55 protein-coding genes (2 of these 55 only partly in view) are annotated in these 55,931 nt (G+C 71.9%); 38 read left to right on the top strand and 17 right to left on the bottom strand.

From position 1 onward, the window contains the following. Positions 1-223, bottom strand: partial view of an acyl-CoA dehydrogenase family protein gene (locus OOZ19_RS09210; protein WP_266089620.1) — the 5' portion only. The gene continues 956 nt to the left of window position 1, outside the view; the window shows 223 of its 1,179 coding nt (coding positions 1-223); the start codon lies at positions 221-223; the stop codon falls past the left edge of the window. Positions 224-551: 328 nt separating this feature from the next. Between OOZ19_RS09210 and OOZ19_RS09205 the strand changes: the two genes are divergently transcribed. From OOZ19_RS09205 to OOZ19_RS09140, 14 genes are all read left to right on the top strand, one after another. Next, positions 552-761 (top strand): ferredoxin, encoded by a 210-nt coding sequence (locus tag OOZ19_RS09205; RefSeq protein ID WP_266089619.1) that lies wholly within the window; start codon positions 552-554, stop codon positions 759-761. Between the two features lie 84 nt (positions 762-845). Beyond that, entirely contained in the window at positions 846-1,934 is a 1,089-nt protein-coding gene (locus OOZ19_RS09200) for a Zn-dependent alcohol dehydrogenase (protein ID WP_266089618.1), read from the top strand. 264 nt (positions 1,935-2,198) lie between these two features. After that, positions 2,199-3,080, top strand: a complete 882-nt coding sequence (locus tag OOZ19_RS09195) for a 3-oxoacyl-ACP reductase (RefSeq protein WP_266089705.1) — start codon at positions 2,199-2,201, stop codon at positions 3,078-3,080. Positions 3,081-3,153: 73 nt separating this feature from the next. Next, entirely contained in the window at positions 3,154-4,662 is a 1,509-nt protein-coding gene (locus tag OOZ19_RS09190) for an aldehyde dehydrogenase family protein (protein ID WP_266089617.1), read from the top strand. Between the two features lie 5 nt (positions 4,663-4,667). Beyond that, positions 4,668-5,417 (top strand): glucose 1-dehydrogenase, encoded by a 750-nt coding sequence (locus OOZ19_RS09185; RefSeq protein WP_266089704.1) that lies wholly within the window; start codon positions 4,668-4,670, stop codon positions 5,415-5,417. Between the two features lie 42 nt (positions 5,418-5,459). Further along, on the top strand, positions 5,460-6,449 hold the full coding sequence (locus OOZ19_RS09180; protein ID WP_323055110.1) for an ABC transporter ATP-binding protein: 990 nt from the start codon (positions 5,460-5,462) through the stop codon (positions 6,447-6,449). Continuing rightward, on the top strand, positions 6,446-7,240 hold the full coding sequence (locus tag OOZ19_RS09175) for an MlaE family ABC transporter permease (protein WP_266089616.1): 795 nt from the start codon (positions 6,446-6,448) through the stop codon (positions 7,238-7,240). Before OOZ19_RS09180 ends, OOZ19_RS09175 begins: the two co-directional genes overlap by 4 nt. Before the next feature lie 4 nt (positions 7,241-7,244). Continuing rightward, on the top strand, positions 7,245-8,114 hold the full coding sequence (locus OOZ19_RS09170; RefSeq protein ID WP_266089615.1) for an MlaE family ABC transporter permease: 870 nt from the start codon (positions 7,245-7,247) through the stop codon (positions 8,112-8,114). Positions 8,115-8,163: 49 nt separating this feature from the next. After that, complete coding sequence (locus tag OOZ19_RS09165) at positions 8,164-9,516, top strand: MCE family protein (protein ID WP_266089614.1); 1,353 nt, start codon at positions 8,164-8,166, stop codon at positions 9,514-9,516. Further along, complete coding sequence (locus OOZ19_RS09160; RefSeq protein WP_266089613.1) at positions 9,513-10,547, top strand: MCE family protein; 1,035 nt, start codon at positions 9,513-9,515, stop codon at positions 10,545-10,547. The genes OOZ19_RS09165 and OOZ19_RS09160 overlap by 4 nt, the downstream gene beginning before the upstream one ends. After that, entirely contained in the window at positions 10,544-11,575 is a 1,032-nt protein-coding gene (locus OOZ19_RS09155) for an MCE family protein (RefSeq protein ID WP_266089612.1), read from the top strand. Before OOZ19_RS09160 ends, OOZ19_RS09155 begins: the two co-directional genes overlap by 4 nt. Then, positions 11,572-12,771 (top strand): MCE family protein, encoded by a 1,200-nt coding sequence (locus tag OOZ19_RS09150; protein ID WP_266089611.1) that lies wholly within the window; start codon positions 11,572-11,574, stop codon positions 12,769-12,771. The genes OOZ19_RS09155 and OOZ19_RS09150 overlap by 4 nt, the downstream gene beginning before the upstream one ends. Beyond that, on the top strand, positions 12,768-13,934 hold the full coding sequence (locus OOZ19_RS09145) for an MCE family protein (protein ID WP_266089610.1): 1,167 nt from the start codon (positions 12,768-12,770) through the stop codon (positions 13,932-13,934). The genes OOZ19_RS09150 and OOZ19_RS09145 overlap by 4 nt, the downstream gene beginning before the upstream one ends. Then, complete coding sequence (locus tag OOZ19_RS09140; protein ID WP_266089609.1) at positions 13,934-15,109, top strand: MCE family protein; 1,176 nt, start codon at positions 13,934-13,936, stop codon at positions 15,107-15,109. The genes OOZ19_RS09145 and OOZ19_RS09140 overlap by 1 nt, the downstream gene beginning before the upstream one ends. Here the strand turns inward: OOZ19_RS09140 and OOZ19_RS09135 are convergent. Then, a complete protein-coding gene (locus tag OOZ19_RS09135; RefSeq protein WP_266089608.1) occupies positions 15,078-16,052 on the bottom strand; it encodes an SDR family NAD(P)-dependent oxidoreductase in 975 nt (324 codons plus the stop codon). The genes OOZ19_RS09140 and OOZ19_RS09135 overlap by 32 nt on opposite strands. Before the next feature lie 166 nt (positions 16,053-16,218). Then, positions 16,219-16,734: a nuclear transport factor 2 family protein gene (locus OOZ19_RS09130; RefSeq protein ID WP_266089607.1), complete on the bottom strand. Its 516-nt coding sequence runs from the start codon at positions 16,732-16,734 to the stop codon at positions 16,219-16,221. A gap of 50 nt (positions 16,735-16,784) precedes the next feature. Here OOZ19_RS09130 and OOZ19_RS09125 point away from each other — a divergent pair, with 50 nt between their 5' ends. Next, positions 16,785-17,354 carry a TetR/AcrR family transcriptional regulator gene (locus tag OOZ19_RS09125; protein ID WP_266089606.1) on the top strand — a complete coding sequence of 190 codons (570 nt, stop codon included), beginning with the start codon at positions 16,785-16,787 and terminating at the stop codon, positions 17,352-17,354. 69 nt (positions 17,355-17,423) lie between these two features. Here OOZ19_RS09125 and OOZ19_RS09120 read toward each other — a convergent pair whose 3' ends face one another. From OOZ19_RS09120 to OOZ19_RS09105, 4 genes are all read right to left on the bottom strand, one after another. Then, positions 17,424-18,527, bottom strand: a complete 1,104-nt coding sequence (locus OOZ19_RS09120) for an acyl-CoA dehydrogenase family protein (protein WP_266089605.1) — start codon at positions 18,525-18,527, stop codon at positions 17,424-17,426. 22 nt (positions 18,528-18,549) lie between these two features. Next, the gene (locus OOZ19_RS09115) at positions 18,550-19,551 is read right to left on the bottom strand and encodes an acyl-CoA dehydrogenase family protein (protein WP_266089604.1); all 1,002 of its coding nucleotides are present in this window, start codon (positions 19,549-19,551) and stop codon (positions 18,550-18,552) included. Next, positions 19,548-20,708 carry an acyl-CoA dehydrogenase family protein gene (locus tag OOZ19_RS09110; RefSeq protein WP_266089603.1) on the bottom strand — a complete coding sequence of 387 codons (1,161 nt, stop codon included), beginning with the start codon at positions 20,706-20,708 and terminating at the stop codon, positions 19,548-19,550. The genes OOZ19_RS09115 and OOZ19_RS09110 overlap by 4 nt, the downstream gene beginning before the upstream one ends. Positions 20,709-20,821: 113 nt before the next feature. Next, a complete protein-coding gene (locus tag OOZ19_RS09105; protein ID WP_266089602.1) occupies positions 20,822-21,673 on the bottom strand; it encodes an enoyl-CoA hydratase in 852 nt (283 codons plus the stop codon). Between the two features lie 135 nt (positions 21,674-21,808). On the opposite strand from OOZ19_RS09105, the gene OOZ19_RS09100 reads away from it, so the two are divergent. The 3 genes from OOZ19_RS09100 to OOZ19_RS09090 all read left to right on the top strand — a co-directional run bounded on the left by OOZ19_RS09100 (position 21,809) and on the right by OOZ19_RS09090 (position 24,538). After that, a complete protein-coding gene (locus OOZ19_RS09100) occupies positions 21,809-22,990 on the top strand; it encodes an acyl-CoA dehydrogenase family protein (RefSeq protein WP_266089601.1) in 1,182 nt (393 codons plus the stop codon). Next, positions 22,987-23,766 carry an SDR family oxidoreductase gene (locus tag OOZ19_RS09095; RefSeq protein WP_266089600.1) on the top strand — a complete coding sequence of 260 codons (780 nt, stop codon included), beginning with the start codon at positions 22,987-22,989 and terminating at the stop codon, positions 23,764-23,766. Before OOZ19_RS09100 ends, OOZ19_RS09095 begins: the two co-directional genes overlap by 4 nt. 124 nt (positions 23,767-23,890) lie before the next feature. After that, positions 23,891-24,538, top strand: a complete 648-nt coding sequence (locus OOZ19_RS09090; protein WP_266089599.1) for a TetR/AcrR family transcriptional regulator — start codon at positions 23,891-23,893, stop codon at positions 24,536-24,538. On the opposite strand, the gene OOZ19_RS09085 is transcribed toward OOZ19_RS09090, so the two are convergent. From OOZ19_RS09085 to OOZ19_RS09070, 4 genes are read right to left on the bottom strand one after another with little or no spacing between them, the layout of a single operon-like run. Continuing rightward, complete coding sequence (locus tag OOZ19_RS09085; protein WP_266089598.1) at positions 24,519-25,598, bottom strand: NAD(P)H-dependent flavin oxidoreductase; 1,080 nt, start codon at positions 25,596-25,598, stop codon at positions 24,519-24,521. The two genes, OOZ19_RS09090 and OOZ19_RS09085, sit on opposite strands and share 20 nt — an antisense overlap. Then, on the bottom strand, positions 25,595-26,341 hold the full coding sequence (locus OOZ19_RS09080) for a CoA-transferase subunit beta (RefSeq protein ID WP_266089597.1): 747 nt from the start codon (positions 26,339-26,341) through the stop codon (positions 25,595-25,597). The genes OOZ19_RS09085 and OOZ19_RS09080 overlap by 4 nt, the downstream gene beginning before the upstream one ends. Next, entirely contained in the window at positions 26,338-27,201 is an 864-nt protein-coding gene (locus tag OOZ19_RS09075) for a CoA transferase subunit A (protein WP_266089596.1), read from the bottom strand. The genes OOZ19_RS09080 and OOZ19_RS09075 overlap by 4 nt, the downstream gene beginning before the upstream one ends. Positions 27,202-27,212: 11 nt before the next feature. Next, entirely contained in the window at positions 27,213-27,974 is a 762-nt protein-coding gene (locus OOZ19_RS09070; RefSeq protein WP_266089595.1) for an enoyl-CoA hydratase family protein, read from the bottom strand. 101 nt (positions 27,975-28,075) lie between these two features. Between OOZ19_RS09070 and OOZ19_RS09065 the strand changes: the two genes are divergently transcribed. The 4 genes from OOZ19_RS09065 (at position 28,076) to OOZ19_RS09050 (ending at position 32,357) form a co-directional block, all read left to right on the top strand. Further along, entirely contained in the window at positions 28,076-28,858 is a 783-nt protein-coding gene (locus tag OOZ19_RS09065) for an SDR family oxidoreductase (protein WP_266089594.1), read from the top strand. A 53-nt stretch (positions 28,859-28,911) separates the two neighbouring features. Further along, complete coding sequence (locus OOZ19_RS09060; protein WP_266089593.1) at positions 28,912-29,853, top strand: SDR family oxidoreductase; 942 nt, start codon at positions 28,912-28,914, stop codon at positions 29,851-29,853. After that, the gene (locus tag OOZ19_RS09055; RefSeq protein ID WP_266089592.1) at positions 29,850-31,016 is read left to right on the top strand and encodes an acetyl-CoA C-acetyltransferase; all 1,167 of its coding nucleotides are present in this window, start codon (positions 29,850-29,852) and stop codon (positions 31,014-31,016) included. The genes OOZ19_RS09060 and OOZ19_RS09055 overlap by 4 nt, the downstream gene beginning before the upstream one ends. A gap of 309 nt (positions 31,017-31,325) precedes the next feature. Then, positions 31,326-32,357 (top strand): MBL fold metallo-hydrolase, encoded by a 1,032-nt coding sequence (locus OOZ19_RS09050; protein ID WP_266089591.1) that lies wholly within the window; start codon positions 31,326-31,328, stop codon positions 32,355-32,357. A 41-nt stretch (positions 32,358-32,398) separates the two neighbouring features. Here the strand turns inward: OOZ19_RS09050 and kstR are convergent, their stop codons facing one another. Next, the gene (gene kstR / locus OOZ19_RS09045) at positions 32,399-33,031 is read right to left on the bottom strand and encodes a cholesterol catabolism transcriptional regulator KstR (RefSeq protein WP_416309412.1); all 633 of its coding nucleotides are present in this window, start codon (positions 33,029-33,031) and stop codon (positions 32,399-32,401) included. 149 nt (positions 33,032-33,180) lie between these two features. On the opposite strand from kstR, the gene OOZ19_RS09040 reads away from it, so the two are divergent. The 3 genes from OOZ19_RS09040 to OOZ19_RS09030 are packed head-to-tail and all read left to right on the top strand — an operon-like array spanning position 33,181 to position 36,216. Next, a complete protein-coding gene (locus tag OOZ19_RS09040; protein ID WP_266089590.1) occupies positions 33,181-34,422 on the top strand; it encodes a glycosyltransferase family 4 protein in 1,242 nt (413 codons plus the stop codon). Further along, the gene (locus OOZ19_RS09035; protein ID WP_266089589.1) at positions 34,416-35,141 is read left to right on the top strand and encodes a class I SAM-dependent methyltransferase; all 726 of its coding nucleotides are present in this window, start codon (positions 34,416-34,418) and stop codon (positions 35,139-35,141) included. The genes OOZ19_RS09040 and OOZ19_RS09035 overlap by 7 nt, the downstream gene beginning before the upstream one ends. Continuing rightward, complete coding sequence (locus OOZ19_RS09030; protein ID WP_266089588.1) at positions 35,134-36,216, top strand: glycoside hydrolase family 15 protein; 1,083 nt, start codon at positions 35,134-35,136, stop codon at positions 36,214-36,216. Before OOZ19_RS09035 ends, OOZ19_RS09030 begins: the two co-directional genes overlap by 8 nt. Positions 36,217-36,297: 81 nt before the next feature. On the opposite strand, the gene OOZ19_RS09025 is transcribed toward OOZ19_RS09030, so the two are convergent. Continuing rightward, on the bottom strand, positions 36,298-36,987 hold the full coding sequence (locus tag OOZ19_RS09025; protein WP_266089587.1) for a class I SAM-dependent methyltransferase: 690 nt from the start codon (positions 36,985-36,987) through the stop codon (positions 36,298-36,300). A 106-nt stretch (positions 36,988-37,093) separates the two neighbouring features. On the opposite strand from OOZ19_RS09025, the gene OOZ19_RS09020 reads away from it, so the two are divergent. From OOZ19_RS09020 to OOZ19_RS08995, 6 genes are all read left to right on the top strand, one after another. After that, entirely contained in the window at positions 37,094-39,283 is a 2,190-nt protein-coding gene (locus OOZ19_RS09020; RefSeq protein ID WP_266089586.1) for an acyl-CoA dehydrogenase family protein, read from the top strand. Between the two features lie 124 nt (positions 39,284-39,407). Next, positions 39,408-40,502, top strand: a complete 1,095-nt coding sequence (locus tag OOZ19_RS09015; protein WP_266089585.1) for an acyl-CoA dehydrogenase family protein — start codon at positions 39,408-39,410, stop codon at positions 40,500-40,502. 9 nt (positions 40,503-40,511) lie between these two features. Continuing rightward, positions 40,512-41,681: an acyl-CoA dehydrogenase family protein gene (locus OOZ19_RS09010; protein WP_266089584.1), complete on the top strand. Its 1,170-nt coding sequence runs from the start codon at positions 40,512-40,514 to the stop codon at positions 41,679-41,681. Between the two features lie 21 nt (positions 41,682-41,702). Further along, positions 41,703-42,686 (top strand): bifunctional MaoC family dehydratase N-terminal/OB-fold nucleic acid binding domain-containing protein, encoded by a 984-nt coding sequence (locus OOZ19_RS09005; protein ID WP_266089583.1) that lies wholly within the window; start codon positions 41,703-41,705, stop codon positions 42,684-42,686. Further along, positions 42,683-43,123, top strand: a complete 441-nt coding sequence (locus tag OOZ19_RS09000; RefSeq protein ID WP_266089582.1) for a MaoC family dehydratase — start codon at positions 42,683-42,685, stop codon at positions 43,121-43,123. Before OOZ19_RS09005 ends, OOZ19_RS09000 begins: the two co-directional genes overlap by 4 nt. Beyond that, positions 43,120-44,289 carry a lipid-transfer protein gene (locus OOZ19_RS08995; protein ID WP_266089581.1) on the top strand — a complete coding sequence of 390 codons (1,170 nt, stop codon included), beginning with the start codon at positions 43,120-43,122 and terminating at the stop codon, positions 44,287-44,289. Before OOZ19_RS09000 ends, OOZ19_RS08995 begins: the two co-directional genes overlap by 4 nt. Before the next feature lie 204 nt (positions 44,290-44,493). Here OOZ19_RS08995 and OOZ19_RS08990 read toward each other — a convergent pair whose 3' ends face one another. After that, complete coding sequence (locus OOZ19_RS08990; protein ID WP_266089580.1) at positions 44,494-46,398, bottom strand: S9 family peptidase; 1,905 nt, start codon at positions 46,396-46,398, stop codon at positions 44,494-44,496. Between the two features lie 600 nt (positions 46,399-46,998). Between OOZ19_RS08990 and OOZ19_RS08985 the strand changes: the two genes are divergently transcribed. Further along, the gene (locus OOZ19_RS08985; protein WP_266089579.1) at positions 46,999-47,193 is read left to right on the top strand and encodes a hypothetical protein; all 195 of its coding nucleotides are present in this window, start codon (positions 46,999-47,001) and stop codon (positions 47,191-47,193) included. Between the two features lie 12 nt (positions 47,194-47,205). Here the strand turns inward: OOZ19_RS08985 and OOZ19_RS08980 are convergent, their stop codons facing one another. Genes OOZ19_RS08980 through OOZ19_RS08970 form a run of 3 tightly spaced genes read right to left on the bottom strand, consistent with a single transcriptional unit; the run spans position 47,206 to position 49,931 of the window. Further along, positions 47,206-47,868: a 4'-phosphopantetheinyl transferase family protein gene (locus OOZ19_RS08980; protein WP_266089578.1), complete on the bottom strand. Its 663-nt coding sequence runs from the start codon at positions 47,866-47,868 to the stop codon at positions 47,206-47,208. Then, on the bottom strand, positions 47,865-48,710 hold the full coding sequence (locus OOZ19_RS08975) for a metallophosphoesterase family protein (protein ID WP_266089577.1): 846 nt from the start codon (positions 48,708-48,710) through the stop codon (positions 47,865-47,867). Before OOZ19_RS08975 ends, OOZ19_RS08980 begins: the two co-directional genes overlap by 4 nt. A 54-nt stretch (positions 48,711-48,764) precedes the next feature. After that, the gene (locus tag OOZ19_RS08970) at positions 48,765-49,931 is read right to left on the bottom strand and encodes a hypothetical protein (protein WP_266089576.1); all 1,167 of its coding nucleotides are present in this window, start codon (positions 49,929-49,931) and stop codon (positions 48,765-48,767) included. Positions 49,932-50,348: 417 nt separating this feature from the next. Between OOZ19_RS08970 and OOZ19_RS08965 the strand changes: the two genes are divergently transcribed. From OOZ19_RS08965 to OOZ19_RS08940, 6 genes are all read left to right on the top strand, one after another. Then, on the top strand, positions 50,349-51,203 hold the full coding sequence (locus tag OOZ19_RS08965) for an ABC transporter permease (protein ID WP_266089575.1): 855 nt from the start codon (positions 50,349-50,351) through the stop codon (positions 51,201-51,203). Then, positions 51,176-51,976 carry an ABC transporter ATP-binding protein gene (locus tag OOZ19_RS08960; protein WP_266089574.1) on the top strand — a complete coding sequence of 267 codons (801 nt, stop codon included), beginning with the start codon at positions 51,176-51,178 and terminating at the stop codon, positions 51,974-51,976. The genes OOZ19_RS08965 and OOZ19_RS08960 overlap by 28 nt, the downstream gene beginning before the upstream one ends. 129 nt (positions 51,977-52,105) lie before the next feature. Beyond that, a complete protein-coding gene (locus OOZ19_RS08955; RefSeq protein ID WP_266089573.1) occupies positions 52,106-53,239 on the top strand; it encodes an LLM class flavin-dependent oxidoreductase in 1,134 nt (377 codons plus the stop codon). Positions 53,240-53,336: 97 nt separating this feature from the next. Next, positions 53,337-54,410: an Rrf2 family transcriptional regulator gene (locus OOZ19_RS08950; protein ID WP_266089572.1), complete on the top strand. Its 1,074-nt coding sequence runs from the start codon at positions 53,337-53,339 to the stop codon at positions 54,408-54,410. Positions 54,411-54,485: 75 nt separating this feature from the next. Further along, positions 54,486-54,947 (top strand): cupin domain-containing protein, encoded by a 462-nt coding sequence (locus OOZ19_RS08945; protein WP_266089571.1) that lies wholly within the window; start codon positions 54,486-54,488, stop codon positions 54,945-54,947. Between the two features lie 235 nt (positions 54,948-55,182). Then, a protein-coding gene (locus tag OOZ19_RS08940) for a glycosyltransferase family 87 protein (protein WP_266089570.1) crosses the window boundary here: on the top strand, positions 55,183-55,931 show its 5' portion. 580 nt of this gene lie beyond the right edge of the window; only the first 749 of its 1,329 coding nucleotides appear in the window; the start codon lies at positions 55,183-55,185; its stop codon lies off the right edge, out of view.

Here is a 55,931-nt window from a genome sequence, read left to right as displayed (position 1 = left end):
GCTCCAGCATCGTGCGGCCGTCGCCGCCGTGCTCCCGGGGCCAGCCGAGCGTCAGCCAGCCGTCGGTCCCCAGCTGCCGCACGATCCGCTTGTACGCGTCGCCGTCGCCGTAGTCACCGCCGGTGGTCAGCTCCGCGCGGAGCTCCTCGGTCATCAGCCCCGCGAAGTAGTCGCGCAGCTCTTGGCGCAGCCGTTGCTGACCGGACGTGAAGCCGATGTGCATGTGGCCTCCTGGCGGGTGTCGTCCTGCCCGGACTTGTGTAACAAGTTCCACCGACCATAAACCGGCCTGTGGCGGTTGGTCGACCTCTGCTCGGGGTCATCTTTTCCGCCGAAGGCGCGGTCTGGTGCGTTAATGTGGAACTTGTTCTACATCATGATTCGCTGATTGCCACGGGTTCGGCGGGTGGTGGCCCTGGGTTGCGGAAGCGGTTCAGCCGGGTGATCCCCGGATGGAGCAGTGCATCCGGCGGGGCTGGCTCGTTGCTCTGCTGAGGACCGCCGCGCGCCGAGCACCCGAGGGCCCGAGTTCCACGAGTGCGGAGGAAGCGATGGAGATCGGCGTGCGACCCGAACTGTGCGAGGCCAACGGCGTGTGCGTCGGGCTGGCCCCGGGGGTCTTCGAGCTGGACGAGGACGAACAGCTGCAGATCCGCCGTCCGATCCCGGACGGGGCGGTAGAACGTGTTACGAAAGCGGTCCAGCTTTGTCCGAAGGGTGCGCTTTTCATCGCAGGAAACGACCCGGACTCTGAGTCTTGAAGAAAACGGGAACGCGTTCTACTGTGTGTCGCACGTAACAGTCGCCCTGTGCGGCGGCCTCGGACTCGGTGAGGAGACAGGCCGGTGAAGGCAGCGGTGCTCAAGCAGATCGGCGATGACGAGCTCGACGTCCGGACGGACGCCGCGGTGGTGGCGCCGGGCCCGGACGAAGTGCACGTCCGGATTCGCGCGGCGGGGATCTGCCACAGCGATGTGTCCGCCATGAACGGAACCCTGCCCGCGCTGGCCCCCGGAGTGATGGGTCACGAAGGCGCAGGCGAAGTCCTGGCGGTGGGGGAGCAGGTCACCGACCTCGCACCCGGTGATCACGTCACCATCACCTTCGTGCCGCCCTGCGGGAAATGCCGGGAATGCCTGCACGGGCAGGCCCACCTGTGCGCGGTGCACACCATCGCCGCGTTCACCTCCCCGCGGTTCGAAGTGGGCGCGGAACCCACCTTCGGCTTCGCGGGCTGCGGCACGTTCGCCGAAGAACTGGTGCTGCCGCGCGACGGAGCGATCAAGATCGACCCGGACGTGCCGTTCGAGGTGGGCGCGCTGCTGGGCTGCGGAGTGCTCACCGGCGTCGGCGCGGTGCTGAACACGGCCCAGGTCGAACCCGGGTCCACCGTGGCCGTCATCGGTTGCGGCGGCGTCGGGATCTCGGTGATCCAGGGCGCCCGGCTGGCCGGCGCGACCGAGATCGTGGCGGTCGACCCCGCGACGCAGAAGCACGACGCGGCGAAGCGCTTCGGCGCGACGCACGCCACGACCCCCGACGGGTTCGAGGAGCTCAAGCAGGAACTCACCGGTGGCGCCGGATTCGACTACGCCATCGAAGTCGTCGGGCTGGCGGGCACCATCCGCTCCGCCTACGACGCCACCCGGCGCGGTGGCACCGTCGTCATCGTCGGCGCGGGCGGCGAAGACCAGAAGGTCGAATTCACGGCGCAGGAGCTGTTCATCAACGAACGCAAGATCCTGCCGTCGTTCTACGGCTCGGCCGACCCGCGCCGGGACATCGACCGGATGCTGCGGTTCTGGCGTGCCGGGCGCCTCGACCTCGAAGGCATGATCAGCAGACGCCTCGCGCTCTCCGACATCAACGACGGCTTGGCGGCGCTGCAAGGCGGGGATGCTGCCCTGGTCCGCCAAATCGTCACTTTCGACTAGATCTCCTTCTCGGCGCGGTCTGCGTAGCGGGGCGAGCAGCGGAACCTCAGCGGCTTCCTCGCTGCGGGATCAATTTCTCAAGTGGCTCCGCCACGAGAGAAATTGCTGTCCTCGCGAGGAAGCCGCTGAGAACCCGCCGGTGGTCGTTCTGCTCAGGTGGTCGCTGCTCGGCGGCTTCGCCACCGACAGGACGAAGACCAGAAAATCGCAGGAGAGGCCCTGTTCCCGGTGATTGAGGAGTCTGGTGTGGACGAGCGGGCGGAGTTGAGCCTGGCGGGCAAGGTGGCCGTGGTGACCGGGGCCGGTGGCGGGCTCGGCAGGGCCGAGGTGCTCGCGTTGGCCGCGGCCGGTGCGGAGGTGGTGGTCAACGACGTCTCGGACGCCGCGGACGCGGTGGTCGGGGAAGTCGAGTCCGCCGGGGGGAAAGCGGTCGCCGTGCGCGGGGACATCAGCGACCGCGAGACCGCCGACGGGCTGGTGTCGACCGCGCTGGAACGCTTCGGCGGCTTGCACGTGGTGGTGAACAACGCGGGAGTGCTGCGCGACCGCACGATCTTCAACATGACCGACCAGGAGTGGGACGACGTCATCCGAGTCCACCTGCGCGGGCACTTCCTGCTCTCGCGGGCGGCGACCGCGCACTGGCGGCAGCGGTCGAAGGACACCGGTGGCGAGGTGTACGGGCGCATCGTGAACACCGCGTCCGAGGCGTTCCTGTTCGGATCCGGTGGGCAGCCGAACTACACGGCGGCCAAGGCGGGGATCGCCATGCTGACGGTCTCCACCGCCCGCGCGACGGCCCGCTACGGCGTGCGCGCCAACGTGATCTGCCCGCGCGCCAGGACCGGGATGACCGAGGACACCTTCGGTCCCGCGCCCGGAGGTGGCGTCGACCCGCTGTCCACCGAGCACGTGGCGCCGTTCGTCGCCTACCTGGCGGCACCGGCCTCGGCAGGCATCAACGGGCAGGTCTTCGTGGTGCACGGCGGCAAGGTCGTGCTGATGTCCCCACCTGCCGTCGAGCGCCGGTTCGACACCGCGGGACCGACCTGGACCACCGCGGAACTCCACGAGTCCGTCGGCGACTACTTCGCCTCTCGCGGCGACGGAATGTTCACCAGCGACGACCTGCTCTCGCTGGGCTGAAGCAGCACGACCCGACGGAGCCCGCGATCGGCTCCGGACGACGAGCACCGGACCACCAGGAGGAGTGACGACGATGTCGCTGACCGTGCAACAGCATCGCGGGAACGTCGGGCTGCGCAACGGCTCGTTGCTCGTCGACGGCGAGTGGCGCCAGGCCCGTTCCGGCGAGACCTGGACCCACCTGCACCCCGCCACCCAGGAAGAGGTCGGGGAGTTCCCCGTCGCGGGTGCCGAAGACGTCGACGAGGCGGTTCGCGCGGCGCGGCGCGCCTTCGACGAGGGCGAGTGGCCGACGATGCCCGCCGGGCGGCGGGCGAAGCTGCTGCACCGCTACGCCGAATCCCTGCGCGAGCACGCCGAGGAGCTGCGCGGCCTGCAGGCGCTCGACAACGGCGTGCCGCTGTCGTTCGGAACCGTCTACGCCGGATCGGTCGACGTCGCCGCCGACGCCTTCGACCACCACGCGGGCTGGATCGACAAGGCCGGTGGCGAGACCCTGCCGCCGTACCAGGGCGGCGACCACCTGGCGATGACGTTGCGGGAGCCGATCGGCGTGGTCGCCGCGATCCTGCCGTGGAACGCGCCGTTCCTGCTGTTCGCCCAGAAGCTCGGCCCCGCGTTGGCCGCCGGGTGCACCGTCGTGCTGAAGCCGTCCGAGCACGCGACGTTCGCGGTGCTGCGGATGGTGGAACTGCTGGCGGAGGCCGGGATTCCCGACGGCGTCGTCAACGTCGTCACCGGCACCGGTGAACCGACCGGCGAAGCGCTGATCACGCACCGGATGGTCGACAAGGTCAGCTTCACCGGCAGCCGCGAAGTGGGGCGCCGGATCGTGGAGGCCTCGGCGCCGACGATGAAGCGGGTGTCGCTGGAGCTCGGCGGCAAGAGCCCCGCCCTGGTGTTCCCGGACGCCGACGCCGGGCTGGCCGGGATGACGGCGATGGGCATGGTCACCCTCGGGCTGTCCGGGCAGGCCTGCGTGGCGCACACCAGGGCGCTGGTGCACCGCGACGTCTACGACGAGTTCATCGGCGCCGCGGAGATGATCGCCGGGTCGGTCACCTACGGCGACCCGTTCGACCCGGGAGTGCTGGCCAGCCCGCTGATCAACGAGCGGCAGCTCAAGCGGGTGCTGGACCTGGTCGAACGCGGCAAGCAGGAGGGCGCCCGGCTGGTCACCGGCGGCGAGCGGGCCGACGGCGACCTGAGCGCCGGGAACTTCGTGACCCCGGCGATCTTCGCCGACGTGGACAACTCGATGGACATCGCCCAGCAGGAGGTCTTCGGCCCGGTGCTGTCGGTGGTGCCCTTCACCGAGGAGGACGAGGCGATCCGGCTCGCCAACGACACCGAGTACGGGCTCGGCGCGGGCGTGTTCACCGCCGACGCGCAGCGCGCGTTCCGGGTGTCGCGCAAGCTGCGCGCCGGAACGGTCGGCATCAACGGCTTCCAGGTCGAGCCGCACCTGCCCTTCGGCGGGTACAAGCAGTCCGGGCTCGGCAGGGAAGGCGGGCGCAGCGCCTACGAGGCCTACACCGAGCTCAAGACGGTGCTGATGCCGTTGACCGAGGAAATGATGTGACGGCCGTGGCACGGCTTTCCGGGAAGGTAGCGGTCATCACCGGTGCGGCCGGTGGCCAGGGCGCCGCCGCCGCGCGCCGGTTCGTGGCCGAGGGCGCCCGCGTGCTGCTCGCCGACGTCGCCGACGAGGCGGGCGAGGCGCTGGCCGGGGAGCTCGGCGAGTCCGCGCGCTACCGGCACCTCGACGTCTCCGCCGAACACGAGTGGGACGAGGCGATCGAGACCGCGGAGTCCGCGTTCGGTCCGGTCGACGTGCTGGTCAACAACGCCGGCGTGCTGCACCTGGCGGCGCTGGCCGACACGGCGCTGGCGGACTACGAGCGGGTCGTGCGGGTGAACCAGATCGGCGCCTTCCTCGGGATGCGCGCCGTGCTGAGTTCGATGCCGAGGGGCGGCTCCATCATCAACGTGTCCTCAGTGGAGGGTCTGGCGGGGATGCCGGGCACGGTTGCCTACGCGGCGAGCAAGTTCGCCATCCGCGGCATGACGAAGGTCGCCGCGCTGGAACTCGGCGAACGCGGAATCCGGGTCAACTCGGTGCATCCCGGAATGATCGACACGAGGATGTTGCGGGACGTGGCGGGCGACGCCATGGACGGCTTCGCGAAGTCCCGGCTCGCCCTCGGCCGGCTCGGGGAGCCGGCGGACATCGCCAACCTCGTGCTGTTCCTGGCCGGCGACGAGAGCTCCTACTGCACGGGCGCCGAATTCGTGGCCGACGGAGGCGCGACAGCGGCCTACGCCTTGTCCCGGTAGCCGAACCGGCGCTGGGACGTCCTCTTCCTAGGTGGTGTTCCGATGGGTGTTGAAGTGGGCGTTCGGGGGCTGACGAAGTCCTTCGGGGAGCGCACGGTGTGGTCGGACGTGTCGCTGACGCTGCCCCCGGGGGAGGTCAGCGCGATCCTCGGGCCGTCGGGGACCGGCAAGTCGGTGTTCCTGAAGTTGCTGATCGGGCTGCTGGAACCGGATCGCGGCAGCGTGATGGTCGAAGGCACCGACATGTGCTCCTGTTCGGAGCGGGAGCTCTACGCGATCCGCAAGCGCTTCGGGGTGCTGTTCCAGGACGGCGCGCTGTTCGGCTCGATGAACCTGTTCGACAACGTGGCGTTCCCGCTGCGCGAGCACACCCGGAAGCCGGAGGCGGAGATCCGCCGGATCGCGCTGGAGAAGATGGAGCTGGTCGGCCTCTCCGGCGCCGAGCACAAGCTCCCGGGGGAACTGTCCGGTGGGATGCGCAAGCGCGCGGGACTGGCCAGGGCGCTGGTGCTCGACCCGGAGGTGATCCTCTGCGACGAGCCCGATTCCGGGCTCGACCCGGTCCGCACCGCGTACCTGTCCCAGCTGCTGATCGACCTCAACGCGCACTTGGACACCACGATCCTGCTGGTCACGCACAACATCGAGGTCGCCCGCACGGTGCCGGACAACCTGGGCTTGTTCTTCCGCGGCAGGCTGGTGCTGTTCGGCCCGCGGGAAGTGCTGCTCACCAGCGACGAGCCGGTCATCGACCAGTTCGTCAACGGTCGCCGCGCCGGACCGATCGGGATGAGCGAGGAGAAGGACGCCGGAACCGTCGCCGCCGAACTGGCCGAGCTGCCGGCCGCGGCTCCGCGCGAGATCACCCCGCAGCTGGCCCCCAGCCCCGGCGTTCCGGAGCGGACCGCGGTGCGCCGCCGCACCGAACGGGTGCGGGCCTCGCTGAACACCTGGCCCGCGCCGGTGCGCGAGCGGGTGCTGGCCGGGTGTCAGGCCGAGCAGCGCGGCCGGCAGCCGGGTGAGCGCACATGAGTTCGCCGGGTGCGAGCCACCGCGTCCCCGCGCGCGCCGCCTTCGCCCAGGTCGGGCGGTTGGCGACGTTGTCGTGGGAGGTCCTGCGGGCCATTCCGCGGCGGCCGTTCCAGGTGCGGGAATGGGTGGAGCAGGCGTGGTTGTTCGCCAGCGTCACGATCCTGCCGACCGCGATGGTGGCGATCCCGTTCGGCGCGGTGATCGCCATGCAGCTCGGGTCGCTGACCCAGCAGATCGGTGCCCAGTCGTTCACCGGTGCCGCCAGCGCGCTGTCCATCCTGCAGCAGGCCAGTCCGCTGATCACCGCGCTGCTGGTCGCCGGGGCGGGCGGATCGGCGGTGTGCGCGGACATCGGCGCTCGCAAGATCCGCGAGGAGATCGACGCGATGGAGGTGCTGGGCGTCTCGGTCATCCACCGCCTGGTCGTGCCCCGGGTGCTGGGCGCGGTCTTCGTCTCGCTGCTGCTCAACGGGTTGGTCAGCGTGGTCGGCGTGGCGGGCGGCTACTTCTTCAACGTGGTGCTGCAGGGCGGGACGCCCGGCGCGTACCTGGCGAGCTTCAACGCGCTCGCCCAGTTGCCGGACCTCTACGTCAGCGAGCTCAAGGCGCTGATCTACGGGTTCGTGGCGGGCGTGGTCGCGGCCTACCGCGGGCTGAACCCGGCCGGTGGCCCGAAGGGCGTGGGCGACGCGGTCAACCAGGCCGTCGTGATCACCTTCCTGCTGCTGTTCGCGATCAACCTCGTGATCACCGGCATCTACTTGCAGCTCATCCCGCCGAAGGAGTTGTGAGCCGATGGCCGTCACCGAGCAGTACCTTCCGCCGCCGACGGCGTGGCGCCGCAGGCTGTCGCTGCTGTTCTCCCGGCCGGGCGACGCGCTGGCCGGACTGGGCTGGCAGCTGTCGTTCTACCTGCGGGCCCTCGCGCTGGCGCCGCTGACGTTGCGCAAGTACGGCCGGGAGACCGGGCGGCTGCTGACCGAGGTGATGTTCGGCAGCGGCGCGCTGGCCGTCATCGGCGGCACGCTCGGGGTGATGATCGGCATGACGGTGTGCACCGGCGCGATCGTCGGGTTGCAGGGCTATTCCTCGCTGGACCAGCTCGGCACCTCCGCGCTCACCGGGTTCATCGCCGCGTACTTCGACACCCGGGAGGTCGCGCCGCTGTCGGCGGGGCTGGCGCTGTCGGCGACGGTCGGCTGCGGTTTCACCGCCCAGCTCGGGGCGATGCGGATCTCCGACGAGATCGACGCGCTCGAAGTGATGGGCGTGCGCACCGTGCCGTACCTGGTGACCAGCCGGGTGCTGGCCGGGCTCGCGGCGGTGATCCCGCTGTACGTGGTGGGGCTGCTCGGGTCGTACTTCGCGTCGCGGCAGATCACCGTGTGGTTCTACGGCCAGTCCGCGGGCACCTACGACCACTACTTCCACCTGTTCCTGCCGCCGCAGGACGTGCTGTGGTCGTTCGGCAAGGTGCTGGTGTTCAGCCTCGTGGTGATCTTGACGCACTGCTACTACGGCTACACCGCGCGCGGCGGGCCCGCCGGTGTCGGGGTCGCGGTCGGACGCGCGGTGCGCACCTCGATCGTGCTGGTCGCGGTGCTGGACTTCTTCCTGAGCCTGGCGATCTGGGGCTCGACGACGACCGTGCGGATCGCGGGATGAGCCCCGGCGGCGCGCGGCGGGCCGGTCCCGGACGGCGAGGAGCGCACCGATGACGAACCTGCTGCGCGATCGGCGCCGCCACCAGCTGCTGGGACTGGTGTTCCTGCTCGTCTCGGCGCTGTTCTTCACCGCCATGATCGGCTTCTACCAGAAGGCGTTCACCCCGGTCGTGCCCGTCACCCTGCACACCGACCGGGCGGGCAACGAGATGCGCGCCGGCGCCGACGTGAAGGTGCGCGGCGTGGTCGTCGGCGAGGTGCGTTCGGTGGGCCCCGGCCAGGGGCGCGCCACCGTGGAACTCGCGCTGTGGCCCGAGATGGCGGCGAAGATCCCCGCCGGCGCCACGGCCCGGCTGCTGCCGAAGACGCTGTTCGGCGAGCGCTACGTGTCGCTCGGGTTCCCGGCGGACGGCGGCGAAGGCGCACGACTCGCCGGCGGCGACGTGATCGGGCAGGACCGCAGCGCGGCGGCGATCGAGATCGAGCGGGTGCTCGACGACCTGCTCCCGCTGCTGCAGGCGGTGCAGCCGCAGCAGCTGTCGGCGACGCTCAACGCGGTCTCGCAGGCCCTGGACGGGCGCGGCGAGCAGCTGGGCACCACGATCCGCGACCTGGACGGCTACCTGGCGAAGTTCAACCCGTCGCTGCCGCGCCTGGAATCGGTCATCGGCCGCATCGACGACGTCTCGCGCACCTACCAGGAGGCGGCCCCGGATCTGCTGAGCGCGCTGCGCGACTTCACCACGACCAGCACGACCATCGCCGAGCGCGGCGACCAGCTGCGGTACGTCTGGAACGCCACCACCGTCACCGCCGTGAACGCGAGCGGCTTCCTGGAAGCCAACCAGGACAACCTGATCCGGCTCAGCGCCGACTCGCGGTCCACGTTGGAACTGTTCGGCCGCTACGCGCCGCAGTACGCCTGCGTGCTCGACCAGATCGCCAGCAGCCTCCCGATCGCCGAGCGCGCGTTCGGCAAGGGCGACGAGAACCCGATGCAGAAGGTCACCATCGAGGTCACCGGCAGCCGCGGCAAGTACCTGCCGGGCACCGACGCACCCCGCTACGAGGACACCCGAGGTCCCCGCTGCTACCCGTGGGTCGAACCGCCGGACCGCTTCCCGCAGTACCCGCCCGGCGGACCGCTGCGCGACGGATCCACCCATCCGCCACCGCCGCACGGTCCCGGTGAGCAACCGCCCGGCGATGCTCCGGCGAGCACCGGCCCGCAGTCCGCGGACGGTGCCTCCGGTGGCCCGCTGGCCGCCAATTCCCCAGCCGAACGGGACCTGGTCGCCGCGCTGCTGGCGCCGTCGCTGCGGCGGATGCCGAGCCGGGTGCCGGACTGGAGCAGCGTGCTCGTGGGGCCCGTCTACCGCGGAGCGGAGGTGACCGTGCGATGAGAGGACTCACCGCGCCACTGATCAAGCTGTCGCTGTTCACCCTCGTCACGGTGTTGCTGACCGCGTTGCTGGCGATGACGGTCGCGGCCTCGAACGTGGGCTCGACGTCCGAGTACGCCGCGAAGTTCGACGACGCCTCGGGGCTCGGGGAGGGCGACGAGGTCCGCATCGCGGGGGTGCGCGTCGGCGAGGTGAGCTCGCTGGAGGTCGTCGACGGCACCCGGGCGCTGGCCCGCTTCGAGATCGACGCCGCTCGCACGCTGCCCGCCGACGCGGTCGCGACCGTCAAGTACCGCAACCTCGCCGGGCAGCGCTACCTCGCGCTGGACGCCGCGCTGTCGCCCGGTGAACCGGAACTGGCCGCGGGCGCCACGTTGCCGGTGGAGCAGACGCGGCCCGCGCTGAACCTGACCGCGCTGTTCAACGGCTTCCAGCCGCTGCTGCAGGCGCTGCAACCGGGCGACGTCAACAAGCTCTCCGGCGAGCTGATCCAGGTGCTGCAAGGGGAAGGCGGCACCGTCGAGAGCATCCTGGCGCACACCGCGTCGCTGACGTCCACGCTCGCCGAGAAGGACCAGGTGATCGGCCAGGTCATCGACAACCTCAACGCGGTGCTCGCCCAGGTCGGCGCCCGCGGCCCGCAACTGGGCGAGCTCATCGACGCGTTGCAGCGGCTGGTCAGCGGGTTCGCCGAGCAGCGCGAGCCGATCGGCGACGCGGTCACCGCGCTCGACGACCTCACCCACACCACCGCCGGGCTCCTGCAGGACGCCCGCCCGCCGCTGCGGGAGGACGTGGCCGCGCTCGGCGACCTGTCGGCGAACCTCAACGCGGGCCTGCCGCAGCTGGAGCACGACGTGCGGACCTTGCCGGGGCGGCTCGACTCGCTGACCCGGACGGTGAGCTACGGGAGCTGGTTCAACTTCTACCTCTGCCGCCTGACCGGGCGGGTCGGCATCTCGGGGCTCGACGTCCAGGCCCAGGTGCTGCCGCTGCCCCCGACCGACATGCCCACGAGGTGCCAGTCATGACCACCGCACTGCGCGACCGGGACCAGGCGACCGTGGGGATCGTCGCCCTCGGGCTGCTGACCGCCGTGACCCTGCTGGCGTTCTTCGCCAACGACCTGCCGCTGATCGGCGGCGGAACCACCTATTCGGCGCGGTTCACCGAGTCCGCCGGTCTCACCGCCGGGGATGAGGTGGAGGTCGCCGGGGTCAAGGTCGGCGAGGTCACCGACGTGCGGCTCGACGGCGACCGGGTGCTCGTGCACTTCCGCGTCGAGGACGCGCGGGTGGGGGACCGCAGCCGGGTCTCGATCCAGATCAAGACGCTGCTGGGCGCGAAGAACCTCGCGCTGCGCCCGGACGGCCGCGGCGAGCAGGACCCGGACGAGACCATCCCGGCGGCGCGGACCGAGGTCCCCTTCGACATCCCCGACGCGCTCGACCGGTTGACCCGCACCACCGAGCAGGTCGACAGCGACCGGCTCGGCCGCAGCTTCGAGGTGCTCGCCGAGAGCCTGCGCGGCAGCCCGCAGCACCTCGGCGGCGCGGTCGACGGACTCTCCGCCCTGTCGCGCACCATCGCCTCCCGCGACCAGGAACTCGCCGAGCTGCTGCACAACGCCGCCGACGTCAGCGCGGTCGCAGCGGACCGCGACGAGCAGGTGGCCCGGCTCATCGGCGACGGCAACCTGCTGCTGTCCGAACTCCAGAACCGGCGGGAGGCGATCAGCTCGCTGCTGCGCGGAACCCAGGCGGTCTCCGGCCAGCTGCGCGGGTTGATCGCCGACAACCAGGAGCGGCTGAACCCGGCGATGCGCGAACTGGAGCAGGTCACCGCGATGCTGCAGCGCAACCAGGACGACATCGCCGCCACCATCGCCGCGCTGGAGCCCTACGTGACCGGGTTCAACAACACGGTGGGCAACGGCCGCTGGTTCGACGGCTACCTGTGCGGGCTGCTGCCGCCCGCGGTCTCCGCGGGGCCGTTGCAGATCAACCCGGACGGCTGCGACCTGAGCCGGCCGGAACGAGGGCCTGGAGGGGGACCATGAGCATTCCGACCGCGAAACATCCCGCGATGACGGCGCTGCTCGCCTTCGGCTGCGTGCTGGTGCTGCTGTTCAGCGCCGGCCTGTGGTGGGTGCTGCGCGATCCCGGCACCCGCATCACCGCCTACTTCGACCGGGCCGTCGGCCTCTACGCGGACTCGTCGGTGCGGGTGCTGGGCGTGGACGTCGGCAGCGTCGAATCGGTGCGACCGGAAGGCGGGCAGGTCCGCGTCGAGATGAGCGTGGACCGGGGCGTGCGGATCCCGGCGGAGGCGAAGGCCGTGATGGTCGCGCCGAGCCTGGTCAGCGACCGGTACGTGCAGCTCACCCCCGCGTACTCCGCCGGGCCGCAGCTGGATTCCGGTGCGGTGCTCGGCAAGGACCGCACGATGACCCCTGCCGACCTCGACGACCTCTACCGCAGCGCCAACGCGCTGTCGCAGGCGCTGGGGCCGCAGGGCGCCAACGAGAACGGAGCGCTCTCCGAACTGCTGGACACCACGGCGGCCGGCCTCGACGGCAACGGCGCGAAGCTGAACGAGACGATCCGGCGGCTCGGCGAGCTCTCCGGCACGCTGTCGCACTCGCAGGGCGACCTGTTCGCCACCGTCGACAACCTCAACGAGTTCACCGCGACCCTCGCCGCCAACGACGCGCAGGTGCGCGACTTCCACGGCCGCATCGCGGACGTGTCCGGGTTCCTCGCCGACGAACGGCAGCAGACCGCCGCGTCGCTGAGCTCGCTGGCGACCGCGCTGACCGAGCTGGAAGCCTTCATCCGGGACAACCGCGAGGCGGTGTCGGCGAACGTGGACAACCTCGCGGGCATCACGCAGGCGCTGGTGGACCAGCGCGAAGCGCTCGGCGAGGTGCTCGACATCGCGCCGACGGGGATGAGCAACTTCGTCAACGCCTACGACTCCGCCTCCGGTTCGGTCGCGGTGCGCGCCAACATCAACGAGCTGACGAATCCGCCGGTGCTGATGGTGTGCAAGCTGCTGGAGCACTCGACGCCGGCGCAGATCCCGCCGGAGCTGCGGAACGCGTGCGGGGAGCTGTCCGGGGTGCTCGACGGCACGCTGCGGCTCCCCTCGGCGGGCGAGGCCGTGCACCACCTCAGCCAGGGTGAGCTGCCGCCGCTGCCGCTGCCGCTGACCGGCGCGATGCCGGACGCGCCGGGAACCGGAGGCCCACGATGAGACCGATCGGGGTGACCTGGTGCGCGCTGGTGTCCGTGCTGCTCACCGGCTGCGGATCGTCGCTCTACGAGGCGCCGCTGCCCGGGGGCGCCGACTTGGGCGACCGGCCCTACGAGGTGAGCGTCCGGTTCGCCGACGTGCTGGACCTGGTGCCGCAGGCCGGGGTGAAGGTCAACGACGTGCCCGTCGGCAAGGTGCTGCGGATCGGCCTCTCCCCGGACAACGCGACCGCCGTGGTCACGCTGGTGGTCAACGGCGACGTGCGGTTGCCCGGCAACGCCGACGCCCGGCTGCGCCAATCGAGCCTGCTGGGCGAGAAGTTCGTGGAGCTCGCGCCACCCGCCGCCGGTCCGGAGCGCGGCCGGTTGCGCGACGGCGACGTGATCCCGGTGGAGCGCACGAACCGGAACCCGCAGGTCGAAGAGGTGCTCGGTGCGCTGTCGCTGCTGCTCAACGGTGGCGGGGTGGCGCAGCTCAACGGCATCGTCGAGGAGCTCGACCGCGCCTTGTCCGGCAACGAGCCCAGGATCCGCTCCCTGCTGTCCAGAGTGGACGAAGCCGTGACCCGGCTGGACGCGCAGAAGCACGACATCACCCGCGCGCTGGACGGGCTCAACCGGCTCTCGGCGGACCTGCGTGCGCAGACCGACGACCTCAACACCGGGCTCGACGGCCTCGCCCCGGGGCTGCGGGTGATCGAGCAGCAGCGGACCCAGCTGGTCGGAATGTTGCAGTCGCTGGACAGGTTCTCCCAGGTCGCGGTGTCCACTGTGGATGCTAGTGGGCGGGACCTGGTGGCCGACCTCGAGGCGCTGGAACCGACGCTGCGCGAACTCGCCAAGGCGGGCACGGACCTGCCGAAGTCCATCGGATACCTGGCCAGCTACCCCTTCCCGGAGAACGCGATGATCCCCCTCAAGGGCGACTTCGTGAACGTGGACGTGGATCTGGACCTCGACCTGACCAGCGTGCTCGGCAACCTGCTCAACAGCTCCGGGCCGCTGCTGCCGCTGCCCGGCGTCTCCGACGGGCCGCCGCCAGCGCTACCCGCGCCGCCCGAGCCACCGAGGCTTCCGGTGCCGGGGCAGGAACCCGCGCTCCCGTTCACCCCGCCCGGGGATCAGCCCGGCGGACTGCTCGACGACCTCCTCGGGGGGCAGTGATGTTCAGCAGACCGACCAAGATCCGGCTGGGCTTGTTCCTGGTCATCGCGGTGGTCGGGATCGGGTTCACCGGTGCCCGCTACGCCGGGCTGGACCGGCTCTTCGGCGGAGGCGGCTACGCCGTGGTCGTGGAGATGCCGGACTCCGGCGGGATCTTCGTGAACTCCGAGGTGACCTACCGGGGCGTGGCGGTCGGCCGGGTCACCGACATGCGGCTCACCGACCGGGGCGCGGCGGTGGACCTGCACATCGACGCGGCGGCCCCGCCCATCCCCGCCGCCGCGCGCGCCGCGGTGGCGAACCGCTCGGCGGTGGGGGAGCAGTACATCGACCTGCGCCCCGACGACGATCGCGGACCGGTGCTGGCCGACGGATCGGTGATCCCGGAGGCGCGCACCGAGATCCCGCCCTCGCCCGAGTCGGTGCTGCTCAACCTCGACCAGCTCGTCTCCAGCGTGCCCCTCGACTCGCTGCGCACCGTCGTCGACGAGTCCGGCACCGCGTTCCAGGGCACCGGCCCGCACCTGCAGCGGATGCTGGACAGCACCGGTTCGCTGATCGCCGCGGCCGACCGGAACCTGCCGCAGACCACCGCGCTGCTGGACAACTCCGACGTGGTGCTGCGGACCCAGCAGCAGCAGGCCGAGCAGATCACCACGTTCAGCCGGGGACTGCGCGACGTCGCCGAGCAGTTCAAGAGCTCGGATCCGGACCTGCGCCGCCTGATCGACGCGGCGCCTCCCGCGGCCGGGCAGATCGACGAGCTGCTGCGCACCAGCCGGACCGGGCTGCAGAAGACCACCGCGAACCTGCTGACCACCATGCAGCTACTCGACGTCCGGGGACCCGCGCTGGAGAACATGCTGGTGGCCCTGCCGATGATGTCGGCGAGCAGCCACAGCGCGCAGGACGGCGACGGGCGCGGGCACCTGGGCGTGGTGCTGAATTTCTTCAACCCGCTGGCCTGCGAGAAGGGCTACGAGGGCACTGAACGTCGCCCTGGTAGCGACACCACGCCCGCTCCGCCCAACCGCGACATCCACTGCGCGGAACCTCCCGGCAGCCCCACCAACGTCCGAGGCTCCGCCAACGTCCCCCGAGCCCCCGTCCCCGATGCCGCAGCGATCCCGGCGGCCCGGGAACTCATCCCGTTCCCCCTGGCCCCGGCCGGCTGACCGGCTGGGGATCTGGTGTCACCCCGGTGGTAGCGGCGGTGAACTCCCACAACTTGCGGGCGAGCTCCGGATTTCGCGCGGTTGCTGACCGGCTGGCGGGTCCGGCGGGGCCGCGCGTCTGGAAGGATCCGGTAGGGCCCACGTAGTCGCCGCCGCGCACCGCTCCGGTGGCGGCGAGGAGCTGGGGTGCGATTCCATCGGTGACCGGTTGGGACAGGAGCCGGTCCGGGAGGACGAGCAGGCGGGCTCTCCAGGTGCCGCCGCGGGTGAGGCTGTTGTTCAGCAGTTCCGAGGCCGTCAGCCCTGGGTGGGCGGCGATGGACAGGACCGGATCTCCGGTCCGTCGCACTAGTCGATCGAGCTCCGCGGCGAACAGCAGGTTCGCGAGCTTCGAGGCCCCGTAGGCGAGCGTGGGTGAGTAGCGTCGGCGGTCCCAGTGCGGGTCGGTGAGGTCGAGTCCGCCGGTGCGGTGCCCGAGGCTCGACGTCATCACGACGCGAGAGGGCTGGCCGGGGTTGCCTGCCGCCCGCAGTGCCGGCATCAGCAGCCAGGTGAGCGCGGCCGGGCCGAGGTGGTTGGTGCCGAGCTGGAGCTCGAACCCGTCGCGGGTCCGTTCGTGCGGGCCCAGCGACACGGCGGCGTTGTTGATCAGCACGTCGACCTGGTCGCCGGTGCGTTCCCGGACGTCGGCGGCGGCGGTGCGGACGGAGGCGAGATCGGCCAGGTCGAGCAGGACGGTCTCGGCCGAGCCGCGTCCTTCGAGTCCGGCTCGCACCTGCTCGACGGCAGCCTTGCCGCGTTCGGCGTCTCGTACGGTCATCAGCACGCGGGCGCCGGCCCCGGCGAGCGCGCCGGACAGTGCCAGGCCCAGACCGGACGTCGTACCGGTGACGACGACGGTGCGGCCCGTGAGATCGGGGAGCGGTTCGTGCTGCTGTGCCACGGGAATCTGCATCTCCTGTGAGGTCAGCGCGTTGAGCGAGTCTGGCCGAGGTGGTGCCCGGAAGCGAGGCCGCACCGGCGCCTCCGCCTGGATCCCTGGATCTGGCGGTGGCGACGAGGGAGGCTCGCTCGTGTCCGGGCGGGTCGCCGGTGCTCGCGGGGTGCGATCAGGCCGGGGCGACGGAACCGTCGGGAGCCAGTGCCGCCTGGAAGATGCCGAAGTTCCCGGTCATCCACAGCGCGGTCAGCTTGACCTTGGCGATTCGCCATCCGTTCGAGGTTCGCTCGAAGCGGTTCGTGTAGTACCCGTGCACGGTCTGCTCGCTGTCGCCGGTGCTGTTGGGAAGGTGGTGACCGGCCCGGACGTACGCGACGCAGGTGGCCTCGTCGTCGCCGTCGAAGGTGATCACCAGGTTCGTGATCATGTGTTGCGTCGCTGTGAAGGACTCCATCCTCGGAGCAGTGCCCTTCACCCAGTCGTCGGCCTTCATGCGAGCGACGGGCTGACCGAAGCCTTCGCTGAAGTCGACTTCGACCTCCTCGGTGAAGCAGCTGCGGAAGAGCTCCCAGTCGCGGGAGTCGGTGCCCGTCGCGTAGCGGAGCTGAACGTCGTTGATCTCGGCGCGGTCCGCCAGGCGTTGCACGCAGGCGTCATCGGCGGACAATTTGTATGACAGTGTCATGTGAACAACCGTCCTCCATTCAGATGACAGTGTCAAGTAGGATCGACCGCGTGACACGAGCCGAGACCGCCGCCGCAACCCGGCGCACCCTCGTGCGCGCCGCGTCCGAGCTGCTCGACGCGGGCGGGCCCGACGCCGTGACCCTCCGCGCGGTGGGAGCCAGGGCCGGCGTCTCACGCGGTGCGCCCTACGGGCACTTCAAGAACAAGGAGCACCTGCTGGCCGAACTCGCCGTCGGGGCCTGGAGTTCCCTGGCCGACGAGGTGGAAGAACTCCGGACGGATCCGGGCTCCGCGCCGGACGCACGACTCGAGCGAGCCGTGCTGGCGCTCATCGACGTCGCCCGCCGGACACCGCACCTGTACGCGCTGATGTTCAGCACGCCGGCGAGCACCCCGGTGGCTGCCGAGGCCGCGAGCCGCTTGGAGAACGAGTTCCTCACCCTCGTCGCCGACATCGTCGGCGAACCGGACGCACGTCGCTACGGTGCGCTGCTGATGTCGAGCGCGCACGGCATCGCGGGCATGGAACTCAGCGGGCACCTGGCGAAGGACGGCTGGCGCGTCAGCGTGGAGCAACTCGTGGGCATGCTGATCGACGGGATGCGGTCCAGCGCCTAGCCCCCGCCCTCCGGCACCGAGATCCGAGGCGATCCTCGCGGCGGCGCGGGCACTCCTGGTCGTGGGGGCTCAGCGCAGTGAGAGCAGGGATTCCAGGTGTTGGCGGTGGCGGCGGGGCGTGCCGAACAGGTGGGTGGCGCTGTGGGCTCGTTTGAGGTGCAGGTGGGCTTCGTGCTCCCAGGTGATGCCGATGCCGCCGTGCAGCTGGACGCCTTCGGCGGCGGCGTCCTGGTAGGTCTCGCAGCAGAAGGACTTCGCCATCGCCGCCCACTCCGGGCCCCGGTCGTCGCGGGTCGCGACCGCCCAGCTCGCCGCCTGCGACAGCGACCGGGCGGACTCGACGGCCACGAACAGGTCGGCCAACCGGTGCTTGACGGCCTGGAAGGACCCGATCCGGCGGCCGAACTGCTCGCGGACCTGGACGTAGCCGACGATCTCGGCGAGCCACCGGTCGGCGGCCCCGACGCATTCCGCGGCGAGCGCGACGGCGGCGGCTTCCAGGCACCGGGTGAGCACCTGCCCGGCCGACCCCTCGTCACCCAGCAGCCGGGCAGGTGTCCCGGCGAACTCGAAGCGCGCCATCGGGCGCGTCGGATCCATCGGAGTGGTCGTGATCGCTGCGGGCGCCTCCGCCTCGAACAGCGACAACCCGCCACCGGTCGCGGCGACCACGAGCACCGCGTCGGCTTGGGCGCCGTCCAGCACGAACGCCTTCCGGCCGGTCAGGCGCCACGCCGTCCCGTCGCGGACCGCGGTGGTCGAGCAGGTCGCGGTGCTCCACCAGTGCCGAGGTTCGGCCCACGCCAAGGAGACCACCCGCTCACCGGAGGAGATGCCGGGCAGCAGCCGGGCGCACGCGTCCGGATCGCCCGCGGCCAGCACCGCTTCGGCGCTCACCACGGCGCTGCCGAGGAACGGGCCGACGACCAGCCTGCGCCCCAGTTCCTCCGCGACGAGGCAGCTCTCCACCAGGCTCGCGCCGCTGCCGCCGTGCTCCTCGGGCACGGCCAGCCCGGCGGCCCCGATCTCCGCGGACAACCGCCGCCACAGCGCGGTGTCGTGCCCGGTGTCCGGAGCCTCCGGCGGCGGAACGTGCGGCCCGCCGTCGCGGTCGACCAGGGCGCGGACCGCCGCCCGCAGGTCTTCCTGCTCCTCGGTGAACGCGAAGTGCACGATGCCTCCCGGAAGTCCGGAGTCAGGAACCGATCGGGGCGGTGCACCCGGCGGCGAGGGCGTCGGCGACCCGCCGCCGGTGCCAGGTCGCGGTGCCCCACGCGGAGCGCAACGCGGTCGCCTTGGTGAGCCACAGCTGCAGGTCGTTCTCCGCCGCGTAGCCGATGGCGCCGTGCACCTGCAGCGCGGTGCGGGCCGCGAAGTGCGCCGCTTCGGAGGCCGCCAGCTTCGCCGCCGACACGTCGCGAGCGGCGTGCTCGGCGCCGGAGTCCAGCGACAGGCACGCTCCGTGCACCAGCGGGCGGGCGAATTCGAGTTGCAGCGCCACGTTCGCCAAGTGGTGCTTGACCGCCTGGAACCCGCCGACCGGTCTGCCGAACTGGTGGCGTTCGCCCGCGTAGCGGATCGAGGTGTCCAGCAGCCGCCGCGCGACCCCGAGCGACTGCGCCGCGCACCCGAGGACTCCGGCATCGAACGCGGCGGCCACGCGCGCACCGGGAACCGGAGTTCCACCGGCGAGGGCCCACAACCGCCGCGCCGGATCGAGGGACCGCTCCGGTTCCGCTCCGGTTCTCCCGGCCAGTTCCGCGTTCTCCCCATCGCACCGGAAGACCACGTCCGCCGCGTCGGCATCGAGGGCGCGCGGCCCGTGCTCGGTGAACGCCGCGGTGGCCACGGCGCGCCCGGCGGCCAACTCGGGCAGCCACCGCTGCCCGGAGTCGGTGCCCGCCAGCAGCGCGGGCACGACCGCGATCGACTCCAGGCAGGGACCCGGCAACCCGGCGTGGCCGAGTTCTTCCAGGCACACCACCAGTTCGACCGCGCCCAGCTCCAGACCGCCGTGCCGCTCGGGGATCGCGACCCCGCACAACCCCATCTCGCCCAGCCGTTCCCAGATCCGCCGCCACGGCGCCGGATCGCCGTTCGCCCAGCTGCGCGCGACCGTCGGGCCGCCGCCGGAGTCCAGCAGCGCCCGCAACGCCTCTGCCATGTCCTGCTGTCCGGTGGTGCGCGCGAACCTCATCGGGGCTCCCTCGGCAGGCCGAGCACGCGCTCGGCGATGACGTTGCGCTGGATCTCGTTGGTGCCCGCGTAGATCGGCCCGGCCAGCGAGAACAGGTAGCCGTCCGCCCAGGCCCCGCCGTCGGGCGCCGCGGGGGAGTCGGCGGCGAGCTCGGCGTCCGGGCCGAGCAGGTCCAGCGCGGTCTCGTGCAGTCGGATGTCGAGTTCGGACCAGAACACCTTGTTCAGGCTCGCCTCCGGCCCGATCGAGGCGCCGTCGAGCACCTTCGTGACCGTCTCGAAGGTGGCCAGCCGGTAGGCCTGCGCCCCGATCCACGCGTCGACCACCCGGTCCCGCACCTCGGGGTCGCCGCCGCGCGACGTCCAGGACTCGACGAGCCGCCGCGCCGCCGCGAGGAACCGGCCCGGACTGCGCAGCGACAGCCCGCGTTCGCTGCCCGCGGTGCTCATCGCGACCCGCCAGCCCGCGCCGACCTCGCCGAGCACGTCCTCATCCGGCACGAACACGTCGTCCAGGAAGATCTCGGCGAACGCGGGCTTGCCGTCGAGCCGCCCGATCGGCCGCACCGTGACGCCGTCGGCGTCCAGCGGGAACAGGTAGTACGTCAACCCGCGATGCCGTTGCGCGTCGGGATCGCTGCGGAACAGCCCGAACGCCCGGTCGGCGAACGCGGCCCGCGAGCTCCACGTCTTCTGCCCGGAGAGCCGCCAGCCACCGGGCACCCGCCGCGCCCCGCTGCGGATCCCGGCGAGGTCGCTGCCCGCCTCCGGTTCGGACCACGCCTGCGCCCAGATGTCCTCGCCGGAGGCCATCCGAGGCAGCAGCCGCCGCTGCTGCTCGGGCGTGCCGTGCTCGAACATGGTCGGCGCCAGCAGGAAGATGCCGTTCTGCCCGACCCGGCCGGGCGCTCCGGCCGCGTAGTACTCCTCCTCGAACAGCAGCCACCGCACCAGCGAGGCGCCCCGCCCGCCGAACTCGACCGGCCAGGACACCACCGACAACCCGGCGGCGTGCAGCGTCCGCTCCCACTGCCGGTGCGCCGCGAACCCGCGTTCCGTCTCCAGCGACGGCAGCGGCTCGACGGGCGCGTTGTCCCGCAGCCACTCCCGGACCTCGTCCCGGAACGCGAGCTCCTCTGCAGAGAAGGTCAGATCCACGGCGTCCTCCCGGCACGCTGAACGGTCCTTGCGCATGATCTTCTTTTCGGGGCCTGGTCAGCGGCGCCACCCGAGCAGCCGGCACCGCCGCGCGCACCATCCGGGGGCGCTCTCTAACCGTCGTCGGCGGCACGCTTCATGCTCTTGGCGTCCATGCCGCTGAGCGAGTCCTTCCCGACCTCGGCGTTGTGCGCGTGCGCCAGGTGGTGCAACCCGAACGCGGAGTCCAGGCCGCTGTGCCTGCCCATGAGGTCCTCGGCCTGGTTGACCGCCTTCTTCGCCAGCGCCAGGCCGAAGCGGGGCATCGCCGCGACCTCCGCGGCCAGCTCCATCGACGCGTCGCCGAGCCGGTCGCGCGCGACGACCTGGTTGACCATGCCGACCTCGTAGGCCCGCTGCGCGCTCATCTTCCTGCCGGTGAACAGGAACTCCTTGGCCACCCGCGGCCCGAGGACCCACGGGTGCACGAAGTACTCCACGCCGGGAATGCCCATCCGCACCACCGGATCGGCGAAGAACGCGTCCTCGGCGGCCACGATCAGGTCGCAGACCCACGCGAGCATCAGCCCGCCCGCGACGCACGCGCCCTGCACGCTCGCGACGACCGGCTTCGGCATGTCCCGCCAGCGCCGGCACATCCCGAGGTAGACCTCCTGCTCGCGGGCGAACCGCGATTCGCCGCCGGCCTTGCCGGCGTGGCCCCACCACAGCCCGGCGCGGCGTTCGAAGTCCACGTCGGCGTCGCGGCCCGGCGACCCGATGTCGTGCCCGGCGGAGAAGTGCTCACCCGCCCCGGCCAGCACGATCACCGCGACCTCGTCGTCGGCGCAGGCCCGGTAGAAGACGTCGTCGAGCGCGTAGGTCATCGCGGAGTTCTGCGCGTTGCGGTACCGGGGCCGGTTCATCGTCACGACGGCGGTCCGCTCGATCCGCTCGTAGGTCACGACCGGTTCCTGTTCGGCCATCGTTGCCTCCTCGTCGAGGTGTCGGCGCCTTCCGAGGTTAGCGAAACTAGCAAGTGCTTGGTAGGCTTGTTTTTTCCTGCGATGGCTGGGAAACACGATCGCCCGGTGTTGATCGGGCGGATCGGGGGTAGTCGGATGGAGCTGGCCGACAGCGCTCAGGAGGCGGCGTTCCGCCGGGAGGTCCGGGAATGGCTGGGCGATCACCTCACCGGTGAGTTCGCCGCGGCGCGGGGCCTCGGCGGCCCTGGTCGTGAGCACGAGGAGTTCGAGCTGCGGCTCGCGTGGGACCGCCACCTCGCAGCAGGGGGCTGGACCTGCCTAGGCTGGCCAGAGGAGTTCGGCGGGCGCGGTGCGTCGATCGCGCAGCAGGTGATCTTCCACGAGGAGTACGCGAGCATCGGGGCGCCGGTGCGCGTCGGCCACGTCGGCGAGGAGCTGCTCGGGCCCACGATCATCGCCTTCGGCACTGAGCGGCAGCGGCGGCGGTTCCTGCCCGCGATCGTCGAGGTGCGCGAGCTGTGGTGCCAGGGCTATTCGGAACCCTCGGCCGGATCCGACCTGGCGAACCTGTCCACCAAGGCGCGCCGCGACGGGCCGGACTGGGTGATCGACGGGCAGAAGACGTGGACGTCGCTGGCGCACGTGGCCGATTGGTGCTTCGTGCTCGCCCGCACCGATCCGCGGGGCGGCAGGCACCACGGGCTGTCGTACCTGCTGGTGCCGATGGACCAGCCGGGCGTCGAGGTCCGGCCGATCATCCAGCTCACCGGCACCTCCGAGTTCAACGAGGTGTTCTTCGACGGCGCCCGCACCGACGCGTCGCACGTCGTCGGCGAGGTCGGCGGCGGCTGGAAGGTCGCGATGGGCACGCTCGGGTTCGAGCGCGGCGTCGGCACCATCGACCAGCAGGTGGTGTTCCGCCGCGAGCTGGAGCGCATCACCGACCTCGCCCGCAGCGGCGGCGCCCTCGACGACCCGGTGCTGCGGGACAGGATCAGCCGGGCGTGGATCGGGCTGGAGGTGATGCGGTTCAACGCGCTGCGCACGCTGACCGGGGTCGCCAACGGCACCGCGGGCCCGGAGGCGTCGATCGCGAAGCTGTACTGGGCCACCTTCCACCGCGGGCTCGGCGAGCTGGCGATGGAGGTGGCCGGAGCGTGCGGCCTGGTCGCCGAGGACGCGCCCTACCGGCTCGACGAGTGGCAGCGGCTGTTCCTGTTCACCCGCGCCGACACCATCTACGGCGGTTCCAACGAGATCCAGCGCAACATCATCGCCGAGCGCGTGCTCGGCCTGCCGAAGGAGGCCCGGCCGTGACCGCTCCCGCCGAACCCGCACCGCACGCGCTGCTGGAAGGCAAGACCGCACTGGTGACCGCGGCGGCCGGCTCCGGGATCGGGTCGGCGACCGCGCGCCGGATGATCCGCGAAGGCGCCCGCGTGGTGATCAGCGACGCGCACGAGCGGCGGCTGGAGTCCACCCGCGCCGAGCTCGCCGAGCTGCCCGGCGCGCAGGTGCTCGCGGTGCCCTGCGACGTCACCGACGAGCAGCAGGTGCAGCACCTCGTCGACGCGGCGGCGGCCGAGCTGGGGCGGCTCGACGTCGTGGTCAACAACGCCGGACTCGGTGGCACTGCGCCGATCCAGGACATGACCGATCAGCAGTGGGACCGCGTCCTGGGCGTCACGCTCAACGGCACGTTCCGGTGCACGCGCGCGGCGATCCGGCGGTTCCGGGACCAGGGCTGTGGGGGCGTGGTCGTGAACAACTCCTCGGTGGTGGGCTGGCGGGCGCAGGCCGGGCAGGCGCACTACGCGGCGGCGAAGGCGGGCGTGATGGCGCTGACCCGCTGCGCGGCGATCGACGCGGCCGAGCTGGGGGTGCGGGTGAACGCGGTCGCTCCGAGCCTGGTGATGCATCCGAACCTGGCGAAGGTGACCTCGGAGGAACTGCTGGCCGAATTGGAGTCCGGGGAGGCGTTCGGGCGCTCCGCCGAGCCGTGGGAGGTCGCGAACGTGATCGTCTTCCTGGCCTCGGACTACTCGACCTACCTGACCGGCGAGGTCGTCTCCGTCAGCAGCCAGCACCCGTGAGACGTCCCCGGCTCCGCTCGCGCTGCGGACTCCCGCCGCGCACGAGTCCGCGCAGTACCGTCTGACCCGCGCCGCACGAGGGCGCCGTCCGGTCGGGAACGACTCCTGATGAGAGGATGGGGACATGGCCGAAACCAAGCGCTCGTCCGGGCGCCCGCAGCGCGGGGCAGGTGCCGACGCGGGAAGCGGCGGCTCGCGGCGGCGCGCGGAGCTGCTGGCGATCGCGGCGGACCTGTTCGCCGAGCGGGGGTTCGTGGTCACGACGGTCCGGGAGATCGCCGACGCCGCGGGCATCCTGTCCGGCAGCCTCTACCACCACTTCGATTCCAAGGAATCGATGGTCGACGAGATCCTCCGCGAGTTCCTGGAGTTCCAGCAGCGGCTCTACGCCGACGTGCTGCGCGAGGCGACCGACCCGCGCACCACCGTCACCGAGCTGATCCGGCAATCCTTCCGCGCCATGAACGGATACCGCTCCGCGGTCACGATCTACCAGAACGAGGCGAAGCACCTCGCCCAGTTCGAGCGCTTCGACTACCTGCGCCGGGCGAGCAACGACTTCGAGCGCACCTGGACGAAGGTGCTGCAGCAGGGCCAGCAGGCCGGCGTGTTCCGCGAAGACCTCAACGTGAAGATCGCCTACCGGCTGATCCGGGACGCCGTGTGGACCACGGTGCACTGGTACAACCCGCGCGGGCGGCTGAACGCCGAGGTCATCGCGGAACAGCACGTGACCATCCTGTGCGAGGGGATCACGACTCCGCGCGGCTGACGAGCCCGGCGGAGCCCGCCAGGACGCGAGCGGCGTCCTCGACGATGCCCGACACCAGCTCCGCGCAGCCGGGCAGCTCGTCGAGCAGTCCCACGACCTGCCCGGCGGGCAGCACGCCCGCGTCGGCGTCGCCGCGCACCAACGCCTCCCTGATCAGCATCGGGGTGTTCGCAGCGAGCAGCACCGCGCTCCACGGCATCTCCTTCGCGCGGCGCATCGCGAGCCCGTCGGCGATCAGGTGCCGCCAGGACGTCCCGCTCATCGCCTTGAACGCGGCGGCCTGCCGCAGCGCGCCCGGCAGCCGCCGCAGCCTGCCGGTGGACTCGGCGCGCTCGGTCAGGGCGCTGCGCAGCATCCGGTGCGGCATTCCGTCCACCTGCGAGGTGACGCGGGCGTCGCCCGCGGCGGCGGCCAGGTAGCGCTGCTTGACCTCGTCGGGCACGGCGCTGTCGGAGGTCAGCAGGAACCGGGTGCCCATCCCGATCCCGGCCGCGCCGTAGCACAGCGCCGCGGCCAGCCCGCGGCCGTCGAAGAAGCCGCCCGCGGCGATCACCGGGATGTCCACGGCGTCCACCACCTGCGGCAGCAGCACGGTGGTGGCGACCGGCCCGGTGTGCCCGCCGCCCTCGCCGCCCTGCACGAGCACGGCGTCGGCGCCCCAGGCCCGCACCTTCTCGGCGTGCCGCCGCGCACCCACGGACGGGATCACGACCACCCCGGCGTCCTTGAGCCTGCCGATCAGGCGCTGGTCGGGCATCAGCGCGAACGAGGCCACCCGGACCCCTTCCCGGATGAGCAGGTCGACCCGCTGCTCGGCGTCGGCGGCGTCGGCGCGCAGGTTCACGCCGAACGGATTCCCGGTGCGCTCCCGCACTTCCCGGATCGCCGACTCCAGCTGCTCCAGGCTCATCGTGGCGGAGGCGAGCACGCCGAGCGCGCCGGCCTCCGCGGTCGCCGAGACCAGCCGCGGACCGGCGACCCAGCCCATCCCGGTCTGCACCACCGGATGCCGCACCCCGGTCAACCGGCACAGCGCGGTGTCGAGCACGGGCGCGGTCATGCCGGGACCTCCTGGTCGCGGAGCCCGTCGGGGTCCAGCGCGGTGCGGATGAGGTCGAGCTCCTCGGCGGTGGGCTGCCGGGTCTCGGTCACCGAGGTGGTGTCGAGCTCGAAGCCGGTGTTCTCCCGCACCTGCTCGACCGTCACACCCGGGTGGACCGACCGCAGCCGCATGGTGGCGCCCGGCCCGGCGAAGTCGAGGACGCCGAGGTTCGTCACGACCACCTGCACGTCGTGGAACCGCCCGGCGGAACCAACGGCCCGATCGTGCCCGACGCCGCAGACCAGGTCGACCGCCTCGACGAAGATCCGCTTGCCGTGGTTCGGGACCCAGTAGTTCGTCACGTGGTTGACGGAGTTGCCCGGTGCGCCGCGCGCTCCGATCAGCTGCACCTTCGGCCGGTCCCACGGGCCGATCCGGGAGATGTTCTGGTTGCCGTGCCGGTCGATCTGGGTCGCGCCCATCATCACCCGCCGCCGCCCACCGGCCAGCAGGTCGAGCACCTGCCGGTACGGCATCCAGCCCTCGGTGGTCGTGCCGTCCCCGCCCAGCGCTGGCGTGTCGGCCAGCAGCACCGCTTCGCCATCGGTCAGCAGCAGGTCCGGTGCGGTGGTCAGCCGGGCCAGCCGCGCGCCGAGCGCGGGGACGTGCCCGAACGGGGAGGCCAGCACCTCACCGGCGTCGCGCCAGCTGTCGGCGCAGGCGACGGCGCAGATCTCGGCACGGCTCACGTCGTCGGTCATTCGGCCACCTCCCGTGCCGCGTCGACCGCGGCTTGGTACGCCTGTTCGTCGCCGCTGAGGAACTCCGCGCGGAACGCCTCCCAGCTCGCCGCGTCGGCGGCGCTGGCGGCGTAGCGCCGCTGGAACGCCTCGTCCCGGTCGTAATCCGGGGCGCAGCCGGTGAAGTGCGCGCCGCGCGGCGTTTCGGTGACCGCGTCGGTGTGCGTCCGGTTCAGCAGCACCGACTGCACCGGCCCCGCCCGCAGCAGTTCCTCGGTGGGCACCACCCGCTCGCAGCTGACGTAGCCGTGATCGGCCGCCGCGCACATCAGATCGTCGAAGTAGGGGTCCGGTCCGAGGTACTGGGCGTTGCCGTGCCGGTCCGCCCGGTTGAGGTGCACCAGCGCGGCGTCCAGGCGCAGCGCGGGCATCGCCAGCAGTTCCTCGCCGTCGTCGTAGGGGGAGCGCACGGTGCGCAACCCCGGGTTGAGCGCCGGAACGTCGGAGCCGAGTCCGGCCCTGGTCGGGTGGAACGGCAGCCGGGCCGCCGCCGCGCGCAGCCCGGCGAGCACCATCCCTTCGTCGTACTCGGCGACGTCGAGCTCCCCGCGCTGGCGCGCCGCGCGGAAGTGCGGGTCCAGCGGGATCGAGTCCAGCGAGACGAACCCGAACACGACCTTGCGCAGCTTGCCCGCCGCGGCCAGCAGCCCCACGTCGGGGCCGCCGTAGGACACCAGGGTCAGATCCCGCAGGTCGGAGCGCAGGATCGCGCGCACCAGCGCCATCGGTTTGCGCCGCGAACCCCAGCCGCCGATCCCGATGGTCATGCCGCTGCGCAGTCGCCCCGCGATCTCGTCGGGGGTCGTGAGCTTGTCCCGCATCGCGCGCCCTTTCACGTGTGCCGCCCGGAACCGTCCGGCGTGCCGAACGATTCCCGGACCTGGTCGGAGACTCCGCTGAGGTTGAGTTCGAAGGTGAACCCCTGCTCGAACCGGTAGCTGCGGTGGACGTCCACCGGGTCGATGCCGTTGAGGGATTCCTTGGCCCGGCGGATCACGAGCGGGTTCTTGTCCGCGATCGACTCCGCGAGCTCCCGGGCGGCGGTGTGCAGCCGCGCGGGTTCCACGACCTCCCACACGGAGCCGAAGTCGGCCAGCTCGCGGGCGGTCGCGTTGCGCCCGGTGTAGAACATCGCCCGCGCGTGGTGCTGCGGCACCAGCCGCGACAGGTGGGTGGCCGCGCCGAGCGCGCCCCGATCCACCTCCGGCAGGCCGAAGTAGGCGTCCTCGGCGGCGATGATGATGTCTGAGTTGCCGACCAGCCCGATGCCGCCGCCGAGGCAGAAGCCGTGCACCGCGCTGATCACCGGGACCGGGCACTCGTAGACGTTCTTGAACGCCTCGAAGCACCCGTGGTTGACGGCGATGAGCTTGGTGTGGCCGGGGTCGGCGGTGAGCTCCTTGATGTCGACTCCCGCGTTGAACCCGCGGCCTTCGGCTTGCAGGACCACGACGCGGGTCCGCTCGTCCGCGCCGGCGGCGCGCACCGCGTCGGCGAGGTCGTGCCAGCCCTGGGCCGGCAGCGCGTTCACCGGTGGGTGGTCCATGGTCAGAACCACGATTCCGTTGTCGTGGCGCCGAATCCGGATCGTCATGGCATCACCGAACCTAGCACTTGTTAGGTTGAGTTGATACGGTAGCAATCGCGGTGAAGTTCCCGCCAGAGGCGGAAAATCCCGAGTTCCCGGAGGTTGCCGTGGGCGTCGAGATCGACCTGTCCGGCCGGGTCGCGCTGGTGACCGGAGGGACTCGGGGAATCGGTGCCGGCATCGCCGCGGTGCTGCTTCGGGCGGGCGCGCAGGTGCACGTGTGCTCGCGCAACCCGCCCGAGAGCCTCCCGGAGGGCGCGGGGCGGCGGGCCGAGTTCATCGCGGCGGACGTGCGCGACCAGTCGCAGGTGGACGAGCTGATCGGCGAGGTCGTGCGCCGCTCCGGTGGGCTGGACGTGGTGGTGAACAACGCCGGTGGGGCGCCGCCGGTGGACACCGCCACGGTGTCACCGCGGTTCCACGCGAAGATCGTCGAGTTGAACCTGCTGGCGCCGCTGCTGGTCTGCCAGCGGGCCTGGCCCGTCATGCGCGAGCGCGGCGGCTCGGTGATCATGATCAGCAGCGTGGCCGCGCGCCGCGCCGCGCCCACCATCGCCGCCTACGCCGCGGCGAAAGCGGGACTGGAGAGCCTCACCCGCACCCTCGCGCTGGAATTCGCGCCGAGCGTCCGGGTCAACGCGGTCGCCGTGGGAGTGGCGCGCACCGAGAACTTCGCGGAGCACTTCGGCGCGGCGGCCGAGGATTCCGGTTTCGCCGAGGGCATTCCGCTGGGACGGCCCGCGGAGCCGGAGGAGGTGGGCAACGCCTGCGCGTTCCTGGCCTCGCCGCTGGCCGGTTACCTGACCGGCGACGTGCTGTCCGTGGACGGCGGCGGCGAGCAGCACCCGAACCTGGCCCGGATCGCCGCAGAGTTCCGGCCCCGGGACTGACCGGAGGTTCCCGGTGCGGGCCGCGAGGACGAGATCGACGATCGGAGGCAGCAGTGGGTGGTATCTGCGAGGGCAGGGTGGTCGTGGTGACCGGCGCCGCCCGCGGCCTCGGGCGCGCGCACGCGCTGGAGTTCGCCAGGCAGGGGGCGTCGGTCGTGGTCAACGACATCGGCGTGGCCCTCGACGGCGGTGGGGGAGACGCCGGTCCGGCCGCGTCGGTGGTCGAGGAGATCCGCGCGCTGGGCGGGAACGCGGTCGCCGACGGGTCCGACGTCGCCGACTGGGGGCAGGCCGGGGAGCTGGTGGCGCGGGCCGTCGACACCTTCGGGCGGCTGGACGTGCTGGTGAACAACGCGGGTTTCGTGCGGGACCGGATGTTCGTGAACATCTCCGAGCAGGAGTGGGACGAGGTGCTGCGAGTGCACCTCAAGGGCCACGCGGCGACGATGCGCCACGCCGCCGAGCACTGGCGGGAGCGGGCGAAATCCGGTGCGCCCGTCGCGGCCCGCGTCATCAACACCTGTTCCGGCGCGGGCCTGCTGGGCAGCGTCGGGCAGAGCAACTACGCGGCGGCGAAAGCGGGCATCGCGGCGCTGACCGTGAACGCCGCCGCCGAACTCGGCCGCTACGGCATCACCGCCAACGCGATCGCCCCGGCGGCCCGCACCCGGATGACGGAGCAGGTCTTCGCCGCCGACATGGCCCGCCCCGGTGACGACGCCTTCGACGCGATGGCCCCCGAGAACGTCTCCCCGCTGGTGGTCTGGCTGGGCAGCGAGGAATCCGCACAGGTCACCGGCCGGATCTTCGAGGTCGAGGGCGGTGCGGTCCGCGTCATGACGGCGTGGCGCCACGGCGCCGCGCACGACGCGGGCCGCCGCTGGAACCCCGCCGAACTCGGCCCGGTGGTGCACGACCTCCTGAACCGAGACCCCACCCCGGAACCGGTCTACGGCGCGACACCACAGCAATCGAGAGCGGGAGGATCGACATGACCGAGGCGTACATCGTTGATGCGGTGCGGACTCCAGTCGGCAAGCGCGGGGGCGGGCTCAGCGGAGTGCATCCGGCGGATCTGTCGGCGCACGTGCTGCGCGCCCTCGTCCAGCGGGTCGAGCTGGAACCGGGGCGGGTGGACGACGTGCTGTGGGGCTGCGTGGACGCGGTGGGGGCGCAGGCGGGCAACATCGGCCGCACCGGGTGGCTCGCGGCGGGGTTCCCGGAGCACGTTCCCGGCGTCACGATCGACCGCCAGTGCGGCTCTTCGCAGCAGGCGGTGCACTTCGCGGCCCAAGCGGTGCTCAGCGGCACCGCGGACCTGGTGGTCGCGGGCGGTGTGGCGAACATGAGCGGCATCCCGATCGGCAGCGCGCTGCGATCGGTGCAGGGGCTGGACTTCCCGACGGCCTACGGTCCGGGCTCGGGTTCGCGGGGCTGGCAGGAGCGCTACGGCGACTCCGAGGTCACCCAGTTCAACGGCGCGGAGCTCATCGCGCGGAAGTGGGGCATCTCGCGGGCGGAGATGGAGGAATTCGCGCTCAGCAGCCACCACCGGGCGATCGCGGCGATGGACGAGGGCCGCTTCGACGCCGAGGTGGTGCCGCTCGCCGGGGTCGAGCGGGATGAGGGGCCGCGCCGGGACACGAGCCTGGACAAGCTCGCGGGGCTCAAGGCGTTGCGGCCGGACGGCCTGCTGACCGCGGGGGTGTCGAGCCAGATCTCCGACGGCGCCTCGGCGCTGCTGGTGGCGTCCGAGCGGGCGGTGGCCGAGCACGGGTGGACGCCGCGCGCGCGGGTGCACCACCTCAGCGTGCGGGGCGACGATCCGGTGTTCATGCTCTCCGCGCCGATCGCGGCCACCCGGTACGCGCTGGACCGCGCCGGGCTGTCGGCGGCGGACATCGACGTGGTCGAGATCAACGAGGCGTTCGCTAGCGTGGTGCTGGCGTGGCAGCGGGAGATCGGCGTGGACCCGGCGAAGGTGAACCCCAACGGCGGTGCGATCGCGCTGGGGCATCCGCTCGGCGCGACCGGGACGAAGTTGATGGCCACGCTGCTCGGCGAGCTGGAGCGCACCGGCGGGCGCTACGGCCTGCAGACCATGTGCGAGGGCGGCGGCACCGCCAACGTGACGATCGTCGAGCGGCTCGGCGGGTAGGCGGCTCGGCGACAACTCGCCACGCGGGGCGCGGCGGGGAGGCACATCTCTCCTCCGGCCGGTGATCCACTCGTGTCCGGTTCGGGAGTGGGCCGCGCCACCTCCCGGATGTCAGGAATCCTGCCTGGTCAGCGAGTTGTCGATCAGTCAGGTGGGGTCGCGTTCGCGCGCCCGCGCCCGGCCCGCGGAAGCGGTGATCCGCGGTCGCGGCGGGCGGCGCGAAGTGTGTTCTAGACCGCACGTGACCTTCTGAGGACATTTCACGTTTACCTTGCCAAGGGCGAGGTTGTGATCCGGGAGGTTCGGTTGGTGGATGTGGACGTGGCGCGCGGGCGGCACGAGTGGATCCGTCCTGGCGCGTTCGAGGTCGCGCCGGGGGTGCATCGGATTCCGCTGCCCATGCCGGGTGACGGTCTGCGCGCGGTCAACGTGTACGCCATCGAGGACGGCGACGGCCTGGTGCTCGTGGACGCCGGCTGGGCCAGGCCGGAAGCGCGGGACGCGCTGGAAGCCGCCCTCGGCGAGCTCGGGCACGGCCTCGGCGACGTGCGCCGCTTCCTGGTGACCCACCTGCACCAGGACCACTACACGCTCGCGGTGCGGCTGCGCGCCGAGTTCGGCACCGACATCGCGCTGGGAGCGGGCGAACGGCCGTCGCTGGACGCGCTGCTGGCGGGCACGCACGACCGGCAGCTGTCCAAGCTGGAGCGAGGCGGCGCGACCGAGCTCGCCGCGGTCGTCCGCGACGCCGTGGAAGGAGACCACGGCAAGCCGGCGGAGGACTACGAGGCGCCGGACGAGTGGCTGGCCGACGGTGCCGAGATCGAGCTCGCCGCCCGCACGTTGCGGGTCGTCGAGACGCCCGGGCACACCCGCGGGCACGTCGTGTTCGTCGACGAGCGGAACTCGTTGCTGTTCGCGGGGGATCACGTGCTGCCGCACATCACCCCGTCGATCGGCCTGGAGGCGGCGCGCACCGCGCTGCCGCTCGGGGACTACCTGGACTCGCTGCGGCTGGTCGGCGCGCTGCCCGAACTGCGGCTGCTGCCCGCGCACGGCCCGGTCACCGACAGCGCGCACGCGCGCGTGGAGGAACTGCTGGCCCACCACGAGCAACGGCTCGACCAGACCGCTGCGGCCGTCCGCGCGGGCGCGGCCACCGGGTTCGAGGTCGCCGGTGAACTCGGGTGGACCCGCCGCGAGCGGTCCTTCGCGGACCTGGACATGTTCAACCAGATCCTGGCGGTCGGCGAGACCCTGGCGCACCTGGACGTGCTCGTCGCACGCGGCCGGTGCGAGCGCACCACTGTGGACGGTGTCGACGAGTACCGGTCGATCTGATGGCCTCGCGATGCACCGCCCGATCGCGGCGGGTCGGGGGATCAGCGCAGCAGCAGGCGAACCGTGAGCTCCAGCCGGTTGGCCACGTCAGTGGCCGACGCGCGCCGGGTGACCCAGGCGACCAGGTTCGACAGCCACACGTCCGCGATGACGCGGGCGATCGCGCGCTGCTCCTCGGTGGGCTCGTCGTCACCGGTCGTCATCGCCCCGCTGAACAACGTCTCGGTGAGCGCGCCGACCGCGTCGACCTCGGTGGCCGCCGAGGTGTCGGCGAACATGAACGCGCGGGTCATGGCCTCGGTCAGCTGCGGGTTGCGCTGCATGGTGCGGGTCGTGCGGGACAGCACGAACAGCACCCTGTCGTACGGGGTGTCGCCGGGGATCTTGGTGCGGTCCAGCCGGTCCAGGGAGCGCTCGAACTCCCGCGCCAGGCCGGTCACCAGCAGGTGGATCTTGGACGGGAAGTACCGGTAGAGCGTTCCCAGCGCCACGTCGGCCTTCTCGGCGACCGCGCGCATCTGGACGGCTTCGTACCCGCCCTTGCCCGCGAGGGCGATGGTGGCGTCGATGATCCGCTTGCGGCGGGCGTTCTGCGCCGCCGAACCGCCTTGGTCTTCGGCCAGCAGACTGGCCGCGTTCGCCGCGGCGGAACCGCGCCTAGGCATGGCGTTCATGAGGTCGGTCCTCTCAACGTGCGTAGATGTTGCGGCGACGTCCACCTGGACATCGCCTCCTCCGGCAGGTCTGCGCTGACCTCATGCCTTAATGAGAACATGTTCCAGTCTACCCGTTGCGAGCCGCGGCGGCCCCGCGAGGTGAATACGTGCGAATAGCGCTGCTGTCGTACCGGAGCAAGCCGCACTGCGGCGGGCAAGGTGTCTACGTCCGGAACCTGAGCCGCGAGCTGGTCGAACTCGGCCACCGCGTCGAGGTCTTCTCCGGGCCGCCGTACCCGGATCTCGATCCGGGCGTGGAGCTGACCGAAGTGCCCAGCCTGGACCTGTACCGCGACGAGGACCCGTTCCGCACCCCGCACTGGCGGGAGCTGCGGGACCTGACCGACGTGCTGGAGGTGGCCACCATGTGGTCGGCGGGCTTCCCCGAGCCGCTGACCTTCAGCCTCCGCGCGGCGAAGCTGCTGCGCGCGCGGGCCTCGGAGTTCGACGTGGTGCACGACAACCAGTGCCTCGGGTACGGGTTGCTCGGCCTGCGGCGGGCGGGACTGCCGCTGGTGGCCACCGTGCACCACCCGATCACGCACGACCGGCGGCTGGAGCTGGCCGCGGTCTCGGGCTGGCGCACGCTCGGCGTCCGCCGCTGGTACGGATTCCTGCGGATGCAGGGCCGGGTCGCGCGGCGGATCCCGGAACTGCTGACGGTCTCGGAATCCTCGGCCCGCGACATCGTCGAGGACTTCGACGTCGCGCCCGAACGGCTCCGGGTGGTGCCGCTCGGCGTCGACCACGAGGTGTTCCGTCCGCCGGAGCCACCGCGGGTTCCTGGCCGGATCGTGGCGATGGCCAGCGCGGACACCCCGCTCAAGGGCGTCGGCACGCTGCTGGAGGCGGTGGCGAAGCTGCGCACCGAGCGGGAGGTCGAGCTCGTGCTCGTCGCCTCGCCCACTCCGGGCGGGCCGACCGATCGGCTCATCGACGAGCTGGGCATCTCCGGAGCGGTGCGCACCGTCAGCGGCATCAGCGACGAGGAGCTCGCCGGACTGGTGGGCTCCGCGGAGATCGCCTGCGTGCCGTCGCTCTACGAGGGCTTCTCGCTGCCCACCGTCGAAGCGATGTCCTGCGCGACGCCGCTGGTCGCCAGCAGGGCGGGCGCCATCCCGGAGGTCGCCGGGCCGGACGGCGAGTGCGCCGACCTGGTGCCGCCGGGCGATGCGGAAGCGCTGGCCGGTGCGCTGGGCGCGCTGTTCGACGACCCGGAGCGCAGGCGCCGGATGGGCGGGAACGGCAGGAAACGGGTGTTGGAGAAGTACAGCTGGGCGTCGGTGGCCGCGGCCACGGCCGAGTGCTATGCCGAAGCGGAGGCGGAAATGGCGGGGAACAAGTGCTGACGGTGGATTTCGACCTGCTCGGGGTGCGAGCGGGACAGCGGGTGCTGGACCTCGGAGCCGGTGCCGGGCGGCACTCCTTCGAGTACCTGCGGCGCGGGGCGAACGTGATCGCCTTCGACCAGGACACCGAGGCGTTGGCCGAGGTCGAGACGATGTTCGGGGCGATGGCCGCCGCCGGGGAGGTCCCGGAAGGCGCCTCGGCGACGACGGTCAGCGGTGACGCGCTCGGCCTGCCGTTCCCGGACGACCACTTCGACCAGGTGATCGCCTCCGAGATCATGGAGCACATCCCGGAGGACGAGAAGGCCATGCGCGAGCTGGTGCGCGTGGTCAAGCCCGGCGGCCGGGTCGTGGTGACCGTGCCGCGGCAGTGGCCGGAGCGGATCTGCTGGGCGCTGTCGGACGAGTACCACCAGGTCGAGGGCGGCCACGTGCGGATCTACCGCCGCGAGCAGCTGATCGGCCGGTTGCGCGAGGCGGGCCTGCGCGAGGTCCACTACCACCACGCGCACGCGCTGCACGCGCCGTACTGGTGGCTCAAGTGCGCCGTCGGCGTGGACAACGCCGATCACCCGCTGCCGAAGCTGTACCACAAGCTCCTGGTGTGGGACCTCATGAGCAAGCCGTGGCTCACCCGGACCGCGGAGGCCGCGCTCAACCCGGTGCTGGGCAAGAGCCTGGCGGTGTACCTGTACAAACCGGAGGTCGTTGGTGCCTGAACTGCCGGCCGTCGACGGGGTGCTCTCGTCGGCCGATGTGCTGCAGACCGCCAGGTCGATCGCCGCGGTGCAGGAGCGCTCCGGTGCGGTGCCGTGGTTCCCCGGTGGTCATGTCGACCCGTGGGACCACGTGGAGTCGGCGATGGCCCTGTCGGCGGCCGGTCTGCTGGTCGAGGCGGAACGCGCCTACGACTGGCTGCGTGCGACCCAGCGCGCGGACGGCTCCTGGCCGTTGCAGGTCCGCGACGGGGTGGTGGAGGACGCCGCCTCGGACACGAACTTCTGCGCGTACCCGGCGGTCGGCGTCTGGCACCACTTCATGATCACCGGGGACGCGGCGTTCGCCGAGCGGATGTGGCCGGTGGTGCGCCGGGCGATCGACTTCGTGCTGGGCCTGCAGCGCGCTCGCGGCGAGATCGCCTGGGCGCGGGGCACCGGCGGCGAAGTGGGCGGTGAGGCGCTGCTGGCGGGCAGTTCGAGCATCCACCACAGCCTGGTGTGCGCGCTGGCGCTGGCCGAGCACCTCGGATCCCCGCAGCCGGACTGGGAGGTGTCGCTGGGCCGCCTCGCGCACGCCCTGCGCCACCACCCGGAGGCCTTCGCCGAGAAGGACCGGTACGCGATGGACTGGTACTACCCGATCCTGGGCGGACCGCTGCGCGACGACGCGGGGTGGGAGCGGATCGCGCGGCGCTGGCCGGACTTCTTCGTGGACGGCCTCGGGGTGCGCTGCGTCGACGACAACCCGTGGGTGACCGGCGCCGAGACCTGCGAGCTGGTGCTGAGCCTGGACCTGCTGGGCCGGCGCGATCGGGCCGTGGAGGCGCTGGCGTCGATGCAGCACCTGCGCGAGCAGGACGGCTCGTACTGGACTGGCCTGGTCTACACCGACGGCAAGCGCTGGCCGGTGGAGCAGACCACCTGGACCGGCGCGGCGGTGGTCCTCGCCGCGGACGCCCTGTCCGGAGCGACTCCGGGCGGCGGGATCTTCCACGTCGGTGGCCTGCGCTCCGGTTTGCCCGTCGACGACGCCTGCGGCTGCAAAACCCAGATCTCCGAGCTCGTCGGCGAATGACCGGCTCCGCCGGAGGAGGTCGAGGCCTCCTCCGCCCGGCGGGAACGGGCGGAGGAGGCGTTCACCTCGGCCGGGTAGTGCTCAGAGGCTGCCGAGTTCGCCGCCGGTGCGGCGCAGGACTCGCAGGGAGCCGACCGCGCGGACCTCTTCGTAGTCGCCGCCGTCCAGGGCTCGGCGGTAGATGCGGTACGGCGCTCGGCCGCCGTCGGCGGGGTCGGGGAACACGTCGTGGATGACCAGCGCCCCGCCCGGCGCGACCCACGGCGCCCAGCCCTCGTAGTCGGTGTTCGCGGCGGCGTCGGTGTGGCCGCCGTCGATGAACACCAGGTTCAGCGGGCTGCGCCAGATCGCGGCGGTCGAGCGGGAGCTCCCGACGATGGCGATGACCTCGTCCTCCAAACCCGCGCCCGCGATGGTCCGGCGGAACTCGCCGAGGGTGTCGAGCTTGCCGACCTGCGGATCGACCAGGTCCGGATCGTGGTACTCCCAGCCGGGCTGGTGCTCCTCGGAGCCCCGGTGGTGGTCGACGGTGACGACGCGACCGCCGGTGGCGCGGGCGGCGGCGCCGAGGTAGATCGTCGATTTCCCGCAGTAGGAGCCGACTTCCAGCGCGACGCCGGTGCCCAGGAATTCGATGGCGGCGCGGTGCAGGGCCAGGCCTTCGTCGGCGGGCATGAAGCCGATCGCCTGGTCGGCCTTCGCCGCGAGGTCCGGCGGGATCGCGTGCTCCGCGCTCGGGCTGTCGGTGGGCGTCGGTGCGGTCGGTGTCACTGGGTTCCTCTCACGTCCGGATGTCGGCCCGAGCCTACGCAGAATTCCCCTGGCCTAGGTAGAACGTGTTCTATTATTCTGCGGTTCCGCGGACAGGGGAGGCGCAATGCCGATCGCGATCACCGAAGTGCAGCGGGACCTGCGGGAGTCGATCCGGGCCTGGGCCGAGAGCTCCGGCCCGGCCGACGTGCGAGCGGGGGAGGAGCCCGGTGCGCGCTGGAAACCGGATCGCGCCTGGGCAGAGCTCGCCGAACTGGGCGTGTTCTCCATCGCGGTGCCGGAGCGGGCGGGCGGCGCCGGCGGCGGCGTGGCCGACCTCGCGGCGGCGCTGGAACCGGTGGCCGAGTCGTTGCTCGCAGGACCGGTGCTGTCGACCTGCGCGGCGGGCGTGCTGCTCGGCCGGGCGGGTGGTGACGGCGAGCTGCTGCGGTCGCTGGCCGCCGGTGAGCTCCCCGTCGCGGTCGCCGGCGAGGCCGGAGATCTGTCGGCGAAACCGGCCCCCGGCGGCGGCCTCACCGTCTCCGGCGCCATCGACCCGGTGCCCTCCGCGCCGGACGCCTCGCACCTGCTGCTGGCCGCGCGCGGGCCGGACGGCCGGGAGCGGTGGTTCCTGGTCGACGCCGAGAGCCCCGGGCTGACCGTCGAAGCCCGCCGGGCCCTCGACTTCTCCCGTTCCCTCGGTCGCGTCGAACTCGCCGACGTCGCGATCCCGGACGACGCGCTGCTGCCGGAGCTGAGCACGGCGGACGTCCGCGACGTGCTGGTGACCGCCGCCGCGGCCGAAGCCTCCGGAGCCGCCGGGTGGTGCCTGCGCACCGCCGTCGAGCACGCCCGCACCCGTGAGCAGTTCGGGCGGCTCATCGGGACCTTCCAAGCGGTCAAGCACCTGTGCGCCGAGATGGTGTGCCGCGCCGAGCAGGTCGCGGCGCTCGCCTGGGACGCCGCGCGCACCCTCGACGAGGATCCCAGCCAGCACCCGCTGGCGGCGGCAGCGGCCGGTGCGGTCGCGCTGGACGCGGCGGTCGACACCGCGAAGGACTGCGTGCAGGTGCTCGGCGGCATCGGGTTCACCTGGGAGCACGACGCGCACCTCCACCTGCGGCGGGTCCTCGCGCTGCGGCAGTGGCTCGGTGGCGGCTCAGCCTGGCGCGCCCGCGCCGCCGACCTCGCGTTGGGCGGCGCCCGGCGGCGGCTGGGCGTCAGCGGTGAGCTGCCCGCCGACGTCGCGGCCCGCCGTCCGCAAGTGCGCGCCTTCGCCGAAGAGCTCGCCGCCTCGCCCGACGGGCAGCGCCGGGAACGGCTCTACGCCTCCGGATACCTCGCCCCGCACTGGCCGGAGCCCTACGGGCTCGCGGCGGCTCCGGGGCTGCAACTGCTCATCGACGAGGAGCTGCGCGCCGCCGGGGTCGCCCGGCCCGACCTGATCATCGGCGGCTGGGCGGTGCCCACGTTGCTGGAACACGGCACCGCCGAGCAGCAGGAGCGGTTCGTGCGTCCCACCGCCCTCGGCGAGATCACCTGGTGCCAGCTGTTCAGCGAACCGGGCGCCGGCTCGGATCTCGCCGGGCTGTGCACGCGCGCGGAACGCGTGGACGGCGGCTGGCGGTTGCACGGCCAGAAGGTGTGGACGTCGATGGCCCAGCAGGCGCACTGGGCGATCTGCTTGGCCCGCACCGATCCCGAGGCGCCCAAGCACCGGGGGATCACCTACTTCCTGGTCGACATGGCCGCCGACGGCATCGAAGTGCGGCCGTTGCGGGAGATCACCGGCGAGGCCGTGTTCAACGAGGTGTTCCTGGACGGCGTGTTCGTCCCCGACGAGCTGGTGGTCGGCGCACCCGGCCAGGGCTGGCGGCTCGCGCGCACCACGTTGTCCAACGAGCGGGTCGCGATGAGCGGCGGTTCGGCGCTCGGCGAGGACGTGGAGGCGCTGCTCGCGCTGGCCGGCGAACGCGGCGTGCGGCCGGGAGGAGCGGAGCACGAGCGCATCGGCGCGCTGGTGGCCGAAGGGCTGTCGGTCTCGCTGCTGCGGTTGCGGGCGACGCTGCTGAGCCTCAACGGTCGTGATCCCGGCGCGCAGTCCAGCGTGGAGAAGCTGGTGGGCGTGCGGCACCGGCAGGACGTGGCCGAGGCCGCGCTCGAATTCCTCGGCCCGGAAGGAGCCGCCGCCGATGGCGTGGCCGCGGATCGGGCGCGCGAGTTCCTGCTCACCCGCTGCTTGAGCATCGCCGGTGGTACGACCCAGATCCTGCGGACCGTTGCGGCGGAACGGATTTTGGGCCTGCCGCGCGGGTGAACCCGCCGTTCTCCCTTCCGCGGGCCGCCGCCGGTGCCCGTGCGGTCTTGCGGAAGGCGCGGATCGCGGCTAGAACTAGAACAAGTTTCATTCTTGTTCGTTCGGGACGACACGGGGAGCCGGTGTGGAGTTCGCGCTCGATGACACGCAGCAACCCTTGCGGGAACTGGCATCCGAAGTGCTGACCCGGGAACGAGGCCGTGCGCGGAGCCCCGGCGAGGACGCCGGAGGTGGAACCGGTTCGCTGGAGGCGCTGTGGAAGGCGCTCGCGGCGGCGGGACTGCTGTCGATCGCCGTCCCGGAGCGGCTCGGCGGCGCGGGGCTCGGTCCGATGGAGACCGCCGTGGTGCTGACCGAAGTGGGACGGCACGCCGCCGACGTGCCCGCGCTGGCGACCCTGGCGTTCGGCGTGCTGCCGGTGGTGCGCCACGGGACGGCCGAGCAGCAGGACCGGCTGCTGCGCGACGTGGAATCCGGTCAGGTGCTCACCGCGGCGCTCAGCGAGCCGTCGGCGCCGCTGACCGCGGCGCCGCGAACCTCGGCCCGCCAGGACGGTGGCGGACTCCTGGTGTCCGGCACCAAGACCGACGTGCTCCACGCCGACCTCGCGCGGGAGATCCTCGTGCCGGTCGCGCTGGACGACGGCACGACCGCCGTCGCCCTGGTTCGCCCGGACTCGGACCGGCTCGTGGCGGAGGCCGCACCGATGTCCGGCGGCTCGGGCTGGACGCTGCGCTTCGACGAAGTGCGCGCGGAACGGCTCGGAGGCGCCGAGGCGCTGCCGGACCTGCTGCGCTGCGCGCGGGCGGGGATGTGCGCACTGGGCGACGGTGCGGTGGCGGGAGCGCTCGCGCTCACCACCGAGCACCTGCGCATCCGCACCCAGTTCGGCCGGCCGCTGGCGGCCTTCCAATCCGTCGCCGGTCAGATCGCCGACGTCTACATCGCGTCCCGGACCCTGCACCTGGCGGCGCTGTCGGCCTGCTGGCGGCTGGCCGAGGACCGCGACCCGGACGACGACCTCGCGGTCGCGGCGCTGTGGCTGGCCGAGGAGGCACCGGCGGCGATGCACGTGTGCCACCACCTGCACGGCGGCGCGGGCCTGGACGTGACCTACCCGATGCACCGGCATTATTCGCTGGTCAAAGACCTGGCGCGGGCGCTGGGCGGCTCCGGGCACGTGCTCGACGCGCTCGCCGACCGGCTCGCCGACCGGTGAGGAGCGCGGATGTTCATCGACTGCACCGAACGGCAGCGGGGATTGCGGGCCGAGCTGCGCGAGTACTTCAGCGGCCTGATCTCCCCGGCGGAGCGCGCGGCCATGGCCACCGACCGGCACAACGCCGCCTTCCGCGAGGTCGTGCGGCGGATGGGCCGGGACGGGTGGCTCGGCGTCGGCTGGCCCGTCGAGTACGGCGGTCGCGGGTTCGGCCCGCTGGAGCAGCACATCTTCGCCAGCGAAGCGGCGCGCGCCGACGTCCAGCTGCCGTCGGTCACCCTGCAAACGGTCGGCCCCACGCTGCTCGCCTACGGAACCCGGGAGCAGAAGGACTTCTTCCTGCCGAAGATCCTCGCCGGTGAGATCCACTTCGCGATCGGCTACACGGAGCCGGAAGCGGGCACCGACCTGGCGGCGCTGCGCACCTCCGCCGTGCGCGACGGGGACGCGTACGTGGTGAACGGGCAGAAGATCTTCACCACCGGCGCCCACGACGCCGACTACATCTGGCTGGCCTGCCGGACGAACCCGGACGCCCCCAGGCACAAGGGGATCTCCATCCTCGTCGTGGACACCTCGGACCCGGGGTTCTCCTGGACGCCGATCATCACCTGCGACGGCGCGCACCACGTGAACGCCACGTACTTCAGCGAGGTGCGGGTGCCGGAGTGGCTGCTGGTGGGCGAGCAGGACCGGGGCTGGAAGCTGATCACCACCCAGCTCAACCACGAGCGGGTCATGCTCGGCCCGTCCGGGCGGATCGACGGGATGGCCGAGCGGGTCCGGGAGTGGGCGCGGCGGCGCACCGATCCGGACGGCACGCCGCTGCCGGAGCTGCCGGACGTGCGGCGCGCGCTGGCCCGCGCGCACGCCTGCACCCGCGTGAACGAGCTGTTGAACTGGCAGGTCGCCGCGGCGGCGGACGGGCCGGTGGAGGTGGCCGACGCCTCCGCGACGAAGGTGTTCACCTCCGAGCGCACCCAGTCGCTGGGCCGCCTGCTCGAAGAGGTCGTAGCCCGCCACGGCGACCCCGCCGACTCCGAGACCGCGGATCTCCTGCGCTGGCTGGACGTGCTGGCCAAGCGCAACCTGGTGCTCACCTTCGGCGGCGGCGTCAACGAGATCCAGCGGGAACTGATCGCCACGGCCGGGCTCGGGTTGCCCCGAGTGCCCCGCTGACCGGAGGGAGCACGACGAGCCATGACCGTCGACACCGACGAAGCGCGCGACACCGACCAGGCGATCCCGGCGATCGCGGAGCGGATCAAGGCAGCGGGGGAGTCGAGTTCCCGGCTCGCCCGCGACCCGGTGAACCAGCCGATGATCAACAACTGGGTCGAGGCGCTGCGCGACGGCAACCCCGTCTACACCTCCGCCGAGGCCGCCGCCGAATCCGTGCACGGCGAACTGGTCGCGCCACCCGCGATGGCCCAGGTGTGGACGATGCCGGGCCTGCACCCCGACCACGAGACCGACGATCCGCTGCACGCCATGATGTCCGCGCTCGACGGCTTCGGCTTCACCTCCGTGGTGGCGACCGACTGCGAGCAGACCTACCACCGGTACCTGCGCCACGGCGAACGCGTCGCGGTGACCACCAGGCTCGAATCCGTGGTCGGCCCGAAGCGCACCGGACTCGGCGAAGGCTGGTTCGTCACCACCCGCAACGTCTGGTACGTCGGAGCGGAACCGGTCGCCGAGATGATGTTCCGGGTGCTCAAGTTCCGGCCGCCGTCGCGGGAAGCACCGCCCGAACCGGCACCGGAACCGGTGGCGGGCCCGGCGATCCTGCCCGCGATCAACCGCGACACCGCGTACTTCTGGGAGGGCACCGCCGCCGGTGAGCTGCGCATCCAGCGCTGCGGGCAGTGCGGGCTGCTGCGCCACCCGCCGGGGCCGATGTGCCCGGAGTGCGGCGCCACCGCGCCCACCCACCTGGTCGCGGCCGGGCACGGCGAGGTCTACAGCTACGTCGTGCACCACCACCCGCCGCTTCCCGGCAAGGAGCTGCCGCTGGTGATCGCGCTGGTCGAGCTCGACGAGGGCGTGCGGATGCTCGGCGAACTGGACGACGTCGACCCGGACGAGGTGTCGGTGGGGCTGCGCGTCGAAGTCGGCTTCCAGCACGGCGATCAGGTCAGCATGCCGTTCTGGCGGCCACGACAGCGAAGGAGTGCGCGATGAACGCGCTGCCACGGACCAGGACGTCCGCCGAAGTGCGGGTGGGCGCGGCCCTGCCGGAGGAACGCATCGAGATGACCCCCACCTGCATCGTGAGCACCGCGCTCGCCACCAGGGACTTCCAGGACGTCCACCACGACCGGGACCTGGCCCAGGCCAAGGGGTCGAAGGACATCTTCGTCAACATCCTCACCAGCACCGGGATCGCGCAGCGCTACGTCACCGACTGGGCGGGCCCGGAGGCGCTGGTGCGCTCCGTGTCGGTCAAGCTCGGCGTGCCGTGCTACGCCCACGACACGTTGACCCTGTTCGGCCAGGTGCTCGACAGCTCCACGGCGGACGGGGAGACCCGGTTCGAGGTGGAGGTGCTGGGGCGCAACGGGCTCGGCGAGCACATGCGCGGGACCGTCACGGTGGCGCTGCCGGAGGTGGTGGCATGAGCTTCGCGGGCAAGACCGCCATCGCGGGGATCGGGGCGACGGAGTTCTCCAAGAACTCGGGCCGCAGCGAACTCCAGCTCGCCGCCGAGGCGACCCGCACCGCACTGGCCGACGCCGGACTCGAAACGTCCGATGTGGACGGACTGGTCACGTTCACCATGGACGACAACACCGAGGTCGCCCTAGCGCGGGAGCTCGGCGTGCCGGAGCTGAGCTTCTTCAGCCGCGTGCACTACGGCGGCGGCGCCGCCTGCGCGACGGTGCAGCAGGCCGCGCTCGCGGTCTCCAGCGGAGTCGCCGACGTCGTCGTCTGCTACCGCGCGTTCAACGAACGCTCCGGGCAGCGGTTCGGCCAGGTGCAGGCCGCCGCCGCTGCCGCGCCCACCTCGTCCGGAGTGGACAACAGCTGGAGCTACCCGGTGGGGCTGGGCACACCGGGCGCGCAGGTCGCCATGTTCGCCCGGCGCTACATGCACGAGTACGGCGCCACCAGCGAGGACTTCGGCCGCGTCGCGGTCGTCGACCGGCAGCACGCCGCCACCAACCCGAACGCCTGGTTCTACGAGCGCCCGATCACCTTGGCCGACCACCAGGCCTCCCGGTGGATCACCGAGCCGCTGCACCTGCTCGACTGCTGCCAGGAGAGCGACGGCGGCGTTGCCATCGTGGTCGTCAGCGCAGAACGGGCCGAGGACCTGCCGAACCCGCCCGCTGTGGTCCAGGCCGCCGCGCAGGGCAGCGGACCGGACCAGTTCACCATGACCAGCTACTACCGGGACGAACTCGGCGCGCTTCCCGAGATGGGCCTGGTGGCCCGGCAGCTGTGGCGCCAAGCCGGACTCGGACCGCAGGACATGCGGATGGCGATCCTCTACGACCACTTCACGCCGTTCGTCCTGGTGCAGCTGGAGGAACTCGGGTTCTGCGAACGCGGCGAGGCGCGGCACTTCATCGCCGACGGCGGAATCGGCCTCGACGGGGCGCTGCCGATCAACACCCACGGCGGGCAGCTCGGCGAGGCCTACATCCACGGCATGAACGGCATCGCCGAAGCGGTGCGCCAGATCCGCGGCACGGCGGTGAACCAGCTCGACGACGTGGACAACGTGCTGGTCACCGCGGGAACAGGAGTCCCCACCAGCGGCCTGGTGCTCGCAGCGGGGTGAGGTTCGCCCAGGTCGGGTCGCGAACGGGGCGGGTAGTGGAACCTCAACGGTCTTCTCGCTGGGATTCGATTTCCCCAGTGGCTCCGCCGCGAGGGAAATCGCTGTCCTCGCGAGAAGACCGCCGAAGACCCGCCGGTGGTCGCGTGGCCGCTGCTCAGCGGCTTCGCCGCTGACAGCACGAAGCCGCTGGGAGTCCTGCGCGGACTAGCAGGCGATGTCCTCGTCGTTGCCGGTGAGGTGGCGGGCGAGGAAGCGGTCGGCCTTGCGGTAGAGGTCGATCTGGTTCTCCGGGTTGAGGAAGCCGTGGCCCTCGTCGTCCTTGACCAGGTACTCGACGTCCACGCCGCGTTCGCGCAGGGCGGCGACGAGGTTGTCGGACTCGGCCCGCACCACCCGGACGTCGTTGGCGCCCTGGGCCACCATCAACGGCGTGCGGATCTTGTCGACGTGGTGGATCGGGGACCGGGATCGGATGTCGGCGGTCTGCTCCGGGTCGTCGGGGTCACCGATGTAGTGGTGGAAGTTGTTGGTCAGCTGCTTGCGGGCGAACGCCGGAACGGTCCGCATGAAGTTCTCCAGGTCCGAGATGCCGACGTAGTCGATGGCGGCGGCGAACACGTCAGGGGTGGAGGTGACCGCCACCAGCGTGGCGTAGCCGCCGTAGGAACCGCCGAAGATCCCGACCCGCGCCGGGTCGGCGTAGCCCTGCGCCACGGCCCAGTCCACCGCGTCGATCAGGTCGTCGTGCATGGCTCCGGCGAACTCGCCGATCGCGGCCTGCATGTGCGCCTTGCCGTAGCCGACCGAGCCGCGGAAGTTGACCTGCAGCACCGCGTAGCCACGATTGGCCAGCAGTTGGACGTCCGGGCTGAACCCCCACGAGTCGCGGTACCAGGGTCCGCCGTGCACCAGCAGGACCAGCGGCAACCGGCTCGGTTCGACCCCGACCGGCAGCGTCAGGAACGACGGCAGCGCCAGCCCGTCGCGGGCGGGGATCGTCACCGGCGTCATCGGTGCCAGCGCCTCGGGATCCAGGTGCGGGTAGGGACGGAACAGCAGCCTGCTCTCACCGGTCGCGTGGTCGTAGAGCCAGGTGGCGCCCGGCTCGCGGTCGTGGTCGAAGTCGACGACCCAGCGCTGCTCGTCGTGGTCGCAGGACAACCGGCCGATGGTCCCGTCCGACAGCGCTTCCAGCGCCTCCAGCACGGCGGCGAACCGCGGGGTCAGCGGGCGGATCACCTGCTGCTCGCCGAGGTACCGCACGCCCAGCAGCTCACCGTCGCGCGGGCTGCGGATCAGCGGTGATCCGATCTGCGCGACCCCGCGGCGCATCCCGTCGAGCTCCAGCTCCGGGTGCTCGTCGACCACCGTCTCCGCGCCCGTGACCAGGTCGATCCGGGACAACCGCAACCGGTCGCCGCCCGCCCAGGAACCCAGCCACGCACCGCTGCCGTCGGCGGTGATTTCGAACGGGTAGATGTTCAGCGGGTGATCGCTGCCGGGGAACACCGCGACCTCGACCGGATCGCCACCGTTCCAGCGGGACAGCACGATGTCACCGCCGTCGTCCGTGGTCAGCGCGTACGGATCCCGATCCGGGGTCAGCAGCCATTCCGTGACCTGGCCCGGATTCTCCGCGAGCACCGTGAGTTCGCCGGTGGCGATGTCGAGCTCGGCGAGGTCGATCTCGGTGACTTCGCGGTGGTTGATCTGCAGCAGCACCGTCCCCGGACGCCCGGACGGCTGGACGTGGCTGAGCACCCGAGCCCCCGGATGCGGAGTCAGGTCGACGGCCGGCGCTTCCGGATCGGCGAGGTCGACCCGGAACAGGTGGTGGTTCTCGTCGCCGCCGCTGTCCTGCGCGTAGATCAGCCAGCGCGGGTCGTGCGTCCACTCGAAGCTCGTGACGCTGCGGACGTCGTCCGCGGTCACGCAGCGCGGTTCGCCGTCGGGTCCACCGGCCCGTCCGAGGTCCTGCACCCAGACGTTGAGCCGGTTCTTCCACGGTGCCAGGAAGGCGATCCGGTCCCCGTCCGGGGAGATCGACGCACCGGAGCGCTCGGGCGGGCCGAACAGGTCCTCGACGGAGAGGTGGTCGGGAGAGGTCATCGGTCGTCCTTTCGTCGGGCTGGTGAAGCTGGAGCCAGCACACTCCGTGCCGTCGCGGCACGGTCAACGCGACGTGTCGGACATCACTCGCCGTCGCGCGCGCCGGCGGAATTCGGTTGCCCGAGCGGTGCGGTGCCGGGCAGGCTCCCGGTGCGGTCGAGGCACTTCGGAACGAACGCGCGGGGATCGGTGCGGGCTGGTCGGGCGCTTGGTCGCGAGCCGACTCCCGCGGTGGGGCGCGCTGCCGGTGGCGCTCCCGGACCTACCGGCTCGGCGAGCGGATGACGGTGCGGTCGTCGACGGCCGCCGAGCACGAGGCGGCGATCCGCCAGGAGCAGCACTGGCTGCCGCTGCTCGCTCCAGCGCTGCCGCTGGTGACCCCGGAGCCGCTGGCGAAGGGCGAGCCGGGGCGCGGTTTCCCGTGCAGCTGGTCGGTCCGGCGTTGTCCGGACGGGGCGCGGCGCCGGAACGCATTGAGGGCTGGTCCGCGTTCGCGGTGTCGGTCGCGGAGTTCCTGCTCGCCTTGCACCGGATCGACGCCTCCGGTGGGCCGCACCGGGCGCCCACGACTTCCACCGGGGGGCACCGCCCTGCGATCTGGTGCTCGCGTGGGCGTTGTTCACCGGCGCGAGCAGGGAAGCGTTCCGCGAGGCGGTCGGACCGGACGACGCGACCTGGGCGCGCGCTCGCGGCTGGGCGCGGTGGAAAGCGCTGATCACGCTCGCCGCCGACCCGGACGGCGAGTCCGCCACGGCCCAGCACCGCATCCTCGACGACGTCTTCGCCGAGACATGAGGTCCGGTCGGGTCAGGGGGTGCGGGGCAGGCGCGCGATCGCGGTGATGATGAGGCCGTCGTCGGCCAGCCAGCGGCCGGTGAACGAGGTGAGCGGTTCGCCCTCCACCTCGGGGCCGGTCTTGAGCAGCCGCGCGGAGAAGGTGCCGTCGGGGTCGATGGTGAGGTCGGCGTCCTCGAAGCCCAGCCACTGCCCGGTGATCGGGAACCACGCTTTGTACACGGATTCCTTGGCGCTGAACAGGATCCGGTCCCAGTGCACCGAAGGGTCCGCTGTGGACAATGCCTCGATCCGCGGGCGCTCGGCGGGGATCGTCACGGCGCCCAGGACCCCGTCCGGCAGCACGTCGTGCGGTTCCGCGTCGATGCCGACGGTGAGCACCGACTTCTCCAGGCCGACGACGGCGGCCCGATAACCGGCGCAGTGCGTCATGCTGCCCACCACCCCGGCGGGCCAGCCGGGTGCGCCGCGCTCACCGGGAAGCAGTGGTGCGGCGGGCACGCCGACCTTCGCCAGCGCCGCTCGGGCGCAGTGGCGGGCCGTGGTGAACTCGCGGCGGCGCTTGTCCACCGCGCGCGCGATCACCGCGGCCTCCTCGTCGAACAGCCAGGCGTCCGGCGGGTCGGTGCGGGTCTCCTCCCAGGCGAGTTCGCCGGGCAGCAGGCGTTCGATCACGGCTTCTCCTCGGGGAACACCAGGCGCAGCGGGTCGTCGGGCAGGCCGCGGCGCTTCCACTCGCGCGGGTAGCCGACCGACACCTCCTGGAACCGCACCCCGTCGTGCCAGGTGGTGCGGGGGATGTGCAGGTGCCCGTAGATCACGGCCGCGGCCCGGTGGCGCAGGTGCCAGTCGGCGGTGTGCACGGTGCCGCACCACTGCGCGAACTGCGGGTACCAGAGCACGTCGGTGGGTTCGCGCACCAGCGGGTAGTGGTTCACCAGCACCGTCGGCAGTTCCGGATCGCACTCGGCGAGCCGCTGCTCGCTGTAGGCGAGCCGCGCCCGGCACCAGTCGTCGCGGGTGGCGTACGGGTCCGGGTGCAGCAGGAACTCGTCGCTGCACACGACGCCGGACTCGTGCGCCACGGCCAGCGCCTCCTCCTTCGTGGAGGTCCCGGCGGGGCGGAACGTGTAGTCGTAGAGCACGAACAGCGGCGCGATGGTCACCGGTCCACCGCGCCCGGTCCACACCGGGAACTCGTCCTCCGGGGTGACCACGCCGAGCTCGCGGCAGCGGCGCACCAGCTCCAGGTAGCGGGCTTCGCCGCGCAGTTGCAGCGAATCCTGCTTCGGCGTCCACAGCTCGTGGTTGCCGGGCACCCAGATGACCTTCGCGAACCGCTCGGCGAGCATGCCCAGCGCCCAGGCGATCTCGTCGGCGAGCTCGCCGACGTCGCCCGCGACGATCAGCCAGTCGTGGTCGGTGCGCGGACGCAGGGCGCGCGCGATGTCCTTGTTCTCGGCCATCGCGACGTGCAGGTCGCTGACGGCCAGCAGTTCGCCGGATGCGGAGCTCATGATGCCTCGATCGTATCCGAACGGATCCGGGCATCCAGCGGTTTTCGACCGGATCTAGGGATTCCACGGGCCGTGCGGCGGGGGTGTCGGGTGGTGCGGCTCGCGCGCGACGGGATCCGTCCGCGTCGAGATCCGGTCGGTGACCCGGTCGGGCAGCAGGGTCCGGTCAGTGAGGGGTTCCACCGGATCGGGTCCGGTCGACCAGCCGATGCCGCTGCCGCGCAGGTGCCGGTACTCGGCCGTGGCGAGCACGAGCGTGGTGACCAGCCCGCTCGCGTTCAGCGGATACCAGAGATGAGCGGGCACCTCGGGCTGCTGCTCGTGCAGCCGCCCGACGACCTCCACCACGGAGATCGAGGCCGCCAGCAGCGCCGAACCCGTCGGCGCCAGCAGCGGGTGCACGTCGCTCGTCCAGAAGGAGGTCCGGGCCGCCCAGTACGCGGTGCAGATCGAGTAGAGGAGGATCCAGAGCATCAGCAGCACCAACGTGACCAGGAGCAGGACCTCCCACCTGGTGAGGTCTTCGGCGGCGGCCCGTCGGCCTCCCGGGCCCGCGAGCCCGAAGAACGCCGCGACGAGCACGACGACGGGAACGATCGTGGTGAGCGCACCGAGCAGGAGCCGCCGCAGGATGTGAGCGACCCCGGCGCGGAACCGGCGGCGGAAGTCGGCGCGGGTGGCGAAGAACAGCAGCAGCAGCACGAACGGGGCGGCGTACATCGCGAAGCGCGCGGTCGTGGCCGTCTTGCCGGTCGCTTCGAGCACGTTGTCCCAGAACGTCCGGTGGCCGCTGGTCACGATGATGACCGTCGCGAGGCCCGCCACCGATCGCCAGAACGCGATCCGCTCCAGCGTCCTGGCCCGGCTGTCGGTGGCCTGCGCGGGTTTGTACAGGGCCTTGGCGGTCCGCCACGGCAGCGCGAGGCTGATCCCGTAGCCGACCGGCAGCTCCGGCCGCACGCCGTAGCGCGTCGCGATCACCTCGTGCAGGCCGCGGCGGCGGCGATTCGCGGCGATCAGCATCCCCCAGAGCACGACCGCGACGAGCAGGCCGTTGCCGAACAGCATCGGGGAGAACCAGCTCGGAGCCAGCGCGGCGACGAGGACCATGGCGAGGACGGCGACTTCGGCCAGCCACAACGCGCGGCGCAGGTAGGTGCAGGCGAGCTCGACTTTTCGCAGCTCCGCGTGGACGGGGTCTACCGGGGCGGACAGGTTCATCTCGATCAAGTTAGCGGAGCGGTGGTGGGCGCACTCCCGGGTTTCCGGGGTTCAGCGGTATCAGCCGGGGAGTCCCACGATCCGGGAGGTCAATCCTGGGCTGTCGAGTTGGGTTTACACCGGGGTGGTGCCCGGTTAGCGTGATCGCATGGCCCGGACGGCGACCCTCACCACGCGCGAATACGTGGACAACGCACGGGTGTCCTCCGCGCTCTGTAGCGCCTGAGCCCTTCCTCCGCACTGCCGTGGCCGAGCCGGAGCGCTCGGCCGTGACGGCACTGCCGCGCCGCTGACCTTCCCCGGTGACACCGCCCGCCCGATGCGAGGTGCCGCCGGCGCGGCGCCCCCTTCCTCCGGCGGCACCGGTCGCGAACCGTGCCGTCCTACGCAGATCCTTGTCGCCAGTGGAGCGTGACGATGACTTCGCCCGCGGCGCCCCCGAGCGCCCGACCCGATACCGACGGCATCCCCGTCACGACGGTGCGGACCAGCCGATCCAAGGGAGAGGAGCGAATTCCCCGCTGGCTGGTCAAGACCTTCAGCCCGATCGCGCTGATCGCGCTGTGGCAGCTGCTCAGCTCGACCGGCGTGCTCGACGACGACACGCTCGCGTCCCCGGCGACGGTCGCGGCCACCGCCTGGGAGATGTGGCAGGAGGGCAGGCTGCAGGACGCGGTGCTGGCCTCCGTGCAGCGCGTGGCGATCGGACTGGTCTTCGGGCTGATCGCGGCGGTCGTGCTGGCCACGATCTCCGGGTTGTTCCGGCGCGGTGAGGACATCGCCGACGCGCCGATGCAGATGCTGCGCACGGTGCCCGTGATCGGCCTGATCCCGCTGCTGATCATCTGGTTCGGCATCGGGGAGACGCCGAAGATCGTGCTCATCGCGCTCGCGGTGACCTTCCCGCTGTACATGAACATCTTCGGCGGCATCCGCAACGTGGACGCGGGCCTGGTGGAGGCCGCCAAGACCCTCGGGCTCGGCTGGTTCGCCCAGGTGCGGCACGTGATCCTGCCCGCCGCGATGCCGAACGCGCTGGTGGGCCTGCGGTTCTCGCTCGGTTCGGCGTGGCTGGCGCTGGTGTTCGGCGAAACGATCAACGCGAACGCGGGCATCGGCTACGAGATGAACATGGCCCGCGAGTTCTTCCAGACCGACGTGATCGTGGTTTGCCTGGTGCTCTACGCCCTGCTCGGCCTGGTGGCCGACTTCATCGTTCGACTTCTCGAAAGGACCGTGCTGGCATGGCGACCGGCTTTCCGCGGAGCGTGACGGAATCCGCCCCCGAGACCGCGAACCCCGACACCGCCGCCCCTGCGGCGGGCCCTGCCGACGACGGGACCGCGTCCACCGCCGCGCTGCCCGCGACGGTGCGCGGCTTGACCAAGAGCTTCGGCGACAACACCGTCATCGACGGCCTGGACCTGGACATCCAGCCGGGCCAGTTCGTGGCGCTGCTCGGCCCCAGCGGCTGCGGCAAGAGCACCCTGCTGCGCATCCTCGCCGACCTCGATCGCGAGATCACCGGAGAGGTCCAGGTGGCGCAGCGGCGCGCCGTGGCCTTCCAGGCGCCGCGGCTGCTGCCGTGGAAACGGGTGTGGCGCAACGTGATCCTCGGCCTGCGCGGCAAGCCGAACCGGGCCAGGGCCGTCGCCGCCCTGGAGGAGGTCGGCCTCGGGCACCGGGTGGACGTGTGGCCGAAGGTGCTCTCCGGCGGTGAGGCGCAGCGCGCCTCGCTGGCCCGCGCGCTGGTGCGCGAGCCGGACCTGCTGCTGCTGGACGAACCGTTCTCCGCGCTCGACGCCCTCACCCGGCTGAAGGTGCAGGCGCTGGTCGGGGAGCTGTGGCAGCGCCACGGGTGCGCGATCCTGCTCGTCACCCACGACGTCGAAGAGGCGCTGCTGCTGGCCGATCGGGTACTGGTGATGAACGACGGCGGCATCGTGCACGACCAGCTCGTCGAACACCCCCGCCCGCGCGACGTGTCCGCGCCCGCGTTCGTCGCGCAGCGCGCCGAACTCCTCTCGTGGCTCGGAGTGCACTGACCACAGGTTCCTCCAGCTGCACCACGACATTCGCCGCACCGATGCGGCGGCCCACCGCGGCTCCGCAGGAGACCGGGGCGGGCCGCCGCGTCCACTCGCGGATCCAGGACCGGAACAGGAAGTGTTGTCATGAGTGTGGAAATCGTCGGCATGATCGGCGCTCAGCACGTCTCGGAGATCCACAGCGCCCAGGGACCCGCGATCGACCCGGAGTTCCTGCGCCGCTTCGCCCGCGCCCACGAGGACGGCGGATTCGACCGCGTGCTCATCGGCCACGGCTCCGGCTCACCGGACGGCACCCAGATCGCCGCGCACGTCGCCGCGCACACCGACCGGCTCGGGTTCCTGGTGGCGCACCGGCCGGGCTTCGCGTCGCCGACTCTGGCGGCGCGCACCTTCTCGACGCTGGACGCCCTCGCGGGCGGGCGGATCGCGGTGCACGTCATCAGCGGCGGCAGCGACGCCGAGCAGCGCCGCGACGGCGACCACCTCGACAAGGAGCAGCGCTACGCCCGCACCGACGAGTACCTCGACATCCTCAAGCGGGCGTGGACCGAGGAAGGGCCGATCAGCCACGACGGCCCGAACTACCGCTTCGAGGACTTCCAGACCGCGGTGAAACCCGTGCAGCGACCCCGGATTCCGCTGTACTTCGGCGGTTCCTCCGAGGCCGCGTACCGGGTCGGCGGCAAGCACGCCGACGTGTTCGCGCTGTGGGGCGAACCGCTGGCCGAGACCACCGAGCAGATCGCTTCGGTGCGCGCCGCCGCCCGCGTGGCCGGGCGCACCGACACGCCCGGCATCAGCGTGTCGTTCCGGCCGATCCTCGGTGCCACCGAGGAACTCGCCTGGGAACGCGCGCATTCCGTGCTGGACCGGATCCGCGCGGCCCGCGGCGGGTTCGGCTCGTTCACCGGGCCGAAGACGCTCGGCAAGGGCACCGAGGTCGCCAACGTCGGCTCGCAGCGCCTGCTCGCCGCCGCCGCGAAGGGCGAACTGCACGACCGCGCGCTGTGGACCCCCACCACGCAGGCCACGAACGCCGCGGGCAACTCCACGGCGCTCGTCGGCACCGCCGGGACGGTGGCCCAGGCGCTGGCCGACTACGTCGACATCGGCGTGACCACGCTGCTCATCCGCGGTTACGACCCGCTCGACGACGCCATCGACTACGGCCGCGAACTCATTCCGGCCGTCCGCGAAGAGGTCGCCCGCCGCGCCCGCGCCCGCGAGCAGACCCGGACCGAGCGGACACCGGCGTGACCGCCGCACCTCCGGGACACCGGCGCCGGGGCATCCGGCGCGCCCGGCCCGCGATCCGGCGGGGGATGATGCCGGGGATGGAACGAATGGAGTCGAGATGACGCGCACGTGGGTGCCCGAGAGCACGTCGCGGGGACACGTCGTGGTGCTGCACGGCAGGGGCGAACACCCCGGTGTGTACGAGCGGTTCGGCCGGAGGCTCGCCGTCGACGGCTACACCGTGGTCGTGCCCGACCTCACCGAGGACCCCGGCGGGCCCGCGGCGTGGTTCGCCGACGCCGGCGACACGGCCCGCATCCTCGTCGGCACCGACACCGGAGCGCTGCGCGCCTGGGAGGAGGCGTTGCGCTCGCCGGTCGACGGGCTGGTGCTGGCGGGCACGCCGCTGGCGGACGGGACCGAGCGGCCGGCGAACCGGGACGACGAGATCTCCGCGCGCACGTCCTGCCCGATCCACCGGGAGCGGCTGCACGCCGACCCCGACTTCACGTGGGGCGAGCTCGACGCGGGCACCTCGCCGCCGCCGCAGCGCCTCCCGGAGGTCCCGACGCTGCTGCTGCACGGCGACGGCGACGCCATCGCGCCCGTGGACCCGGTGACCAGGCTCGGCGCCGCGCACCCGCAGGCCACCTCGGCGGTGTTCAAGGACGGCGTGCACGACATCCTCAACGACAAGGTGCACCGCAGCGTCGCCGCCCGGATCGTGCTGTTCTGCGAGGAGATCGCCAAGGGCGCCGTGGTGCTTCCGGAGGTCGTGGCCGCGAAGGGCTCGCGGGTGCGCCGCGCCGCGCCCGTGCACGTGTCCGCGCGGGTGGACTACTCGGTGCGGGCGCTGACCGAGCTCGCGCGCAGCGGCAGGCAGCAAACCTGCGAGTCGATGGCCCGCACCCAGGGAATCCCGCTGAACTCGCTGGTGAACCTGATGGTCGAGCTGCGGCGCGGCGGCCTGGTCAACAGCCAGCGCGGCTGCGAAGGCGGCTACTGGCCCGCGAAACCGGCTGCGGAGATCACCGTCGCCGAGGTCGTCCGCGTCGTGGAGGGCTCGGTGACCTCCCGCCACGACGACGCGCGGCCGGACGGCGTCTGGGCGAGGCTGGGCGGCGCGGTCGCCGAGTTCCTCGACCGGGTCACCATCGCCGACCTCGCCGCCGACCGGAGCCCCGTCGCATGACGCGGTGCTCGCCCGGATCGAGCACCGATCCGGGCGAGCGCCGCACCGCGCACCTTCCACCGAACGGAGACAGCCATGCCCGACGCCTTCCACCCCGACTTCAGCTCGCAGGCGAGCCCCGAGGAGAACCGCCCGCTGCGGGCGCGGTTGCACCACATCCGTGGTGACGATCTGGACCGCAACACCGCGCAGACCGAGGGGATGCAGCGGCTCGCCGCGATCAGCGGCGACACCGTCGGCTCCGAGCGGATCTGGACGGGGGAGACCCACGTGGCTCCGTCGACCGCCTCCGACAACCACCACCACGGCGAGTCCGAGACCGCGATCTACGTGGCCAGCGGCAACCCTGAGTTCGTCTTCCACGACGGCACCGAAGAGGTCCGCATCAAGACCGAACCGGGGGACTACATCTTCGTCCCGCCTTACGTCCCGCACCGCGAGGAGAACCCCGACCCCGACAACAAGGCCGTCGTCGTCATCTCCCGGAGCACCCAAGAAGCCATCGTCGTCAACCTCCCCGAGCTCTACGCGCTCTGAGCACGATCCGCTGATCTTCGTCCTGCTCAGCGGCGAAGCCGCTGCGCAGCGACCACCCTCGCGCCCGGCGCCGGCTCGGGTACCCGCCGCTCGCCCCGCCCGCAGACCGCCCCGAAGTCGTTGTGGCAGGGTTGGATAGAGTTTTGTGCCTGCATTCAGGTGCACCCCGCGGCCGGATGCTCCTCGTCGGGGATCGGGCAGTCGATGCTGGTGGCCGCGCGACGGAAGGATCTCGTTGGCCACCCCGCTGCACCCTGACTTATCGGGCACGCCCGGCCCGCCCGAGGAGACCGGATTCCGCTCGGCCCTCGCCTCGCACCTCGCCACCGCCCAGCGGTGGATGGAGCTCTTGCGCGCTCGGGTGCTCGCACGGCCGCGTTCCGTCATCGCCGTCGGAGCGGTCGCGCTGGTGATCTCGACGGTGGCGATGTTCCTGATGCGCCGCGCCGGGCTCGGGCACAACGCCGGCATCGACTACCAGGTCTACCGGTGGGCGGTGCACACCTGGCTCAGCGGCGGGGACATCACGGTCGGCGGACCGATGACCAGCGCGGATCGCATCCTGCCGTGGGTGTACCCGCCGTTCGCGCTGCTGCCGCTGTCGGTGCCCGCGGTGCTGCCCTACGTCGTCGGCCTGTGGTTGATCTACCTGGCCGACCTGGCCGCCATCGGGCTCGTGCTGTACCTCGTGGCGCGGCGCACGTGGCCGCTGGCCGGGCGGGAGAGCGCGCTGGCGGTGGCCGCGCTCGCGCTGCCGGGAACGCTGCTGCTGGAACCGGTGTACGCGTCGTTCGGGCTGGGGCAGATCAACATCCTGCTGATGGCGCTGGTGGCCGTCGACTGCCTCACCGAGAGTCCCCGGTGGCCGCGCGGCCTGCTGGTCGGCCTCGCCGCCGCGATCAAGCTCACGCCCGCCGCGTTCCTGCTGTTCTTCCTGGTGCGCAAGGACTACCGGGCCGCCGCCGTCGCGGCGGCCACCGCTGC

Source organism: Saccharopolyspora sp. NFXS83 (genome assembly GCF_026241095.1).
Lineage (GTDB): Bacteria > Actinomycetota > Actinomycetes > Mycobacteriales > Pseudonocardiaceae > Saccharopolyspora_C.
The sequence above is the reverse complement of the archived record's forward strand: the minus strand, read 5'-3'. Positions and strand labels throughout refer to the sequence as shown.

Coding starts and splice junctions, on each gene's coding strand:
- OOZ19_RS09205 (WP_266089619.1), top strand. CDS start 552: ATGGAGATCGGCGTGCGACCCGAACTGTGCGAGGCCAACGGCGTGTGC.
- OOZ19_RS09190 (WP_266089617.1), top strand. CDS start 3,154: ATGTCGCTGACCGTGCAACAGCATCGCGGGAACGTCGGGCTGCGCAAC.
- OOZ19_RS09180 (WP_323055110.1), top strand. CDS start 5,460: ATGGGTGTTGAAGTGGGCGTTCGGGGGCTGACGAAGTCCTTCGGGGAG.
- OOZ19_RS09175 (WP_266089616.1), top strand. CDS start 6,446: ATGAGTTCGCCGGGTGCGAGCCACCGCGTCCCCGCGCGCGCCGCCTTC.
- OOZ19_RS09170 (WP_266089615.1), top strand. CDS start 7,245: ATGGCCGTCACCGAGCAGTACCTTCCGCCGCCGACGGCGTGGCGCCGC.
- OOZ19_RS09165 (WP_266089614.1), top strand. CDS start 8,164: ATGACGAACCTGCTGCGCGATCGGCGCCGCCACCAGCTGCTGGGACTG.
- OOZ19_RS09160 (WP_266089613.1), top strand. CDS start 9,513: ATGAGAGGACTCACCGCGCCACTGATCAAGCTGTCGCTGTTCACCCTC.
- OOZ19_RS09155 (WP_266089612.1), top strand. CDS start 10,544: ATGACCACCGCACTGCGCGACCGGGACCAGGCGACCGTGGGGATCGTC.
- OOZ19_RS09150 (WP_266089611.1), top strand. CDS start 11,572: ATGAGCATTCCGACCGCGAAACATCCCGCGATGACGGCGCTGCTCGCC.
- OOZ19_RS09145 (WP_266089610.1), top strand. CDS start 12,768: ATGAGACCGATCGGGGTGACCTGGTGCGCGCTGGTGTCCGTGCTGCTC.
- OOZ19_RS09140 (WP_266089609.1), top strand. CDS start 13,934: ATGTTCAGCAGACCGACCAAGATCCGGCTGGGCTTGTTCCTGGTCATC.
- OOZ19_RS09130 (WP_266089607.1), bottom strand. CDS start 16,734: ATGACACTGTCATACAAATTGTCCGCCGATGACGCCTGCGTGCAACGC.
- OOZ19_RS09115 (WP_266089604.1), bottom strand. CDS start 19,551: ATGAGGTTCGCGCGCACCACCGGACAGCAGGACATGGCAGAGGCGTTG.
- OOZ19_RS09105 (WP_266089602.1), bottom strand. CDS start 21,673: ATGGCCGAACAGGAACCGGTCGTGACCTACGAGCGGATCGAGCGGACC.
- OOZ19_RS09100 (WP_266089601.1), top strand. CDS start 21,809: ATGGAGCTGGCCGACAGCGCTCAGGAGGCGGCGTTCCGCCGGGAGGTC.
- OOZ19_RS09090 (WP_266089599.1), top strand. CDS start 23,891: ATGGCCGAAACCAAGCGCTCGTCCGGGCGCCCGCAGCGCGGGGCAGGT.
- OOZ19_RS09085 (WP_266089598.1), bottom strand. CDS start 25,598: ATGACCGCGCCCGTGCTCGACACCGCGCTGTGCCGGTTGACCGGGGTG.
- OOZ19_RS09080 (WP_266089597.1), bottom strand. CDS start 26,341: ATGACCGACGACGTGAGCCGTGCCGAGATCTGCGCCGTCGCCTGCGCC.
- OOZ19_RS09075 (WP_266089596.1), bottom strand. CDS start 27,201: ATGCGGGACAAGCTCACGACCCCCGACGAGATCGCGGGGCGACTGCGC.
- OOZ19_RS09070 (WP_266089595.1), bottom strand. CDS start 27,974: ATGACGATCCGGATTCGGCGCCACGACAACGGAATCGTGGTTCTGACC.
- OOZ19_RS09055 (WP_266089592.1), top strand. CDS start 29,850: ATGACCGAGGCGTACATCGTTGATGCGGTGCGGACTCCAGTCGGCAAG.
- kstR (WP_416309412.1), bottom strand. CDS start 33,031: ATGAACGCCATGCCTAGGCGCGGTTCCGCCGCGGCGAACGCGGCCAGT.
- OOZ19_RS09020 (WP_266089586.1), top strand. CDS start 37,094: ATGCCGATCGCGATCACCGAAGTGCAGCGGGACCTGCGGGAGTCGATC.
- OOZ19_RS09010 (WP_266089584.1), top strand. CDS start 40,512: ATGTTCATCGACTGCACCGAACGGCAGCGGGGATTGCGGGCCGAGCTG.
- OOZ19_RS09005 (WP_266089583.1), top strand. CDS start 41,703: ATGACCGTCGACACCGACGAAGCGCGCGACACCGACCAGGCGATCCCG.
- OOZ19_RS09000 (WP_266089582.1), top strand. CDS start 42,683: ATGAACGCGCTGCCACGGACCAGGACGTCCGCCGAAGTGCGGGTGGGC.
- OOZ19_RS08995 (WP_266089581.1), top strand. CDS start 43,120: ATGAGCTTCGCGGGCAAGACCGCCATCGCGGGGATCGGGGCGACGGAG.
- OOZ19_RS08990 (WP_266089580.1), bottom strand. CDS start 46,398: ATGACCTCTCCCGACCACCTCTCCGTCGAGGACCTGTTCGGCCCGCCC.
- OOZ19_RS08975 (WP_266089577.1), bottom strand. CDS start 48,710: ATGAGCTCCGCATCCGGCGAACTGCTGGCCGTCAGCGACCTGCACGTC.
- OOZ19_RS08970 (WP_266089576.1), bottom strand. CDS start 49,931: ATGAACCTGTCCGCCCCGGTAGACCCCGTCCACGCGGAGCTGCGAAAA.
- OOZ19_RS08965 (WP_266089575.1), top strand. CDS start 50,349: ATGACTTCGCCCGCGGCGCCCCCGAGCGCCCGACCCGATACCGACGGC.
- OOZ19_RS08960 (WP_266089574.1), top strand. CDS start 51,176: ATGGCGACCGGCTTTCCGCGGAGCGTGACGGAATCCGCCCCCGAGACC.
- OOZ19_RS08955 (WP_266089573.1), top strand. CDS start 52,106: ATGAGTGTGGAAATCGTCGGCATGATCGGCGCTCAGCACGTCTCGGAG.
- OOZ19_RS08950 (WP_266089572.1), top strand. CDS start 53,337: ATGACGCGCACGTGGGTGCCCGAGAGCACGTCGCGGGGACACGTCGTG.
- OOZ19_RS08945 (WP_266089571.1), top strand. CDS start 54,486: ATGCCCGACGCCTTCCACCCCGACTTCAGCTCGCAGGCGAGCCCCGAG.